General features: G+C 70.7%; 39 protein-coding genes and 2 pseudogenes. 25 read left to right on the top strand and 16 right to left on the bottom strand.

The window, feature by feature from the left end; all coding sequences use genetic code 11:
• Positions 1 to 325: 325 nt before the first annotated feature.
• From QIT00_RS29750 to QIT00_RS29735, 4 genes are all read left to right on the top strand, one after another.
• Complete coding sequence (locus QIT00_RS29750) at positions 326 to 1,552, top strand: hypothetical protein (RefSeq protein WP_282538536.1); 1,227 nt, start codon at positions 326 to 328, stop codon at positions 1,550 to 1,552.
• 114 nt (positions 1,553 to 1,666) lie between these two features.
• Positions 1,667 to 2,782: an allantoicase gene (alc, locus tag QIT00_RS29745; RefSeq protein ID WP_282538535.1), complete on the top strand. Its 1,116-nt coding sequence runs from the start codon at positions 1,667 to 1,669 to the stop codon at positions 2,780 to 2,782.
• Positions 2,783 to 3,912: 1,130 nt separating this feature from the next.
• Complete coding sequence (kynU, locus tag QIT00_RS29740; protein ID WP_282538534.1) at positions 3,913 to 5,178, top strand: kynureninase; 1,266 nt, start codon at positions 3,913 to 3,915, stop codon at positions 5,176 to 5,178.
• Entirely contained in the window at positions 5,175 to 6,605 is a 1,431-nt protein-coding gene (locus tag QIT00_RS29735) for an amino acid permease (protein ID WP_282538533.1), read from the top strand. The genes kynU and QIT00_RS29735 overlap by 4 nt, the downstream gene beginning before the upstream one ends.
• 13 nt (positions 6,606 to 6,618) lie before the next feature.
• Here QIT00_RS29735 and QIT00_RS29730 read toward each other — a convergent pair whose 3' ends face one another.
• Complete coding sequence (locus tag QIT00_RS29730; RefSeq protein WP_282538532.1) at positions 6,619 to 7,476, bottom strand: PaaX family transcriptional regulator; 858 nt, start codon at positions 7,474 to 7,476, stop codon at positions 6,619 to 6,621.
• Positions 7,477 to 8,053: 577 nt separating this feature from the next.
• Positions 8,054 to 8,539 carry a hypothetical protein gene (locus tag QIT00_RS29725; RefSeq protein ID WP_282538531.1) on the bottom strand — a complete coding sequence of 162 codons (486 nt, stop codon included), beginning with the start codon at positions 8,537 to 8,539 and terminating at the stop codon, positions 8,054 to 8,056.
• A 344-nt stretch (positions 8,540 to 8,883) separates the two neighbouring features.
• Here QIT00_RS29725 and QIT00_RS29720 point away from each other — a divergent pair, with 344 nt between their 5' ends.
• The 5 genes from QIT00_RS29720 (at position 8,884) to QIT00_RS29700 (ending at position 16,689) form a co-directional block, all read left to right on the top strand.
• Positions 8,884 to 9,414 carry a peptidase inhibitor family I36 protein gene (locus tag QIT00_RS29720; RefSeq protein ID WP_282538530.1) on the top strand — a complete coding sequence of 177 codons (531 nt, stop codon included), beginning with the start codon at positions 8,884 to 8,886 and terminating at the stop codon, positions 9,412 to 9,414.
• A 20-nt stretch (positions 9,415 to 9,434) separates the two neighbouring features.
• Entirely contained in the window at positions 9,435 to 10,817 is a 1,383-nt protein-coding gene (locus QIT00_RS29715) for a chymotrypsin family serine protease (RefSeq protein ID WP_282538529.1), read from the top strand.
• 47 nt (positions 10,818 to 10,864) lie between these two features.
• Complete coding sequence (locus tag QIT00_RS29710; RefSeq protein ID WP_282538528.1) at positions 10,865 to 11,227, top strand: hypothetical protein; 363 nt, start codon at positions 10,865 to 10,867, stop codon at positions 11,225 to 11,227.
• 642 nt (positions 11,228 to 11,869) lie between these two features.
• The gene (locus QIT00_RS29705) at positions 11,870 to 12,241 is read left to right on the top strand and encodes a CU044_2847 family protein (protein WP_282538527.1); all 372 of its coding nucleotides are present in this window, start codon (positions 11,870 to 11,872) and stop codon (positions 12,239 to 12,241) included.
• A gap of 365 nt (positions 12,242 to 12,606) precedes the next feature.
• A complete protein-coding gene (locus QIT00_RS29700; RefSeq protein ID WP_408909883.1) occupies positions 12,607 to 16,689 on the top strand; it encodes an nSTAND1 domain-containing NTPase in 4,083 nt (1,360 codons plus the stop codon).
• Positions 16,690 to 16,920: 231 nt separating this feature from the next.
• On the opposite strand, the gene QIT00_RS29695 is transcribed toward QIT00_RS29700, so the two are convergent.
• On the bottom strand, positions 16,921 to 17,997 hold the full coding sequence (locus QIT00_RS29695) for a metallophosphoesterase (RefSeq protein WP_282538525.1): 1,077 nt from the start codon (positions 17,995 to 17,997) through the stop codon (positions 16,921 to 16,923).
• 269 nt (positions 17,998 to 18,266) lie between these two features.
• Between QIT00_RS29695 and QIT00_RS29690 the strand changes: the two genes are divergently transcribed.
• On the top strand, positions 18,267 to 19,301 hold the full coding sequence (locus QIT00_RS29690; RefSeq protein ID WP_282538524.1) for a PI-PLC domain-containing protein: 1,035 nt from the start codon (positions 18,267 to 18,269) through the stop codon (positions 19,299 to 19,301).
• A 298-nt stretch (positions 19,302 to 19,599) separates the two neighbouring features.
• Here the strand turns inward: QIT00_RS29690 and QIT00_RS29685 are convergent, their stop codons facing one another.
• Positions 19,600 to 20,121: a hypothetical protein gene (locus QIT00_RS29685; protein WP_282538523.1), complete on the bottom strand. Its 522-nt coding sequence runs from the start codon at positions 20,119 to 20,121 to the stop codon at positions 19,600 to 19,602.
• A gap of 149 nt (positions 20,122 to 20,270) precedes the next feature.
• Between QIT00_RS29685 and QIT00_RS29680 the strand changes: the two genes are divergently transcribed.
• Entirely contained in the window at positions 20,271 to 20,480 is a 210-nt protein-coding gene (locus QIT00_RS29680) for a hypothetical protein (protein WP_408909882.1), read from the top strand.
• Between the two features lie 129 nt (positions 20,481 to 20,609).
• Here QIT00_RS29680 and QIT00_RS29675 read toward each other — a convergent pair whose 3' ends face one another.
• Positions 20,610 to 21,245, bottom strand: a complete 636-nt coding sequence (locus QIT00_RS29675; protein ID WP_282538521.1) for a TetR/AcrR family transcriptional regulator — start codon at positions 21,243 to 21,245, stop codon at positions 20,610 to 20,612.
• A gap of 172 nt (positions 21,246 to 21,417) precedes the next feature.
• Between QIT00_RS29675 and QIT00_RS29670 the strand changes: the two genes are divergently transcribed.
• Positions 21,418 to 23,154 carry an amidase gene (locus tag QIT00_RS29670; RefSeq protein WP_282538520.1) on the top strand — a complete coding sequence of 579 codons (1,737 nt, stop codon included), beginning with the start codon at positions 21,418 to 21,420 and terminating at the stop codon, positions 23,152 to 23,154.
• A 198-nt stretch (positions 23,155 to 23,352) separates the two neighbouring features.
• On the opposite strand, the gene QIT00_RS29665 is transcribed toward QIT00_RS29670, so the two are convergent.
• Positions 23,353 to 24,357 carry a GlxA family transcriptional regulator gene (locus QIT00_RS29665; protein ID WP_282538519.1) on the bottom strand — a complete coding sequence of 335 codons (1,005 nt, stop codon included), beginning with the start codon at positions 24,355 to 24,357 and terminating at the stop codon, positions 23,353 to 23,355.
• A 155-nt stretch (positions 24,358 to 24,512) separates the two neighbouring features.
• Here QIT00_RS29665 and QIT00_RS29660 point away from each other — a divergent pair, with 155 nt between their 5' ends.
• From QIT00_RS29660 to QIT00_RS29645, 4 genes and pseudogenes are all read left to right on the top strand, one after another.
• Positions 24,513 to 25,181, top strand: a complete 669-nt coding sequence (locus QIT00_RS29660; protein ID WP_282538518.1) for an HD domain-containing protein — start codon at positions 24,513 to 24,515, stop codon at positions 25,179 to 25,181.
• Positions 25,182 to 25,183: 2 nt separating this feature from the next.
• Positions 25,184 to 25,615: a nuclear transport factor 2 family protein gene (locus QIT00_RS29655; protein ID WP_282538517.1), complete on the top strand. Its 432-nt coding sequence runs from the start codon at positions 25,184 to 25,186 to the stop codon at positions 25,613 to 25,615.
• 245 nt (positions 25,616 to 25,860) lie between these two features.
• Positions 25,861 to 27,629 (top strand): annotated as a pseudogene (locus QIT00_RS29650) (FAD-dependent monooxygenase).
• 61 nt (positions 27,630 to 27,690) lie between these two features.
• On the top strand, positions 27,691 to 28,215 hold the full coding sequence (locus QIT00_RS29645; RefSeq protein WP_282538516.1) for a GNAT family N-acetyltransferase: 525 nt from the start codon (positions 27,691 to 27,693) through the stop codon (positions 28,213 to 28,215).
• Between the two features lie 103 nt (positions 28,216 to 28,318).
• On the opposite strand, the gene QIT00_RS29640 is transcribed toward QIT00_RS29645, so the two are convergent.
• The gene (locus QIT00_RS29640; protein ID WP_282538515.1) at positions 28,319 to 29,182 is read right to left on the bottom strand and encodes an NAD(P)-dependent oxidoreductase; all 864 of its coding nucleotides are present in this window, start codon (positions 29,180 to 29,182) and stop codon (positions 28,319 to 28,321) included.
• Between the two features lie 115 nt (positions 29,183 to 29,297).
• Between QIT00_RS29640 and QIT00_RS29635 the strand changes: the two genes are divergently transcribed.
• Positions 29,298 to 29,852 (top strand): CGNR zinc finger domain-containing protein, encoded by a 555-nt coding sequence (locus tag QIT00_RS29635; RefSeq protein WP_282538514.1) that lies wholly within the window; start codon positions 29,298 to 29,300, stop codon positions 29,850 to 29,852.
• Positions 29,853 to 29,978: 126 nt separating this feature from the next.
• On the opposite strand, the gene QIT00_RS29630 is transcribed toward QIT00_RS29635, so the two are convergent.
• A complete protein-coding gene (locus QIT00_RS29630; RefSeq protein ID WP_282538513.1) occupies positions 29,979 to 32,015 on the bottom strand; it encodes a hypothetical protein in 2,037 nt (678 codons plus the stop codon).
• 39 nt (positions 32,016 to 32,054) lie between these two features.
• Entirely contained in the window at positions 32,055 to 33,296 is a 1,242-nt protein-coding gene (locus QIT00_RS29625) for an ATP-grasp domain-containing protein (RefSeq protein ID WP_282538512.1), read from the bottom strand.
• Between the two features lie 595 nt (positions 33,297 to 33,891).
• Here QIT00_RS29625 and QIT00_RS29620 point away from each other — a divergent pair.
• Positions 33,892 to 34,335: an SgcJ/EcaC family oxidoreductase gene (locus QIT00_RS29620; RefSeq protein WP_282538511.1), complete on the top strand. Its 444-nt coding sequence runs from the start codon at positions 33,892 to 33,894 to the stop codon at positions 34,333 to 34,335.
• A gap of 726 nt (positions 34,336 to 35,061) precedes the next feature.
• Positions 35,062 to 35,547 (top strand): hypothetical protein, encoded by a 486-nt coding sequence (locus tag QIT00_RS29615; protein ID WP_282538510.1) that lies wholly within the window; start codon positions 35,062 to 35,064, stop codon positions 35,545 to 35,547.
• A gap of 324 nt (positions 35,548 to 35,871) precedes the next feature.
• Here the strand turns inward: QIT00_RS29615 and QIT00_RS39040 are convergent.
• The 7 genes and pseudogenes from QIT00_RS39040 to QIT00_RS29585 form a co-directional block, all read right to left on the bottom strand.
• Positions 35,872 to 35,973, bottom strand: a pseudogene (locus QIT00_RS39040) (IS481 family transposase); the annotation flags it as partial.
• 96 nt (positions 35,974 to 36,069) lie between these two features.
• Positions 36,070 to 37,563: an MFS transporter gene (locus QIT00_RS29610; protein ID WP_282538509.1), complete on the bottom strand. Its 1,494-nt coding sequence runs from the start codon at positions 37,561 to 37,563 to the stop codon at positions 36,070 to 36,072.
• Between the two features lie 76 nt (positions 37,564 to 37,639).
• The gene (locus QIT00_RS29605) at positions 37,640 to 38,326 is read right to left on the bottom strand and encodes a 4'-phosphopantetheinyl transferase family protein (protein ID WP_282538508.1); all 687 of its coding nucleotides are present in this window, start codon (positions 38,324 to 38,326) and stop codon (positions 37,640 to 37,642) included.
• A 46-nt stretch (positions 38,327 to 38,372) separates the two neighbouring features.
• The gene (locus QIT00_RS29600) at positions 38,373 to 38,726 is read right to left on the bottom strand and encodes a tRNA-binding protein (RefSeq protein WP_282538507.1); all 354 of its coding nucleotides are present in this window, start codon (positions 38,724 to 38,726) and stop codon (positions 38,373 to 38,375) included.
• Between the two features lie 168 nt (positions 38,727 to 38,894).
• Positions 38,895 to 39,635, bottom strand: coding sequence for a hypothetical protein (locus tag QIT00_RS29595; protein WP_282538506.1), 741 nt, complete (start codon positions 39,633 to 39,635; stop codon positions 38,895 to 38,897).
• 50 nt (positions 39,636 to 39,685) lie between these two features.
• Entirely contained in the window at positions 39,686 to 41,074 is a 1,389-nt protein-coding gene (ccrA, locus tag QIT00_RS29590) for a crotonyl-CoA carboxylase/reductase (protein WP_282538505.1), read from the bottom strand.
• The gene (locus QIT00_RS29585; protein WP_282538504.1) at positions 41,074 to 42,447 is read right to left on the bottom strand and encodes a cytochrome P450; all 1,374 of its coding nucleotides are present in this window, start codon (positions 42,445 to 42,447) and stop codon (positions 41,074 to 41,076) included. The genes ccrA and QIT00_RS29585 overlap by 1 nt, the downstream gene beginning before the upstream one ends.
• Positions 42,448 to 42,763: 316 nt before the next feature.
• Here QIT00_RS29585 and QIT00_RS29580 point away from each other — a divergent pair, with 316 nt between their 5' ends.
• The 6 genes from QIT00_RS29580 to QIT00_RS29555 form a co-directional block, all read left to right on the top strand.
• On the top strand, positions 42,764 to 50,167 hold the full coding sequence (locus tag QIT00_RS29580; protein ID WP_282538503.1) for an amino acid adenylation domain-containing protein: 7,404 nt from the start codon (positions 42,764 to 42,766) through the stop codon (positions 50,165 to 50,167).
• Positions 50,164 to 51,378 (top strand): FAD-dependent monooxygenase, encoded by a 1,215-nt coding sequence (locus QIT00_RS29575; protein WP_282538502.1) that lies wholly within the window; start codon positions 50,164 to 50,166, stop codon positions 51,376 to 51,378. The genes QIT00_RS29580 and QIT00_RS29575 overlap by 4 nt, the downstream gene beginning before the upstream one ends.
• Positions 51,375 to 52,766: a phthiocerol/phthiodiolone dimycocerosyl transferase family protein gene (locus tag QIT00_RS29570; RefSeq protein ID WP_282538501.1), complete on the top strand. Its 1,392-nt coding sequence runs from the start codon at positions 51,375 to 51,377 to the stop codon at positions 52,764 to 52,766. Before QIT00_RS29575 ends, QIT00_RS29570 begins: the two co-directional genes overlap by 4 nt.
• A gap of 47 nt (positions 52,767 to 52,813) precedes the next feature.
• Positions 52,814 to 53,698 (top strand): SDR family oxidoreductase, encoded by an 885-nt coding sequence (locus QIT00_RS29565; RefSeq protein WP_282538500.1) that lies wholly within the window; start codon positions 52,814 to 52,816, stop codon positions 53,696 to 53,698.
• Between the two features lie 160 nt (positions 53,699 to 53,858).
• Positions 53,859 to 54,320 carry a nuclear transport factor 2 family protein gene (locus QIT00_RS29560; protein WP_282538499.1) on the top strand — a complete coding sequence of 154 codons (462 nt, stop codon included), beginning with the start codon at positions 53,859 to 53,861 and terminating at the stop codon, positions 54,318 to 54,320.
• Positions 54,321 to 54,380: 60 nt separating this feature from the next.
• Positions 54,381 to 57,671 (top strand): type I polyketide synthase (locus QIT00_RS29555; RefSeq protein ID WP_282538498.1); only part of this gene is annotated, 3,291 nt, incomplete at its 3' end.

Raw genomic sequence — 57,671 nt, 5'->3', positions numbered from 1 at the left:
ACGCGAGCCTCCGCCCCCGCCCACACGGATGTCGAGCCGTCCCAGCATCCGGGGCCCGAGGTCGTTTCGGCCGAAGCGTTGTCGATCCGGCGGGAGCGCCACACGCACACCGCGCCACGCACCTGCTCGTCCAAGAGCAGCTTCAGGCTCAGCAGTGCGACACGTCCACGTGAACGGGCCATGGGGGCGGGGTGTTCATGCGAGTTCCTCCCCCTGCAGCCGCCGGCGAAGGGCCACCGAGGACTGGCCCACCTTCTACACCCAAGTACCGGTGTGGGTACTGCTGTCCGGCTGCAGCGCGCAGGCCTACAGGCTGTACGCGTTCTTGTCCGAGCACATCAACTCCCGTACCCCCGGCCGGCGCATCGCCTGGCCCAAGGGCGACGCCATCGCCCGCGCCCTGGGCCTGAAGGACTACCGCAAGGCGGCCCGCTACTGCCGCGAGCTGGAAGCGCTCGGCGCGATGCGCATCGAGGAGATCCGCTACGCGGGCGGGATGCGCCGGCGCAACCGCTACCACGTGCGCTTCAACCCGCCCGAGACCTACCAGGGACTGCTGTCGCTCAGCCAGTTCTACGAGACCAACCCCGACGTGCGCTCACCGAACACCAAGCCTTCCGTCACCCAAAGCGCAGGTCATGGCCGTGGTGCCGAAAAGGGCACCACCGCAGGTGCCCAGGAAGGCACGACGGACGGTGCCGCACCGGAGGTCATCGGCGGGACCGTGCAGGGCACCGCACAACCAGACCAACACCAACCACACCCAGGAGGACCAGAGACTGCGCCTTCGGCGCGCAGCGTCGCTGACGCCCGCAGGGCCCGTGAACCCCGCAGTCGGCCCGGTGCCGGCGGCTGCGCCGCGCCCGACGGCGCCACGGCGCCGAACACCTCCCCCGCCACACCCGCCAGACCCGCCACACCTGCCAGCCCCGCCAGCCCCGCCAGCCCCGCCAGCCCCGCCAGACCCGCCAGACTGTCGCACGCACAGCGCGACGCCATGCGCCAGGTGGAAGCCGAACTGCCCACCGAACTGCGCGCCTTGCTCCCCGCCCGCCGCCCCCGGGCACTGCGCGACACCCTGGTCGCCGCGCTCGCCCAGCGCACCCCCCAGCAACTGACCGCACGCGCCGACCGGCGTTGGTACACGTGGGGCTTCGCCGCCGCGGCCGACACCCGCTCCGGCGGCCCGGGCCTGAGCAGCCCGGTCGGCGTGGCGGTCCGGCTGCTGGGGGAGGGCGAGTGCCCCGACCCCCGCTGCGAGGACGGCACCGTCATCGACACCGGCGCGCCCTGCCCCCGGTGTGCAGAACGCCGCGAGGATCGCCGCCGCAGCAGCGGCCGCGCCGGCCGGGCCCGCGCACTTGCTGTGGCAGCCGCCGGAGAACCGGAGCGTGCCGTCCCCTCACCGGCGCCGCCCGTACCCCTCGTCCCAGCCACGGCCGAAGCGGTTGCGGTGGCGCCGTGCCCGGGCTGGGACAGCGTGCCCTGCGGACGCAACTCCCCCGCCACCGGCGGCCTCTGCACCCGCTGTCGGGCGCGCACCCTCACCTGATCATTCAGTTTGCTTTAAAAAAATCTTCGAAAAGTTTCGATAGACCTAATGGATGGATGCCTGCGAGAGTCGTTCTCACGCACCGACTCCCAGCGCCTTCAGAGAGGTTCCCCGATGACGATCGACCCGTCCCGCGCCAACGACGCCGCCCCCTACGGCGGAGGCAACCCGTACGCCGACTACCGCGCCGGCGACTTTGCCTTCACTCAGCTCACCGACCTCGCCGACCGGCGTTTCGGGGCTGCCGTCGTCGCTGCGAACGACGAGTTCTTCGCCGAACGGGAGAACCTCCTCACGCCCGAGCGCGCCGAGTTCGACCCGCATGCCTTCGCCCACAAGGGCAAGGTCATGGACGGCTGGGAGACCCGGCGCCGGCGCGGTGGGTCAGCGCAGACGCCGCACCCGGACGCCGACGACCACGACTGGGCACTGGTCCGGCTCGGCGCTCCCGGGATCATCCGCGGGATCATCGTCGACACCGCGCACTTCCGTGCCAACTACCCGCAGCAGATCAGCGTCCAGGGCGCCTGCGTCGAGGGCATCGTGAGCCCCGAGCGGCTGCTGTCCGACGAGGTGAAGTGGGAAGAGATCATCCCCCGCACCGAGGTCCGCGGCCACGCCGCCAACGGCTTCGAGGTGAGCGTCGAGCGCCGCTTCACCCACCTGCGGCTCAACCAGCACCCCGACGGCGGCGTGGCCCGCCTGCGCGTACACGGCGAGGTCGTGCCCGACCCGTACTGGCTCGAACTGCTCGGCACCATCGACCTGGCCTGCGTCCTCAATGGCGGCACCGTCCAGGACGCCTCCGACGGGTTCTACTCCTCCCCCGGCAACACGATCCTGCCCGACCTGTCCCGCAAGATGGACGACGGCTGGGAGACCCGCCGCCGCCGCGACCAGGGCAACGACTGGATCGCCTACCGCCTCGCGGCCCAGGGCGAGATCCGCGCCGTCGAGATCGACACCGCCTACCTCAAGGGCAACGCCGCCGGATGGATCGCCCTCTCCGCGTGCGACGGTGAGGACGGTCAGTGGACCGAGATCGTCCCCCGTACCCAACTCGAGCCGGACACCCTGCACCGCATCCCCCTCGCCGCCCCTGCCCTCGCGACCCACGTCCGCCTGGACGTCTTCCCCGACGGCGGCATCTCCCGCCTCCACCTGCACGGCAGCTTCACGACCCAGGGCATCACCGAACTGCGCACCCGCCACGACGAGCTGACGAACTGACCCGCGCGCTCACAGGCCGGGCCGCGCTGGTCCTTGCACCAGCGCGGCCCGGCCCGCTGCACCGTGTGTCTCGCAGTGCAGATGGCCACAGGAGGGCCGACAACCCCACTGACAGACAACGCGCCGACCTGAATCAGTCGAGCACGCGCTGGAAGTCGTGACTCCCCCTCTCCAGGAGGCGTCGTGTGGCCGGAGGAATCGCAACCCCGGCCACACGATCCCCATGCGCTGTGGACGAGCCCGAGCGAATTTCGCCGAGGTATTCAGGGGTTGAGATCGATGACGCGGACCTCCGGGGGGAGTGGCGAATGCCGCGGGCAGGCCCAGCTCCAGGACCGTGACGCCGAGCGGTTGGGCGATGTGCACACCGGTGCCCGGGCGTTGCCGGTCGGCTTCGACACGCTCTGCCCGTTTGGCGAGCCGGGGGTGGAGACGATCCCGTGCCTGAGCGGTCGCGGTGCCGTTGCCGACTCCAGGCCACCTGCGACGAACGCTCGATCTGACGAGGCGTCGCTCAGGCTGAACACCCGCCGGGAACGGAGCCGTTGACGATCATGGACTTGCGTCGAGTCCACCGCTGTCACGGACAGAGCAAAGTGGCTCCCCATCCCGCCGATGCAGTGGCTCCCATTCACTCCGACAAGATCAACAGTCGGAACAGGGAGAGGCGGGAGACGGGGAAGGCGCCCTCGGACGGGTCCCCGGCACCCGTGCCTCGCCCCCGCTGCAGGGGTGTCCCAGCCGAACAGGGCTCCGAGCTGCCAGCGCACCGCGAGCAGCAGGCGCGAATCACCAGCGGATCACCAGCGGATCGCGCTGCCGTGCCCGCGTCTCGGCGAGCCCGGCGAGGGAAGTCGTCCACCTCGTCGAAGTGCTCCGGCCGCGAGTAGTGGACGTCGGCAAAGCCAACGGTCATGGCGCGTCACCAGGGGAGGGGCGGGCAGATGTCTGCTCCACCCCCTGGCTGCGGCCGGCAGTCCTCCAGCCAAAAAATCGAGTCTTGCAACATGATGACGGTCGTCTAATAATCGACCGGACGCCGTGGTCGGTCGTGTTCGTCGATCGCGCTCTGTGTCTGACTTCGCGCGCCCCTCGGGCCGCCGGACGAACCATCCCTGAAAGGCCCCACCGTGACCGACCCCGTGACCTCATCCGTGCGCCCCCTGGACGGCTGGGCGCGACGTGCGCAGGAGCTGGACGCCGCAGACCCGCTGCGCGCCTTCCGTGACCGCTTCCTCACCCCGGACGGGAGTGATGTGATCGCCTACCTCGACGGCAACTCGCTGGGCCGGCCGCTCGCCGCCACCGCCGAGCGGATGGAGCGCTTCGTCTCCGAGGAGTGGGCGGGCCGCCTGATCCGGGGCTGGACCGATGACTGGCTGGACTGGCCCGAGGCCGTGGGCGACCGGGTCGCCGCCGCGGCCCTCGGAGCTGCCGCAGGTCAGACGGTCGTCGCGGATTCGACCACGGTCATGCTCTACAAGCTGGCGCGCGCGGCACTAGACCTCACGCCCGGCCGCCACGAGATCGTCCTCGACACGGACAACTTCCCCACCGACCGCTACGTCCTCGAAGGCGTCGCCGCCGAGCGCGGACTGCGGCTGCGCTGGATCGAGTCGGACCCGGCAAGCGGCGTCACGGACGAGCAGGTCGCCGCCGAGGTCGGCCCGGACACCGCGCTCGTCGCGCTCAGCCACGTCGCCTACCGTTCCGGCCACCTGGCCGACGGCGCCGCGATCACCCGGACCGTGCACGCTGCGGGCGCCCCGATCCTGTGGGACCTGTGCCACTCCGCGGGCTCGGTGCCCGTCCAACTGGACGCCTGGGAGGCCGACTTCGCCGTCGGCTGCACGTACAAGTACCTCAACGGCGGCCCCGGCGCCCCCGCCTTCGGATACATCGCCCGACGGCACCAGGACAGCACGCAGCAGCCGGTGTGGGGCTGGATGGGCCGCAAGGACGCCTTCGAGATGGAGCAGGGCTACGTCCCGGCGCCGGGTGTGCGCTCCGCGCTGAGCGGAACCCCGCCGATCCTCGCGATGGTGCCGCTGCTTTCCAGCCTGGACACGCTGGAGGAGGCGGGCATCGAGGCGGTCCGCGTCAAGTCACTCCAACTGACCGAGTTCGCCCGGGAGTTGGCGGACGCCTGGCTCACCGAGCACGGCGTCCGCGTAGCCTCACCGCTCGACCCGGAGCAGCGCGGCGGCCACATCACCCTGTGCCGGGCCGACTTCCGCGAACTGACCGCGGAGCTGTGGAAGCGCGGCGTCGTCCCGGACTTCCGCGCCCCGGACGGCATCCGCATCGGACTCGCTCCGCTGAGCACCTCGTACGACGAGGTCTACCGCGGCATGGCCGTCCTCGCGGAGCTCGTGCGCGCCGGGGACGTCCGGTGACGGCCCGGACCGGGCCCGCCGCCCGGCCCACCACGGCGCACGCGACCGGCCCCGCCGAGCCGGAGCTGAAGCGAAGCCTCACCCACCGCCAGATCACGATGATCGGTCTCGGCTCCGCACTCGGCACCGGCCTGTTCCTCGGCTCCGGCTCGGCCATCGCCACCGCCGGACCCGCCGTCATCGTGTCGTACGCGCTCGGCGCCACCCTCGTCGGCATCATCGGCATGGTCCTCGGCGAACTGACGATCGCCCACCCCGAGCGCGGCTCCTTCGGCTCGGTGGCCCGCCGCTACCTCGGGCCGTGGGCGGGCTTCCTCGCCCGCTGGCTCTACTGGTTCGCCGCCGTGGTCGCGGTCGGCGGCGAGGTCGTGGCCGCCGCCCTGTACCTGCAGTTCTGGTGGCCGCAGCTCCCGACGACCGTCGGCATCGTCCTGGTCGCCGGCATCGTGCTCGGCGTGAATCTGGTGAGCGTGAAGTCGTTCGGCGTCGCCGAGTTCTGGTTCTCCACGATCAAGGTGACCGCGCTGCTCGTGTTCATCGTGTGCGGCGTCCTCCTCGTCTTCTTCGGCCTGCCGGGCACGCCCGCCGCCGGGCTCGGCAACATGACCGGCGACGGCGGGTTCTTCCCCGAGGGCTCGGGCGCGGTGTGGGTGGCCATGGCCGTGGTGATGTTCGCCTTCGCCGGTTTCGAGACCACGTTCATCTCGGCGGCCGAGACCTCCGACCCGGGCCGGTCCATCCGTACGGCCATGCGCTCCCTGGTGTGGCGGCTCGGACTCTTCTACGTCGTGTCGATCTCGCTGGTGATCGCGCTGATCCCCTGGCGGGACAGCGCCACCGCCGACGGGAGCGTGCAGGCCAGCCCCTTCGTCCGGGTCTTCGCGGACATCGGGGTCCCCGCCGCGGCCTCACTCACCAACGCCGTCGTCCTGCTGGCCGCGGTGTCCGCCGCCAACGCCAATCTGTACGGCGCCAGCCGCCTGCTGCACTCGCTGGGCCACGAGGGTCTGGCGCCGCGGGCGCTCGGCAAGCTCAACGGGCGGGGCGTGCCGGTCAACGCGCTGCTCGGCTCGGCCTGCGGCATCGCCGTTGCCGCAGGCCTCGCCGTGTACGGAGTGCACGGAGTCTTCGACTCCATGGTCTCCATCGCGATCTTCGCGATCCTCCTGGTGTGGCTGCTGATCCTCGCCTCGTACCTGCGCTTCCGGCGCGGCCAGGACCCGACGGCGTTGCAGGAACGCGGGGGCCGGACTCCGGGCGGGCGGATCACCGCCTGGGCCGGTGTCGCCGGCGTCCTCGCGGTGGTGGCCACGGCCGCCGTCGTACCGTCGATGCTCGACGCCGCGCTCGTCGGCGGCGGCTTCACGCTGCTGCTCTCAGCCGTGTACCTGCTCGGCATCCGGCGACGTACGGCCGGAACCGCCTGATCAGGGTGACCGCTCAGCGGGACCGGACCCGCGCCACATGGCGCCGGGCCGGTCCCGCGAGCCGTGCGTGCAGCTCGTCGAAGACCTCAGAGGCCTCGGTCCCGCTCCACTTCACCGGCAGCAACTCCCGTGCGACGCCCGGGTCGAGATACACCAGGCGGCGCCAGTCGGTGAGCACCCGCACATGAGCCGCGAAGGCCTCAGCGTCGGACAGCGTCTCGCCCCGCTCCAGACGTTCGACGACCGGGCGGTGGGTGGCCAGGAACCGTACGTACAGCGCCTGCAGGCTCTCGGTGTCCCACCAGGTCCGCACCTTGTCCGCGAGGTCGGGGGCCACCGAGAGGTAGTCGGACCGGAAGATATCCGTGTACGAACGCAGGTGGAGCCGGGCCAGCATGGCCTCGACCTCGTCGTGCACGTGCCCCGGCGCGATCCACACCCCGGAGGACACCGACCCGAAACCGAGCCGGGTCAACTCGGTGCGCAGGGTGTGCCGTTTGGCCCGATCCGACTCCGGGACGGAGAAGACGACGAGGACCCAGCCCTCGTCGAGTGTGGCGCGACGGGCCTGGAAGATGCGCTCCCGGCCGTTGCGCAGCATCGCCTCCGCGCCCTCCGACAGGCAGTAACCGGCGGCCCGCCCACGGGACTTGGACTCCAGCATGCCACCGCGCTTGAGCCGCGAGACGGCCGAGCGCACGGCCGCCTCGTCGATCCCCAGGTCGCCGATGAGATGGACGAGGGAGGCCACGGACATCCAGTTGCCGCTGGCCCCTCCGTACAGCCCGTAGATCGTCACGATCGACTGCCTCGGCGGCACGTTCCCCGCCGGTCCCCAGTCCTCGCCCTCGCTGTCCCTCACCCTCGCCACGTCCCCCATCCTAGGCCACCATTTCACATGCTGGACGACCGTCATGGCGGCGGCATCCCGCCGTGACCTGCCGTGCCTGCCGTGCCTGCCGTGCCTGCCGCGACCTGACGTGGCCGCGGACTCCATGCCGCCAACCTGTCGCTCTGCTCACCACGGCCGCACACCGAGGTGGTCGCCAACGCGCTGCAGGGTGACACGTCCGGCGCCGACCCACGGGTGGTCGGCGGCCGTCGAACTTCGGCTCGTACCACCAGCCCTCACCGACCGGCAGCTTGGTGACGGCGCGGGCCAGGGAGACGTGAACAGGGCGCTCCACCAAGCCATCGTCCGCCGCGTTCGTGTGGCGACCGGGGCGCTAGGCCAGCCACCGGCGTGGTGACGTGCGCCACAGGGACTGTGGTATGGAGGTCGTGGTCCGTTTGCGTTCTGAAACGGATTTGCCGGGTCCGTTTGATCATTTGCCGGGCCAGGGGCCATGGCGTGACGGTGCGTAGGAGTGTGGAGCCTCACGGATTTTCATGGCCAAGGAGACCCTCCCGTTGCGTGGTGGTCGTCAGCTGCGCCGGAACTCGCGATTTCAGGCGTTGGCCTGGACCGTCTTCCCGCAACGGTCGCCGTCCGAGCCGTTGTCCCGGCAGGCGAGGATCTGGACCTTGCGGCCCTCCTTCAAGTCGAAGTTCTTCCACCGGTCGTCGATGTTGCCCTCGTTCGGCCCTGAGTCGTAGTTGTGCCACTTGGACCATTCACCGTTGTAGCACCAGCGAATACTCCCGATCGTGCGATTGCCGTCAGACAGGGAATCCCGGATTCGGAGCTTGTCGCCGTACTCGTACCAGGTCGCCATCCCGGGGTGCGGAGGGTTCTGGGCATAGGCAGTCCAGTCATCGCCGTTGTTGACGTTGCCGACGAAACAGTCCATGCGTCCGCTCTGCGCCTCGGCCTGAATCTTCGCCTCAGGCAGCGTCAACGTGCCGGTATCGGCGGAAGCGGACGGCACGGCGAAGACGAGAGAGCCGGTAGCGACGAGGAAGGTGGCGGCTCGTCTGATATGCGGAATCCGCACAGTGATCCTCCCAATTGCTAGTGGTCATGACCACGGCAACCTACGGACCAACTGGGTGGCTTCGATACGTGTTTCGGGCAGCACCGAAAGACACCGGCAGCACGTCACGACTGCCGCCCCTCAATGCGTCCGCCGGCAACCCCGGGTCCTCACCCACCACGGCCCCGCACGCCGAAGCCCACAAGGCAAACCGGGTCAAGTGCCGTGGCGTCCTCGATGGATATCGGTGAGGCCGTCACACGGAGCTTTGGTGTTTCGGGCAGAGCCGAAACCTCTGACGAGAGCACTGAGATCGCCCTAGGGTCCCGCCCTGTCATGCACTTAGCAACTGATGGAGGGGTGTGATGACACGCAACAAACGACTGGCGGGAGCACTGTTCCTTCTGGGGGTCCTGACTCTCACCGGCTTCACCGCCCATGCCGCCAACGGGGACACCACCGACACCAGTACCGGTGACCCTGCCGGTGCGAAGCGCGTTCAGGCCGCCGAACCGTACAAGGTGATCGTCGGAAGCGGGGACCGCTCGGACTGTCCCGATGGCTACCTGTGTCTGTGGACCAGACCCGACTACAAGGACCTCGGGGTCGCCATCTACGGCAGTGAGCGGAACTGGGAGTTCAATATGCCGCAACAGATGAGGGACATCATCATCGGCAACCACGACTCCGTCTACAACAACGGCTACGGCGAAGCCACGACGAGCAAGGACGCGGTGCGTCTCTTCCGGGGCAACTACTACTCCGACGGCTGGCTCACACTCTGCCGCCTCGACGGCATCCGCAACTTGGCCGGCGGCCGCACCGACACCGAACCGGGCCGCGGTTTCACCGACGCCTTCCATTCGAACGAGTGGTTCGACCCCAAGTACTGCTGAATCCAAGAGGGAGGTGAACCATGCGTAAGACCACCAAGACCATATTCCGCGCCGCCGCGGCGGTCGGCGCTCTGGCCGTGATCCCCGCCGCCACCTCGTACGCCAACACCGCCCCGACCAACCCCAGTGCCGACGCGGTCACGGTTCCCGGACCGTGGCGCGGACCGGTCGGCTACCTGACCGAGCAGTACGACCTCACCACACGTGAGGCCGTCCAGCGGATGGAGATGCAGGAAGACGCCCTCAAGCTCAACGACAAGCTCCGCACCGGCCAGTCCGACACGTACGCCGGCATGCGGCTCGACATGGACAGCGGCGTCGTCCACGTCCGCTCCACCCGGCCCGCCGAGGCCCGCGCCGCCGCTGATGCTCTGCCCTTCGGAATACTGAAATTCCTGAAAGCCGACAAGGCCGCCAAGCCCGTCCCGAAGGTACCCACGACCAAGGTCGCTGCCGACGAACAGGGTCAGGCGAAGGCTCCAGCGGTCGAGCAGGACTTCTGCGGGCCACTGAACTGCCAGACGCCTTTGCGGTCCGGGGTGCGCCTGGACGGAGAACGCGACTCGGACGCGGACTACAAGTGGGGCGGCTGCACTCTCGGCTACGTGGTGCAGATGCCCGGCGGCCCGGACCAGAAGTACCTCCTGACGGCCGGTCACTGCTTCTACGACAGCAGTGACCCCGCCGGCAACCACAACCGCAAGGACGAGAGGACCTGGCACAACGGCATCGAGGTCGGCCAGGAAGGCACCGGCGATGGAAGCTACGGTCACTCCGCGCACGGCAACCACTCGGGCGACGACCCCCACGGCTCGCACAACGAGTACACGTGGCAGACGCCGGACTACGCGATGATCCCCGTCCAGAACCAGGACTTCTGGTTCGGGCAGACCACCGATCGCAGGCCCGGGCTCCTGGCCGCCTACGGAGACTGCGACAACAAGACCCAAGAAGGCTACGACTGCCAGATCGACGACGTCCTGGCGATCACTGACACGGAGAACCTCCCGCCCGCGGGTACCACGGTCTGCCAGCAAGGGACCGCCGAAGAGGGCAAGACTGGCACCCATGCCGAGGGCGGCTGGAGGCCCGGACAACGCTGCGGCGAGGTCATCGCCAACCGGGACGAGACCATGAACGGCAAGCTGGTGATCACGAACTTCTGCACCGCCCCCGGCGACAGCGGCGGCCCGCTCTACATCGCGCACAAGGACGACACTGCGTCCGCCATCGGCATTCTCACCGATGGAAGCCCCAATCTTTCCGGCTACGAGAACTGTGCCGAAACCGACGACGGCCCGAGTGCTGCAAAGGGGAAGAAGGCCTCCTGGTACTGGACCGTCGACCACATCCTCCTCGACGAGCTCGCGCACGGAAACCAATTCCGCCTCTACACGCGCTGACGCTACGAGACAGGCAGAACCACCAGCGAAGAAAAGGGAGTTAGATCTTGAAGAGGAAAACACTGACGGCCGCCGCTGCTGGCCTGCTGACCCTCGGTATGGCCACGGTTGCTCAGGCAGACAACACCGGCACCACGGCCCGGCTCGGAGTCCAGGGCAAGTCGAGCTGCCCCGACGGGTACGTGTGCGTGTGGAACAACAGAGATGTGTTCTCGGCGAACGGTATCTCCATCTTCAACAACGGAACGCGCCATCCGGGCGGAGACCATATCCGCTACAAGTACACCTACCGGCCTGACGGAAAAGAAGTATGGGGTTGCTTGCATTATCCCAAGGACACCCCGAACAGCAAGAAGTCATATGCATCGGGAGTGGTCCTGAACTATGCGGTGTGGGGCGGCGAATGCTGACCTGAAGCACCTTCCGCTCACTGGTCGGCGCGGGTGTGGGCGGGGCGCTGAGGTACGGCGCGAGGTGCTGCCCATCCTGTGCGAACGCTGCGGCGCCACCGACTGCGAGGACTGCCGCACCACCACCGGCCGGATCTCCGAACAGGCGCACAAGGACCGTCAGCGCGAGGCGGAAGCAGGCGTCGACGCTCGACTCGGATACCTCGGAGGCAATCCCGTGCAGGTCGACGCCGGAGTAGGCCGGCCAGCCTCATCCCGAACATGCCGAAGGCCCCGTTCCCAAATTTGGGAACGGGCCTCTTTCGGCTACGACGGGTGGATCAGGTCATCGCAGGCCGCGGCCCGCACCGAACTTCACTCCCGGGGAGGGGGCCCGGGCACCGCAGTCCATGCCGTCGCCGATGTCAACTCGCGGGATTCCGCGAAGGGTTGGGGGCCGGCGTCCTGAACTCGAAAGGCGCCGTCCGGGCAACTGAGCAGCTCGATTTGCGCCGTGGGGCGACGAGATCGGGCCACTTTGGCCACTCCGGTGCGGAACCTTGTGCAGTCGTACGCCTTCCTGGGCGGCGAGTTGGAGAATCCTGGACAGATCGGCTCGGGGGTGCCGGGCGGGGCGTGTGACGGGACGGGACCGGGGGACAGATGAAGCACGTGGTGGAGCTGCCGGTCGACGGCAGGGACGGGCAGCGGGGGACGGTTCAGGTCCAGGTCGAGCAGGTCGGGGACGGCCTGGCCGACGTGTCGCGCCCGGGCCGGCTCGCGGAGCGCGCCACGCGTTCGCTCGGGGACATGCTCGGCAGCGTCCGACCGGTGGCCGAGAACTTCCTCGACGGGTTCGCCGACATGGAGCGGGCGCCGGACGAGATCGGCCTCGAGTTCGGGTTGTCGTTGACGGCGCAGGCCGACGTGGTGGTGTCGAGCACCGCGGCGGCGGCCAACTTCAAGGTCACGCTCACCTGGAGGAGCCCTGCGACGGAGGGCGCGGGTCCTGAGCCGTCCGGCGGGACCGCGTGAGCTTGCCGGGCGCGGCCGCTGGGGTCGGCGGAGCCGCTTACCCGGGCAAGGCCGTTCTGCGGATCTTCGGTTCCCCGCCGGGAGCGACCGATGGCACGGGGCCGTACGGCGTGGGCTTTCTCCTGGACGACCGCCATGCGATCACCTGCGCCCACGTCGTCACCGCGGCCCTCGGCCTCGACGGCAGGGAGCCGCCGGAGGGCGTGCGCCTGTACGTGGACCTTCCCCTGCTGCCCGCGAACGGCGACCGCGCGGCGACGACCCCGGCGCCCGCAACCGCATCCGCAACCGCGCCCGCATCCGTACCCGCATCCACATCCACATCCGCATCCGCATCCGCATCCGCATCCGCATCCGCATCCGCAATGGCTACGGCCACGGCCACGGCAACCACCGCGGCGAGCGTCCTGCTGTGGGGGCCCGCCCGAACCCCGGACGGCGACGGCCCGGACATCGCGGTGCTGCGACTGGACAACCCGGTGCCCGGCGGGGCGGCGGCCCAGGTGGTCGACGTCGAGCCGGAGGAATTGCGCGGGCACGCCGCCCAGATCGTCGGCTTCCCCCAGGGCCGCGGGCAGGGCGTCTGGCACGAAGGCGTACTGCGCGGGCCGCAGGCCGACGGGCAGATCCAGGTCGACCGGGTCGGGGCCGGCTACCGCGTCGCCCGTGGATTCAGCGGCAGCCCCGTATGGTCGCGGGACATCGGTGCCGTCGTCGGAATGACCGTCAAGGCCGAACTCGGCGAACCGGCGGCCGCGTTCATAATTCCGATCGCCCAACTCGTCGCTGCCTGGCCTCCATTGGGGGAACTGGCCCGCCCGGCATCCCCGTTCCGCAGCCTCGCCCCGTTCGAAGAGGCGCACACCGCCGCGTTCTTCGGCCGCGAGGACGACAGCGCCAGGATCGCGCGGGTCGTGGGCGGGCAGCGGTGGACGACCCTGGTCGGCCCCTCGGGCTGCGGCAAGTCCTCCCTCGCGATGGCGGGAGTCGTGCCGCTGCGCCGCGCCGACCGGGACACGGTGGCGGTCCTCCGTCCCGCTCACCACGCGGGCGCTCTGAGGGGCCTCGCCTCCGTACTCCTTGACCTGCTGGAGCCCGACGCCGGCGAGGCGGAGAAGTTCGCGCGCATCTCCGCCGTGGCGGACGAGATCACCGCCCACGGGATGCGCGAGGTCGTCGCCCGGGTCCTGCGCGTGCAGCGCGCCACGCGACTCCTGATCGTCGTCGACCAGTTCGAGGAACTCCTCGACGAGGAGCACTTCACCCCCGACGACATCGGCGCCCTGGCCGACGCCATCGGCCCGAAGGCGCCGCCCACCGTTTCCGTCCTCGCCGTCCTGCGCACCGACTTCCTCGGCCCCGTACTCGCCCACCCACTCCTCGGCCTGCTCGCGAAGGCACGGATCGAGGCCGTCGAGCCGCTGCGCCCCGAGCAGCTGCGGGACGTCGTCACCAGACCCGTCGACGCCGTCCCGGCCGTCTCGTACGAGGACCATCTCGTCGACCGCATCCTGGCCGACGTCGGGGACGCGTCAGGTGTCCTGCCCCTGCTCAGCTTCACCCTCGCCCAACTCTGGGACGCCCAGCGCGGCGGGCGCCTCACCCATGACGCATACGCCGCCCTCGGCGGAGTCACCGGCGCCCTCGGCAGACACGCCAACCGGGTCTGGGAGCAGCACTTCGGCGAGGAGAACGGCGGGGGGAGCGACAGCGGCGAGGCCAGGGCCGTGAGTCACGACGAGCAGCACGCCGAACGCCTCCTCACCCGGCTCGTGCGTACCCCCGTCGGCACGGACACCCCGGTCCGCCGCACCGTCGCCCGGTCCGAGCTGGGCGACCACGAGTGGCGGATCGCCCAGCGGCTGGCCGGCGCCCGCCTTCTGGTCATCAACTCGGGTCAGGAAACGACGGGTTCACCAACGGCCGACGCGGCGGACGGTCAGCCTCCGGCCGCCGCCGGGACCGTCGAGCTGGCCCACGAGGCGCTCATTTCCAGCTGGGACAGGCTGAGTTCACGGGTGAGGGACGAGCGCGTGTTCCTGGACTGGCGCGAGAACCTCCAGCTGGACCTGGACCGCTGGAACAAGGGCGGGCGTACCAAGGACCTCCTGCCGACCGCCACGGCCCTCGACGCCGCCACCCGCTGGCTCCCGCGACGAAGCGACGAACTCGCCGCAGAACAACGGGAGTTCGTGCGGCAGGGGCGAGCCCATCGGCGCTTCCTCACGCGTCGGCGTCGTACTGTCATGGCCCTGTTCGGCGTGCTGCTCCTCGCTGTCAGCGTTGCCGCCGGAGTCGCGTTCGACCAGCGGCGGACCGTGGTCGAACAGCGCGACCGCGCCACGTCCGCGCAGGTCGCGGGCCTGGCCGAGTCGGTGGGCCGCACCAACCCGCGGCTCGCCCGACGCCTTGCTGTGTCGGCCGCCCGCCTCGGCGACACCCCTGAGGCCTGGTCGGCGCTCCTCGCCGTGCGCAGCCAGCCCGAACAACAGGCGGTGAGACTCCCCGAGTTCGACGTGACGACCTCCGCCCTGGACGACACGGGCCGCATCCTGGTCGCCGGAGGCAACACACACGTCGGCACCTGGGATGTGAAGACCGGCAAGCGACTCGGCACGTACCGGACCGCCGAGCGCGTACGCAACGTACGGATGTCCGGCGACGGCTCCACGGTGGCCGTGAGTACGGACGACGAGACCACCGTCGTGCTGGAGACCCGGGGCTTGGAGCGGCGAGGCAGCCCGTACCCGACCGGCGCCGCGGTCTTCTCCCTCAGCCCGAAGGGCACGTTCCTGGCGTCGTCCGTGAAGGTGGACGAGGAGTACGTCGCCACGGTGTGGAACACCCGCACGGGCAAGGCCCTTGTCGAACGCACCAGCAGCGCGCCGATCGACAAGGCGTTCTCCTCCGACGAGAGGCGGCTGTCCCTGACGACGTCCGACGACGCCCGGGACACGGTCGTCTGGGTGGACCTCCGCACCGGGAAGAACCTGCGCGTCCCGGACTTCGAGATCAAGCCGGAGCATTTTCCCGGGGCCATGGTGTTCAGCCCCGACGGGGACCGTACGGCCGTACTGACCGAGCGAGGGCTGCGCGTGGGCGAGCTGCTCGGCGGTGGCGACGTCGACGTCTACGACTTCACGGGGGTGCCGAAGAACAACGCGGACCAGGACGTCTACGGCGATGACGTCCGCTTCAGCCACGACGGGAAGTTCGTCGCCCTCGGCTTCACGCTCTGGGACGCGTCGTTCTCCCAGGGAGACGAGCCCGTCTTCACCTACCCCACCGCCACCAGCCAGTGCAATCCAGGCACGTTCCGGTTCTCGGCGGACGACTCCGAGCTGCGGTGCGTGGGCAACGACGGGACGTTCCGTTCCATCGACGTCTCGCGCGTCACCTCGTCCGGCGACCAGCCCTTGGGCGAGGGAGAGACGGCGGTGCCGAGCGCGGACGGTTCGACCCTCGCCGTCCTCGGCAACGGCGACGGCAGGGTGGAGATCTGGTCGACGGCCCCGCTGGCCAAACGCCGGGAGTTCAAGCTCCCGCAAGCCCCGGCCCATGTGCTGCTCAGCCCGAACGGCAGGTTGCTCGCCGTCCGGCACAGCCTGAAGCGGGTGCGGATCTGGGACACGGTCAAAGGGACCAGGCTCGGCACCCTGCCCGGCAGCCTGGGCGGCATCACGACGACGGTCGCGATCTCGCCGGACGGACGTACGTACGTCACGTACGACCCGGAGGGGAGCGCGGGCTCGAAGGGGTATGTACACGCACTGAGGTTCTACGACCTGAGAACCATGAAGCTGATCAAGAAGCGGTCCTTCGTGCTCAGGACGTCACTGGTGGACTTCACCACCAAGATGGCCTTCCGGCCGGACGGCAAGGCCGTGACGGTCAGTCCGCTCCTCGGCACGGTCGCGGTCCCGTCGGGCAAGGTCCTCGTGCCCGGCACTCAGCGGCTGCACCTCGACGGCTACAGCCCTGACGGCACGACCGCCTACACCAACCCGACCAACGTGCAGGGCGTCCTGTCCTTCCTGGACCCGCGGACCCTGCGACCCGAGGGGGAGCCGCTCGAAGTCGGCGTGGTCCCCTCCCTCGAAGACGTACCCGTCCACTCCCCGGACGGACGCCTGGTGGCGGTCAAGCGCGAGGGCGCGGAGGCAGCGGACCAGGTGCTGGCGGAGGCCGACGAAGTCAGGCTCTGGGACGTACGCACCCGCCGCCAGATCGGCCCCGTCCTCGCCGACCCGAGGGGGAGCGTCAGTCCGATCACCTTCACCGCGGACGGCTCCACCCTCATCGCAGCGGACAGCCAGGGCGACTTCCGCTCCTACCCGGTCTCCCGCTCACGCCTCACGCGCGAACTGTGCGCCATGTCGGACGGCGGCCTGACCGAGCGGGAGTGGGAGGAACACATTCCGGACGTGCCGTACCGCGAGACGTGCTGAAGGTGCCCAAGTTTGTTCGGTTCAGGTGACGGACCGTCTGCGGCGGAGGAAGCGGGCGAACGCCTTCTTCCAGGCGCACGGCATCACCGTCCAACGGGGTCCTGACCGACAACGGCGCCTGCTACAAGTCCAAGCTCTTCAAGGACAGAGCCAAAGTGCGCTGGTTTCCTCGGCCCAGATGCGCGGGCGGACCACAACAGGCCCGCCCGCGACGTAGGGCTCCGTTCTGCGTCAGCCCCCGATTCGGTCCGTCCGTGTGTGGCGGTACGCGTGCTGGTAGTCGGACGTCTCGGGATCGACGGTGTACGCGTCCGTGACGACGCGGTCGGCGTTGATCGAGAGCATCATGAATCCGAGCGTGTCGTAGGCCGCCCAGAACTCCTTGTTCTCGGGCTGGTCGGCCTTTCCCTTGGTTTTCGCGGCGGCGCCGCAGACGATTTGCTGGGTGCCGTGGTGGTCGGCTCCGGTGTCCAGGATCTGGAGCGTGTGGTCGTGGCCTGAGAGGATGAACTCGGCTTTGCCGCAGACCACTTCCTCGTACAGCTTCTTGACGTGCTTTCCGCTCATGTAGTCGCCGCACGTGATGCCCTCGTACGCGCCCGCGTTGCCGTGCGTGCCGTTGTTGCGCAGCGGGTGGTGGGCGAAAACGAACTTCCAGTGGGCGCGGGAGGCGGCGAGTGAATCGGTCAGCCAGGCGCGCTGCTTGTGGGCGAAGGGGCCGTCCCAGTGGTACTCGGGGTCGGTCTGCAGGACGTACGAGGAGAGCGGCGTCGTGTCGATGGCGAAGAACTCGGCGACGGGGGCCCGTTGGGGGACGGCCACGGAGTAGTGGCGGTCGGGCATGTACCAGCGCGCGGAGTGCTGGTGGTAGGCGATCTCGTGGTCGCCGCGGGAGGGGCGGCCGCCGCTGCCGGGGATGATGCCGCTGGTGTCGTGGTTGCCGAGGACCATCAGCCAGGGGACGTCTATGCCCTTGTTCGGCTCCTCGAACTTCGTGGTGAATTCGTCGTCCAGGACGTCCTCGGGGCCGTTCTCGTAGATGTTGTCGCCGAGCCCGATCGCGAGGTCGACGCCGCGCCTCTCGCAGAGTTTTCGCGCGGCGGCTGCGACGGCGAATTGTTCGGGCGTGCCGGTGCCCGCGTCTCCTGTGATCAGTACGTTCAATTCGGTCTTGTCCGGTAGCGGAAACTTGGCCGTGCCGTCTTCGGCCGCCACTGCCTGCCGACCGAAGGTGCCAAGGGCGACGGCGGTGCCGACGCCGCCGACCCCCGTGAGCATCGCGCGCCGGCTGATTCCCTGCGTTTGCATCCTGTCTCTCCTCGTCGTCGGATGCCACGCGATCCTGGGAAGGCGAACGGGGCTCAGACGGGCTGGGGAGGTGCAGTGAATCCCGGCGGCACCGCGAGGGCCAGGTTACTGACCGGTTACTTCCGTCACACTTACTGGTTACCGGACGGTAAGTGGGCATACGCTCCTCCGAGTTTTGCCTGCTGTCCGCCTCGGCCGCATCCCAGGCGCCGCACAGCGAGCGGGCTGTCCCCACAGCAGCCCGGAACCACAGAGAGGACCCCGTCTGGATGAGCGCCGTACGCAGACGCCGCAGGACACTGCTTCCGCTGGCCCTGGCCTTCTTCACCGTTGCCATGGGCACCGCAGCCGCATCCGCCGCCCAGAGCGCAGCACCCGCCGCCCAAGACTCCGGCAGGAAGCCCGCAGAGCGGTCCGGCCACAGCAAGCAGCGCCCGACGTGGGCCATCGCCCACCGGGTACTCACCACTCAGGGGGTGACCGCGGCGCTCCGGGACGGCGCCAACGCCCTGGAGATCGACGCCACGGCCTGGAAGGAAGGCTGGTGGGCGGACCACGACGGCACCCTCACCAGCTACGGCGACACGATGGCCGACATGTTCGACCAGGTGGCGAAGGAGCACCGGACGGGGCGTCAAGTCTCGTTCGTCTGGCTGGACATGAAGAACCCCGACTGGTGCGACAGCCGTGATCCGGAGAAGAAGCAGTGCTCCGCGGTCGCCCTGCGGGATCTGGCCCGCAGCAAGTTGGAGAGCCAGGGCATCCGGGTGCTCTACGGCTTCTACGGGACCGAGGGCGGCAGCGGCTGGAAGGACGTGACGGGCAGCCTGAACAGCAAGGAAGGCGTCGCCTACAGCGGCAACTACGCGGCGGTCCAAGGCGGTTACGCCGAGCACGGGGCGGGCATCGCGCAGAACCAGCGGGTGATGGACAACGGCCTGTTCAGCATGGCGCTGAAGTTCGGCAGCATCCGCGAGGAGCTGCAGGCCGGCGGGAAAGCCCGGGACCGCGGGGAACTCGCCCGGACGGTCGGCTGGACCGTGGGCCCCGGCGACCGGGAGCGCGCCGAAACCCTGCTCGACGACTCCACCGACTCCGCCGACTCCGACGGTGGCGCCGCCGTGGACGCGCTGATCTACGGCAACCGGATGTCCTGCTACCCCGACGGCGTCAACGGCCTGAAGGGCTGCGGCACGGACGACAGTGGTGTGCGGGAGTCCCTCTCGTACATCCGGGACTACGTCAAGGCGCATCCGAGCACCCGCCGCATGGCGACCAGCCGGGACGTCCCCTTCGGCAGCTGAGCCCCCTTGGTGCTCCCCGACAGGCCGGTGGCGCTGCCGGCCTGTCGGGAGCGCTTCGGTCAGGCGGTTTCTTGGTGAGGAACTCCACGGGGCTGTTGTGGTTCGTGCGGCGTCAACTGCCGCTGCCGGGTGGGGTGGTGTCCGAGGAGGAGCTTCGGCCGCACTGGACGGGCCGGCAGGTGTCAACGACGTGTTCGCGTCGAGGTGCTCCCGGCGGCGGCGCGACGGTGCTGCGAGCCGTTCGGCCTCGCCGTCGACCGGCAACCGATCTTGGCTTCGGCGCCAGCCTTTGCCCAGGTCACGGCCCTTCCGCCAGCGGTTGGATCGTCCTCCAGCGCGGAGCGTCGTCGTCAGGGACGTCCGGAGACGTGAAGTGGAAAGGCACCTGAAGGTGGCCGGCCAGCGCCTGGCCGGCCACGTCGGCAGCAACGCCAGGAGGAGAGCCGTCAGGGCAGTGATAGACGGTCGCCAGGTGGCCCTCCCCCTCCGGGGCGTCCAGGACCGCGACCATGCGTACGAACCAGTCGTGCACTGTATCGCCGTCCCAGACCGCCTCCACCGCCACCACACGGCCGGGGAGAGCCGCGGCGCGGGCTGCGAGCGAGGAGAGGTCCAGCGGATCAGGCGGCGTGCGCTGTACGCGGTCGCCCAGAGCCTCGTATCGCGCGTGGACCAGCCGCTCGGCTTCGTGCAGGCCCACCCCCAGCGGACGCAGCGCCTCCCAGACAGACCTGACCGCCCACAGCCGGCGGTCGCGCAGCACATCGGCATCGACCTCTCGGCAGGTCTGTTCATCCAAGTAGGCCCACCAGCCGCTCACTGGGCCACCAGCCGGGATTTCCAGGTACAGGTCATGGGTTGGAACGTACGGCCTGTCGGGAGATCCGCGTCGGGCGAGGTCGGCGTTTCCATGGGCTCCCTCGCGCACGGTTGCCCTCCCCGACCTGAGACGATCAGCAGGACGAACCAATGAACACAGGGGGGAACATGATCGTTCTGCTCATCGGCGTCTTGGCTCTTGCTGTCGGCGGGTGCGTGTGTGTGGTGTGGGCGCAGCGTGGAGGGCCCCGCTGGGTCCGAGCCGTGGCCACTGTGACGCTCGCCGCAGGCAAGATGGTGCGCCGCTCCAAGAGGTACACGAGCCCCGGCCTGAACCGGAGCACTGGTGACGGCGACTGAACCAGTTCCGCGTCGTCACCCTTCCTGAGAGAAAGCCACCGCCCGCGGGGCGCGCTCTGACCGGACGCGCCCCTCACTGCCGGGGAGCCTGGCTCGCAGCTACGTCGGGATCAGCGGCTCCACCCTCCGTCAGCCCTGACCGGTAGCACGCAGTTCGCGTTGGAGGGCGGACAGGGCGAAGGCGTGTGCGGAGGTGTGCTGCCAGCGGGACCGGCCGAACATCACGTCTTCGGAGAGCCCGCTCAGCATGGCGACGGCCCTGATGGTGAACTCGGGGAGGTCCACGTCGGTGAAGTGTCCGAGGTCCCGGCCCTCACGAAGGATGGCTTCCAGGCGCTGGTCCCAGCCGTCAAGGAGCTCGGTGAGGATCTGTCGGCCCGCTTCGTCGTGGCGCTGGGCCAGTACCTGCGTCCACAGCGCGTAGCGTTCGTCGCCTTGGTGGCGGGGCAGGTAGAAGCGGACGAACAGGTCCAGCTTCTCGGCGGGAGACGCGGCCTGGTCGGCGGCCTGCTGGTACCGGTTCCAGAGATCCGTTTGGCTCCAGGCGAGGACTTCGAGCAGGAGCCGGTCCTTCTTGCCGAAGTGGTAGAGGATGTGCCCGGTGCTCATCCCGGCCCGCGCGGCGATGTCCGACATCCGCAGGGCCGCTGTGCCTTTCTCGGCGATGACGCTGATGGCGGCCCGCATGGCCCGCTCCCGCGCCTCGTCCCCGCTGCGCTGACGCTTCCGGTCGGGCAGCGCGGGCCCGGTCTCTGACGTCGCCATGAGCTCACTTTCGGTTCCGGAAATCCAGGTCCCAAGTCTAGTCCGGTAATCTAGACCTTTAGTCTAGACTGAAAATCTAGTCAGTACGATGGGGGCGCGACGGCCGGCTGTGCGCGGTCGCCCCGACGGCCAGCGGCCCGCCTGCCCTACTCACCACCCGGGAGACACCCACATGACGCGCGGATTCGATGTCGTGGAGACCTGTATCGCCGACCTGCGCGAAGCGCTGGAGAAGGGCGAGACGACCGCGGTCGGGCTGCTCGACGCCTACCTCGCGCGGATCGACGCGTACGACAGGACCGGTACGGCCACCGCTCTGAACGCGATGGTCGTGATGAACCCGCACGCCCGGGCGGAAGCGGAAGCCTCCGACGCCCGCCGCGCCCGGGGCGAGACGCTGGGCCCGCTGGACGGCATCCCGTACACCGCCAAGGACAGCTACCTCGCCAAGGGGCTCACGGCCGCGTCCGGCTCCCCGGCCTTCGAGCACCTCGTCGCCCAGCACGACGCCTTCGCCATCGAGCGGCTGCGCGCGGGCGGCGCGGTCCTCATCGGCCTGACCAACATGCCGCCGATGGCGAACGGCGGCATGCAGCGAGGCGTGTACGGCCGCGCGGAGAGCCCGTACAGCGCCGACTGGCTCACCAGCGCCTACGGCTCCGGTTCCTCCAACGGCTCCGGCACGGCGACGGCGGCGTCCTTCGGTGCGTTCGGCCTCGGCGAGGAGACCTGGTCCTCGGGCCGCGCCCCCGCCTCGAACAACGCGCTGTGCGCCTACACGCCCAGCCGCGGCGTGATCTCGGTCCGCGGCAACTGGCCGCTCGTACCGACCATGGACGTCGTGGTCCCGCACACCCGCACCATGTCCGACCTGCTCGAACTGCTCGACGTCATCGTCGCCGACGACCCGCACACGCGCGGGGACCTGTGGCGCGCACAGCCGTGGGTGGCGCTGCCCGCGGCTTCGCAGGTACGGCCCGCCTCCTACCCGGCCCTGGCCCCCGCCGGTGCCGAGGCCGCGTCCGACGCGCTGGCCGGCAAGCGCGTCGGCGTGCCCCGGATGTACATCAACGCCGACCCCGACGCCGGAACGAACCCCGCCGGCGGCATCGGCGGCCAGACCGGGCAGCGCGTCGACACGCGCCCCTCGGTGATCACGCTGTGGGAAGCCGCCCGCCGCGACCTGGAGGCCGCCGGCGCCGAGGTGGTCGAGGTCGACTTCCCCGTGGTGTCCCACTACGAGTCCGACCGCCCCGGTGCGCCCTCGCTGCTCACCCGCGGACTGGTCAGCCGCGCGTACCTCACCTTCGAGATCGAGGACCTGTCCGCCTGGGCCTGGGACGACTTCCTGCGCGCCAACGGCGACCCGGCGCTTCCCACCCTGGCCGACGTCGACGGCACCCGCATCTGGCCCAAGCACGAGGGCGAACTGCCCGACCGGTACGACGGCTTCGACGACACGATCGGTGACTACCCCCGCTTCGCGCGCGAGCGCCCGTACGCGTCCCTCACCGACATGCCGCACCTCGAGCAGGGGCTGCGCGGCCTTGAGGAAACGCGCCGCGTCGACCTGGAGCTGTGGATGGACGGACTGGGCCTGGACGCGGTGGTCTTCCCCGCGGTGGCCGACGTGGGCCCCGCGGACATGGACGTCAGCGTGGCGTCCGCCGACCTCGGCTGGCGCAACGGCGTCTGGGTCGCCAACGGCAACCTGGTCCCCCGCCACCTCGGCATACCGACCGTGACCGTGCCGATGGGCACCATGACGGACACCGGCATGCCCGTCGGGCTGACCTTCGCGGGCCGCGCTTACGACGACAATGCCCTGCTGTCCCTGGCGGCGGCCTTCGAGAGGACAGGCAGTCGGCGCACGGTGCCGGCGCGCACGCCGCGCCTGTCGGCGGAGTGACCTGACGGAGGCCCGCTCAGCCCGCGATGAGACAGGACACTGTCGGTGCCTTTGCACGTCTTCGGCCACCTGTGACTGCACCGGCGGGGTGGCTCGGGGTGGACCGGCGGCGTTGACGGGGTCGGGTCCTGAGGTGCGGACGACGCCTTCCGCCAGGCCGTCAACTCTCCGCCGGGCGGCGGACAGACGCTGAGCCGCTCATGGACGCCCTTCCGAGCCGGGGGCGCGGGTCGTGCCGAAGCGTGCGCGGTAGGCCGACGGTGTCACGCCGAGGCGGCGGAGGAACGCCCGGCGCAGCGACTCGTCGCTGCCGAGGCCCGAGCGCTGGGCCGCCGCCGTCACCGTCTCCCCGGACACGAGCAGCATCTGCGCCGCCTCGCAGCGCACCGCCTCCACGTAGGCCGCGGGTGTCTCGCCGACCTGGGCCGCGAAGAGGCGGGTGAGGTGGCGGACGCTGACTCCGGCGCGGGCCGCGAGCGCCGGGCCCGAGTGGTCGGCGGCCGGATCGGAGTGGATCGCGTCGAGGACCGTGCGGAGCACGTCGTGGCGGGGGCGCGGGGTGCGGGCCGGGACCGAGAACTGCGACTGGCCGCCGGGGCGTTGCAGGAAGACCACGAGGTCGCGGGCGACCTCGCGGGCCAGGTCGGGGCCCGCGTCCGCCTCCACCATGGCCAGACCCAGGTCGATGCCCGCGCTCACTCCCGCGGAGGTGAGGACCCGGCCGTCTTGTACGTGGATCGAGTCCGGCTGCACGGTGATACGAGGGTGGGTGCGGGCCAGCGTCGCCGCGTGCCGCCAGTGCGTGGTCGCGCGGCGGCCGTCGAGCAGACCGGCGCGTGCGAGCACGAACGCGCCCGTACAGACGGATGCCACCCGGTCCGCTCGTCGGGCCAGCGCGGTGGCGGCGGTGAGCAGCGACTCCGGCGGCGGCCTGCGGGGGAGGTCGGGGGCGCCGGGGACGATCAGGGTGTGGGGGGCGGGCAGGTCCGCGCAGGCGGCGTCGGGGGTGAGGCGGGTGCCGGTGGAGGCGGTCACCTCGGCTCCGTCGGGGGAACAGAGGGTGACCTCGTAGGCGGCGCCGAGTGCCGCGGCGGTGGCGAAGACCTCCAACGGGGCGGTGACGTCCAGGAGGCGGACGCCGTCGTAGGCGAGGACGGCGATGGAGCGGGGCGGGCGGGGCGGGCGGGTCGGGCGCGGCGGCATGCGGAGGAGCCTAGCCGGGAGGCGTGTCCGAATGTGTGGGGTACCTGTCTGCGGAGACATCGCGTGGAGTGGCCCGGCGGCGGCAGGCTCGGTGGCGAGCAACGGCGACATAGCGACGCCATAGCGACGACATAGCGACGACATCTGGAGGCACCATGACCGCGGCAGCGCAAGCGACAGCGCAAGCGGCCGACCGCATCGCCGGCGTGGACGTCCCCGGCGGTCGGCTCGCCCGCGAGGCGACCGAGCTGGTCCGCGAGTCCGCAAGCGAGTTGATCTACCACCACTCCCGCCGGGTCTACCTGTGGGGCGCCATGGCCGGAGCCCGCCGCGGCCTGGCGTACGACGCGGAACTCCTCTACGTGGGCGCGATGTTCCACGACCTCGGGCTCACCGGGAAGTACCGCACCGACGACCAGCGCTTCGAGCTCGACGGCGCCGACGAGGCACGCCGCTTCCTCGACGCGCACGGCATACCGGAGGACGCCGTCCGCCGCGTCTGGACCGCCATCGCCCTGCACACCACGCCGGGTATCCCGGAGCGGATGGAGCCGGAGGTGGCGCTGGTGACGGCCGGGGTGGAGTTGGACGTGCTCGGGGTCGGGCTCGACCAGGTGCCCGAGGACCGGCGTGCCGCGGTCGTCGCCGTACACCCGCGCCCGGACTTCAAGCGGCGGATTCTGGAGGCCTTCACCGACGGCATCGCGCACCGGCCGCGGACCGCCTTCGGCAACGTGAAGGCGGACGTGCTGGCGCACTTCTCGCCCGGGTTCGCAGCAACGGACTTCGTCGAGGTCGTCCGGAACTCGCCGTGGGGGGAGTGACGATGACCGCGACCCGGCCACCCGTACCGCCCTTCACCGAGGCCGACGCCCGTGCCAAGGTGCAGGCCGCGGAGGACGCCTGGAACACCCGCGACCCGCAGCGCGTGGCGCAGGCGTACACGCCCGACTCCGAGTGGCGCAACCGCGACCGGTTCCTGCGCGGCCGAGCGGAGATCGAGTCGTTCCTCGCCGAGAAGTGGGCGGGCGAGCTCGACTACGCGCTGCGCAAGGAGCTGTGGACGTTCGGAGAGGACCGCATCGCCGTCCGCTTCCGGTACGAGTGGCACGACGGGGAGGGGCAGTGGTGGCGTTCGTACGGGAACGAGCTGTGGGAGTTCGCCGCTGACGGCCTGATGCGGCGGCGCGAGGCGAGTATCAACGACGTGCGCATCGCGGAGCACGAGCGCACCGTCTTCGGCCCGCGGCCCCGTTGATGCCCGAACGCGGGGTGGCGGGGAGCCGGTTGAGGGACTCCCGCCACGCAGCCGGGGGCACCTGCGTCCGGTCACTGCGGCAGGTAAGTCCAGTCACTGCGGCAGGTGAGTCCGGTCACTGCGGCAAGTCGCTGACCCGCCCGCCCCGAGGCTCGCCGGTCCCCACGTGCCCGGCTCGCCGCCCGCGCGCAGCCGGGCGACGATGGATCCGAGGCCGGCCCCGGGGCCAGGCATGGGAGGCTCTCGTGGCGCGCACCCGTACGACCGACGTACTGATCGCGGGCGCCGGACCCGTCGGGTTGAGCGCGGCGGCCGAGCTGCGCCGCCACGGGCTGCGCTGTCGGCTCGTCGACCGGCTGCCCGCCCGTCTTCCCTATGCCAAGGCGGTCGGTGTCCAGCCGCGCACCCTGGAGATCTGGGACCGGATGGGTCTGGCCCGCGCCGCCATGGAACGCGCCGTCCCGATGCTCGGCCAGCTGACCTACGTCAACGGCCGGGAGCGGGCGCGGATCGACCTGGAGCTGCCGCCCGAGGTGCCCTACGGGTTCGCCGCGCTGCCGCAGTACGAGACCGAGCGGCTGCTCGAGGAGTATGTCGCGGGCCTCGGTACGGTCATCGAGCGCGAGACGGAACTGCTGTCGTTCGCTCAGGACCGGGATGGGGTCACCGCCCGGTTGCGCACCGCGGCCGAGCCGAGGAGGAGTTGCGGGCCGGCTATCTGATCGGCTGCGACGGAGCGCACAGCACCGTCCGCAAGGGCCTGGGCCTGACGTTCGAGGGCGCGGCCTTCCCCGAGGAGTACATGCGGGGCGACGTCGAGGCCGACTGGGACCTGCCGCACGGATACGGCATCCGGTCCAGTCACGAGGCCGACGACGGCTCGACCGACGACCTGCTGGTCTGCATCCCGCTGCCCGGAACGGGCCGCTACCGCATGTCGGCGCTGGTCCCGCCCGAACTCTCCACGGCGACGGCGAACCGGGGGCCCGCTCGGGACGACGGAGTCACGCACGGCCTGGAGGGCAGCCGCGCCCCGGAGCTCTCCCACCTCCAGGCCGTCGTCGACCGCCTCGCACCCCGCCCCGCCCGGCTCTCCCGGATGCGCTGTTCCTCCGTCTTCCGCATCAGCCATCGCATCGTCGACCGCTATGGCGACGGACGCGTCTTCGTCGCGGGCGACGCCGCCCACATCCACCCGCCCACCGGCGCCCAGGGCATGAACACCGGCATCCAGGACGCCTGCAACCTCGCCTGGAAACTGGCGCTCGTCGTCCGCGGGGAAACCGGGCCCGCCCTGCTCACCAGCTATGACGCCGAGCGCCGCCCGGTCGGCGAGGAAGTCGTCGGCCGGACCGTGCGGCACGCCACGCGCGGCATCGAGGCCGACCCCGACAGCCCGCGGACCGTGATCCTCCGTCAGGCCCAGCTGCTCGTCGGCTACCGGGACGGCCCGCTCTCCCACGCCCCGGACGGACCGACCGACGCGCCCCAGCCCGGCGACCGGGGCCCGGACTGCACCGGGCTGACCGGCCCGTTGGCCACTTACCCGTTGCGCCTGCTCGACATCCTGCGTGGCCGCACCGGGCACGTGCTGCTCCTGTACGCCGCCGACACCACCGACGTGGCCGAGGCCGCCGGGGCCGCCGGAGCCGCAGCGGACGGCGGTGGCCGTGCGGGCCCCGAGTACGCCGTGCCCGACGTGCCGGATGTGCCGGACGTGCCCGACGTGCCCGATGTGCGCGACGTGCCCGACGTACGCCTGCAGACCATCGCCGTGCTCGCCCGCGAAGCCGCACCGGACGCCACCGCCACCCTGACCGTTCCCGGGTACCGCGACGCCGCCGGGGAGTTCGCGCGGCTCTACCGGCTTGACGGCCCGACCGGCTTCATCGTCCGCCCCGACGGACAACTCGGCGCCCGCTTCCCCCTCGCGAACACCGCGACAGCACTGGCCGACTACCTCACGGCCATCTCCGCGCCACGGGAACACCGCCCCGGGCGGGCGCGCTGCTGACGGGCAGGCCCCGACCACCGGCTGGTCGATGCAGGGGGAACGCCCGTGCGAGGATCGCGGCGTGGACGATCTACGCTTCCGTCTCGCCGACGACGCCGATCTTGCCGCCGTCGTACGTCTGCGCGACGACGCGGCCCGCTGGATGCTCGCCCACGGCGTCACTGGTCAATGGCAGCCCGGTGAGCTGGGCGAGGACCACTTCCGTCGGATCCTGGAGAGCGGGGAGGTATGGCTCGCGGAGGCTGCCGATCGTGTGGTCGGGGCCTGGGAGCTCTGGTGGGAGGACGAGGACGCCTGGGGGCGGCAGCCGCCGACGGCAGGCTATGTGCACCGGCTGATGGTGGACCGCGGAAGTGTCCCGCCCGGGACAGGGCGGGAACTTCTGCTCATCGCGGAGCGACGCGTGGCCGAGGCAGGCCGACCGTTGGTTCGTCTGGACTGCCTGGCCACCAACACACGCCTCCTTGCGTACTATCTCGACGCCGGCTACCGGGTTGTGGGACGCAAGGAGGGGAAACCGCAGCCGGGCGGTACGCCCAAGTCGTTCACGCTCCTCGAGAAGTCCGTACGGCATGGGTGGCGGTAGCTCAACCGGCGAGGGCACGGCCGCCGGAGGGTCGTAGGCGTCGGGGCTTCGAGGTCGTCTCGTACCCCGGCTGCCCTCGTGGTCACCGCGGCTGCCGCCGCAGTCACCGCGGCTGCTGTTCCGCGATGACCGCCCAGTCGTCCGCGCCGCGACCGTCGGCGATGGCCTCGTCGAAGACAGCACGCAGTAGTTCACCGATCGGGAGCGGAACGCCTTGGTCGGTCGCTGCGTCGAGCGCGAGGTGGAGGTCCTTGCGGCCCAGGACTGTGGTGAATCCGGCCGGCTGGTAGCGCCGTTCGGCAATCATCGACCCGTAGCCGGTGTAGACGGCTCCGGGGAAGAGCGTGGAAGTCAGCAGCTCGACCAGCTGCCCGGAGTCGACACCGGCGCGTTCCGCGACGCTGACGGCCTCGCCCAGCGACTGGATCGCGCAGGCGATCAGGTAGTTCCCGAGGATCTTCACGATGTTGGCCTGCTCCGGACGGTCGCCGAGGCGCCAGGTCCGTGAGCCGATCACGTCGAAGAACGGCTGCACACGGTCGAGCAGCGCATGCTCGCCGGCCGCAAGGACGTTGAGTGCTCCGGCTTCGGCGACCGGAACACGGCCGAAGACCGGTGCCGCGACGTATCCGACACCGTGCTCGGCGTGCGCTGCCCCGGCCCGGCGAGCCAGGTCGGTACTCACCGTGGCGAGGTTGACGTGCACAGTCCCGCCCGGGGTCCGAGCGAGGACACCGGAGTCGGTGAACGTCTCGGCGACGGCCCGGTCGTCGGACAGGACCGAGAAGACCACTGGCGCTTGCATGGCCTCCGCGACCGAGGCGGCACGACGGGCTCCCACGGCGACCAGTTCGTCCGTGGGCCCCTCGGAGCGGTTCCACACCATGACGTCGTGGCCGGCCTTCAGGAGGTTGCGTGCGATGGGCCTCCCCATGGCTCCCAGACCGATGACCGCGATGCTGCTCACGCCGAGCACTCCTCCCCTTGAACCGTCTGAAGCAGTTCACAGGATGCCATGGAGTTACGATCGCAACGAACCGCCTGAAGGGGTTCAGCGCGTATCGCCTACTACGGAGGCTGGAATGACCGGGGATGTACGTCGTGTGTTCCGGATGGACAACGAAGTCCTGGCGTTCCGGTTCACCGCCACCGTCAGCGGTCGCGCAGGCCTGACGCCTGGAGAGCGGCTGGCTGACCCTGCACGGCTGAAGATGTGGCTGGCGGCCACAGGGCTCGGCGTCACAGACGTGTCGCCGAAAGATCTGAAGGGCGCCGTCGCACTGCGCGAGGCGATCTACCGCATCGGGTCGGCGATCGCCGCAGGTGGACAGCCGGAGTCCGAGGATGTCCGCACGCTCAACACGATGGCTGCCGCCGGGCACGCGAAGGCTGCGCTGGAACACGGACACGCGGTGTGGCGCCTGACGGAGACGACCCCGGTCCGTGACGCCCTCGGAGTTCTGGCCACGGATGCCGTCCGCGTCCTCGGAGGCCCCGACCGCGACCGCGTCAAGAACTGCGAAGGCCCCGGATGCGCGGGGCTTTTCCTCGACACCAGCCGCGCAGCCAACCGCCGCTGGTGCTCCATGAACACCTGCGGCAACAAGGTCAAGAAGTCACGAATCTCCGCGCGCTGACCCAGCGGATCCACGATCGGGCCCGTCAACGATCGGGCCTGTCAACAAATCATGCCCCGCAACACAACTACGTGACACCCGCGAATGGTCGCCTGCGGGAGCCCGTGGGCCAGCTCGAGAACCTCATCACAGGCCGGTGGGCCCTTCGGCGGCTTGCAGTGTCCCCCCGGGCAGCCGGTCGTTGCCCCAGCTGCGCTCGATGTAGCCGATGATGCGCGTGACGTCCTCGGCTGGCACCCGGTCCGGTTCGCCGTGCTCGAGCGGGTCGGAGTGGAAGATGTAGAGGCGCGAGGCGAACTGGTCGAACGGCAGTGAGGCCTCGCCGAACCGCTCGCCGTTGCCCGCGGTGGAGACGACGACGCCGTCGCCCCAGTCCTGGCCGCTGTCGTTGTTCGGGTTGAAGAAATACACCCGCATGACGTCCTGCGGGTCCGGCGCGACCCGCAGGATCGTGATCGCGTGCCAGCCGACATAGCGGGCCGCGCTGTCGGTCACGGCGACACCGGCCGGCTGCGGATGGATCAGCGGCTGCTCGCCGTTGTACGACGGGTGGTAGCTGGCGTGGAACTGCCGCAGGAACGCGTCGAGTTCGACCAGGTTCCCGGTCGCGACGTCCACGTTGATGTGGAACCCACGGGCCGTCCACCAGCCGTGGAACTCGGGGTTGACCCACCGGTGCGGGTCGCCCGGCCGTTCGGCGCAGCGCCGCCCCATCTCGGCGTAGATCCGGTCCAGGTGGGGCACCACGAGCAGCGAGACGGGGTCCAGGTCCAACGGCAGCGTGCTCGTGACGCCGCTCACGCTGTCCTTCGACGAGATCGGCCGGCCCTCGAAGTGCATCAGGATCTCGTCGTCACGGGCGGCCCAGACCACTACTCGCAGCAGGTAGTCCGGGTCGTTGTAGGCCCACATCGACAGGGCTCGGGCCGACTGGCAGGTGGGGTTGTCGCCCTGCCCCACGCCGAGCGGCAGGCCCAGCATCGAGAGCACCCCCGCGACCAGCCGGGCCCGCGGGCCGGGCGTCTCGCCGAACACCGTCGTCAGCCGCTCACGCGCGACCGGCGAGAGTTCGAGCGCCAACTGGCGCCAGAGCGCGGGCACCACCGGCGGTTCGTACAGGATGCCGCGGTCGAGCAGCAGCGCAAGGCCGTAGATGCACTGCGCGGTCTGCGGGTGGACGGCCACCTCGATCAGCCGGTGCACCAGTTGGCTGTAGCGCAGCAGGCAGTTCCGGCCGGTGTCGGAGAGACCGAGCGCCTCACCGACGAGGTAGAGGTGGTCGCTCTCGCGCAGCAGGAACCGGAGCAGTTCCGCGTGGTACGGCGACACCAGGCCGGTGTCGTGCATCGCCCGCGCGAACCCCGTCGCCTCGTACTGCAGGCCGCCGGCGTCCATCGCCTCGAGCCGGGAGCGGAAGACGTCGATGCCGGGGTCCTCCCGGCACGCCTCGGTGGTCCCGTACAGGCTGGAGATGAGCCGGTCGATGCCCTGCCCCGACGACGGGCCGAGAGCGACGTCCGGGTCGTTGCGGTAGATCGCGATCCGGGTGATCAGGGACTGCGCCGCCTCGACCTGGATCGGGCGCTGGCGCAGGATCCGCCAGATCTCGTCGACCAGGTCGTCCAGGACGCTGTCGTAACCGATCTCCTCGGCGAGGTGGCGGAACAGGGCCCGGATGAGCTGTGCGGTACGGCCCTGCTGGATCCGCTCCGCCTCGCTGGGCGCGCTGAACAGCAGCTCCAGGTTCTTCGCCAGTACCTGGGACAGGAACTGGCGGGCGTCCTCGGCGGGCAGCGTCGGGTGCGCGAAGTCGCCGCGGGCGACCGCGAGCATCCGCAGCTCGCTGGTCGCCTCCATGACGACCGTGTCCACGTCTCCGCTGTGCAGGCTTCCGCTGACCAGCGCCGGTACGAGGATCTCCGGTGACGCCCAGTCCGTCTCCCGGAACAGCCCGGCTTCCTCGAGGGCCTGCGCCCTGGCCTGCACCGCTCCGGCGCCGCCCGGCTGTATGAGCACCCGGCGCAGTGCTTCCAGGACCCGTCGCAGCTTCGTGTACTTGCCGAAGTCGCGGGTTTCGGCCATGGCCTGGATGGCGTCGTCGAGTGAGGTCACGCGCTTGTCCAGCGTCGCGGCCGCACCGCTGACGTCGACGGTCGGTTTCAAAGGGTTTCCTCGGGTTGGCCTCCCACGTCCACGAGTTCGTCAGACGTAGAAGTCGAGCTCTTCCTGCTTCTTCAGCAGGTCGCGCATGCGGTAGGGGTCGTCACCGAAGAAGTACACCAGGCCCCAATGGGTGCCGAACGCGGTCCTCTTGGTGACGGTCTCCTCGAGCGGTGTCGAGAGGTCGTGCGACTCGTAGTAGTCGTCGTCCTCGGTCTCCTCCGGGATCTCCAGTTCGCTGACGACGCGGCGGCGCGGGTAGACACCGAAGCAGCCGGCGATCCCGGACGCGTCGACGACTTCGCGCGGGAAGAAGGCGTCGATCTCCTCCTCGGTCGTCTTCGGGTCGAAGGCCAGCACCAGCGCTTGGTAGGCGTTGAAGCCGTATGCCCGCTCAAGCAGCTCGAACACCTTGAACCCCGGTGGCCGGTACGCGACTTCGCCGAAGTACATCTCGCCGTCGCTCGTGACGAAATACTCCGGGTGCACGAAGCCGAACTCGATGTCGAACGTCTTGATGAGTTTCTCGATCTGCGCCGTGATCTGCGGGCGGTAGCGCTCCAGTTCCGGGGTTGCCGGCACGAACACCGAATATCCCAGAGTGACGTATTCGGAGATGTTGAGGAACTTGATCTTCCCGTTGTGCACCCACGCCTCGACCGCGAACTCCCAGCCGTCGAGGTGGGATTCCATGAGAACGGGGAACTCCTCCTCCGGAATCATGTCGATCTCGTCCGGGGTACGGATGACGCGGTGCCCGAGGCATCCGGCCTTGTCGAACGCCTTGAGGTGGATCGGGTCGTTCGGGTCACCGTCCAGCTTGAGCAGCGTCTGATTGACACGCTTGAGGAAGCGGATCACGTCGTCCCGGTCGTGGGCCTCCTCGAAGATTCCGACCCGGATACCACCGAGTTGAGCGCGGCGCTTCATCAGCGCTTTGTCCCGCAGCAGCATGGCCTGACCGTACAAGCGCGGGTTGTCGAGGAGGACGGAGTTGATCGCCCCTGCCCATTCAACCGTTTCCTCGTACAGCGGGATCGCGACGTCGACACCCGCGTCCTTGAGAGTCTCGGCGATCTCCATGGAGCGGTCGTTGAGCCGTTCGAAATTCCAGGGCACGTAGGGGATTTCGTGATCGACGCAGTACTTCTCGGCCCATTCCGGGGCCACGACGACGTATCGCCGGTCGAACCGGTCTAGGGCTTCCACCGCATTGAGACTCCACCCAAGAAGCGCCACATAGCCCTTGTCCGGGTTCTTGGTGGCCGGTTCGCCCTGTGTCATAGGCGCTCTCCTTCGCGTGTTCGCTCATCGACGGCGTGACTCGCACGCTGGTGCCCGGCGGCTGCCGCGCAAGCACCTCCTGCCCGCCCGCAGGCACGTCATTCCCGCGCGCTGGGACGGGGACGGCATGTTCTCGAAGATCACTTGGTCGGTCGCCTGCCAGCGCCGGCCCCGACCCCGTGCAGACCGTTGACTGCGTCGCTCAGGCCGCGGGCGACGTCACGTCCCTCGTAGACCCTGCTTCCCTGGAAATTCCCACGGAGGTTCCGGCCACCGAGTGTCTGGCGCCCTGACCTGGGCAGCACGCATCCCCGCAGCCTGGGCCGCGGGGATGCTGTCTCCGTGCTCGACTGCCCCGACTGGTCGGATCGCGAGGCGGTGATCGCGTACTTGTGCTGCACGGCACCGAGGACCCGCTGTTTCCGTACGGCCACGGCGAGGCGCCGGCTCGTGCCACGTCGCGAACGCCCCCGGATCCCGCTGAATCCCACATGACGTCGTGAACACAGTTGAGATCAAGTGCGGTTGAGGTACGAGGCTGGGTCACGAAGTCGACCCACTTGATGAAGTCGTACCGCCCAGTGAGGAGTTGTCCGTGACGAGCGTGCACGTGATCGAAGAGGCCGGAACCCCGAGCGGTGAAGAAGAGGTTGCCGAGGTCGTGGCCCGCTACGAGGCCGCGTTCAATCAGAACGATGCCAGGACAATGAACGACCTCTTCTCGCCGGACACGATCTTCGTCAACTTCAGTGGCAACCTGGTATTCGGCGCCGATCGCCTGTATCAGGCGCAGTCCTTCGTCTTCGGCGAGGGCGGCCCCTTGGCGGACATCACGGTGAGCTACACCGTCGAGAGCATCGCCTTCCTCACGCCGGAGGTCGCTGTGGCCCATGCGCGCCAGAGGTCCGCCGGAGCCGACCGGCAGACGCAGATTGGCAGCGACCCCATGGAGGGCATCCTGGCGATGACACTGATGCCGGACGCCTCCGGACAGTGGCGCATCCGCATGGCCCAGAACACACCGGTTGCCGCGCGGTAGGGCAGCTGGGTACGTCGTCTCGGAGCCGCGTCGGCCCTTTGCCCCCCCCTCGCCTACCTCGTCGAGTCCGAGCCCAGCGCAAGGCATTTGCAGGTCTGAAACGTCACCGCCCCGGAAGCCATGGAAGCCTTCTCCGAACTCCAAGGACGGCGACGAGGGTCAGGACGATTTGCTGCACGGCCCGATTGGCGTCGGTGTGGTGTTCGGCGCGCAGGTTGATGGTGCGGACGCGGGCGCGTTGGAGGCCGCAGGGCGCGGCGGTGGGCCTGGGGGCGAGTTCGTCGTGGTCGAAGTCAAGGGTGGCGCTGGTGAGTTTGGGTGCTGCGGTGGGGGTGGCCGGTCCGGGGTCGTGGCCTCGGGACCCGCTGGGTGAGGGTGCGGGCGGTGGTCCTGACGAGGATGCGCCGCAGGGTCGCGGACGGGACCGTGTGGGGATCTGCCATGCGGTGGATTCCGTACACGGCACGGGACTTGGCGATGGCTGGACCGTCGCCGTGGAGGCCACCTAACACCCGCACCGTTGGACATCGCTGGCTCGGCGACGTCGCCGCAATCGAGGACAGCCTCGCCGCCCCAGAGCAGACGGACGCCGCCCTTGTGCGACCTCACGGACCGGCCCCCGCCGTTCACCTGGCAACCCCGACTTCCGTGGCGTTGTCGCGCGCATCGACTCCGAACAGCGAAACGAGGATGCGAAGCAGCAGCCCTGAGCACTACAACGAGGAGATGACCGTCTTCCTCTGTTCCAAGTGCCGCACCGCGATCACGCCGGAGCTGGCTAAGCTGGCTTCCGTCCCTGACGTCTCCGACGACGAGCGCGACCGGGACATGAGGACACGCCGGGCACCCTCCACCGTTCCGCGGGGCCACTACGCGATCGGTCCCGAGCCCTGGGGATCCCCCTATGTCGTGCAGGACGATCAAGAGAACCCGAGGCCGGCTCAGTCGCGCGGGCCGGCGGTCTGCCACGAAGAAGGCTTCGTCATCTCGGCCGGCACGCGGCACACAGTGCTGGTGCATCCCGACGATGCCGCCGGCCTCCAGCCCCTGCCCAACTGGGAGAACAGCAATGGGTGCTGCGGACCGACAGGCGACGAAGGACTCAACCGGGCCTGCCCCTGCGGCACTCCGGTCGCGACCCTCGCGGCCGACTGCTTCGGGCCCCGCGAACTGCACCTCGACCCCGTCCAGACCTACGCGTTCTCCCAGTAAGTGTGTCTCTTAACCTCTGTCCCGAGCCTCGGCTCGTACGGTCTCAGTCCTCTGGGGGTTAGGCCGTCCTCTCGGATCACCTGATCGTTGGTTTGGGTGCGGCTTAACTGACATGCAGTGAGCGCGGATCGAGCCGTTGTTGCCGGATCGCGCGCCGACGCGGGGAGGGCGATGGCGGGATCACCGACAGGGGCAGATCCGGTTGAGCGCTCTCGGACAGACAGCGCTCGAATCGTGCCCGCGTATCGGGCGCAAGACCGTAGCGCTCTCGTCCGCCCTTCGCGAAGGCCGCCAGCGTACGGACAGCGACGAGGTCGTGGCCCTGCTGTACGAGGCCACGACGTTGGTGGCACCGTCACGTAGTCGGGCAGCTTGCGGTTGCCCTCCCGCGCCGCTGTGGGGCCGGTGGTAGTTGTAGTGGATGTTCCCCATGTGGGATGGGGTGCCGCTTCGAGCAGTAGGGCCGGGGCGCAACGGTCAGCCGGGGGCAGCAGTAGGACCGTGGGGAGCGATAGCGCCGGGTCACCCCCTCGCCGTGGAGGACTGGGCCTCGGGGGTGGCACCGTCGTCGGGGCGCGGGCGTGGGGTGAGGGCCAGGGCCAGCAGGCCGCCCAGGATCAGCAGGGCGCCGCCCACCAGGCCGGACAGTCGCAGGCCCGATACGACGTCGTCCTTGGCCGCGTCCAGGTAGGTGCCGGTGAAGGTGGAGTTGGCAACGGCCACCAGGACGGCCAGGCCGACCGCGCCGCCGACCTGTTGGGCGGTGGAGGCCATGGCGCCGGCCACGCCCTGTTCCGCGATGTCCACGCCGGAGCCCGCGGAGGCGAAGACGGAGACGAAGACCAGGCCGCCGCCCAGGCCCCACAGCAGACAGCCGGGCAGCAGCGCGTAGAACGAGCCGCCGGTGGTCATGACGGCCGAAGTGAGGGCGAGGCCCGCGCCGTTGAGGATCATGCCGGTGGCGAGGGTGCCGCGTAGGCCGAAGCGGCCCATGAACCTCGGCGCGAGCTTTCCTGCACCGATCATCGACACCAGCGTCAGGGGCAGGAAGGCGAGGCCGGCTTCAAGAGGGCTGTATCCGAGTACGGGTTGCACGTAGGTGGTGAAGACGTAGTAACCGCCTGCGAGGCCGGTCTGGAAGAGGAACACGACGGCCATGGCCGCGACGAGCGGACGGTTCTTGAGCAGCCTCAGCGGCATCAGCGGGCTGCGGGTCCTGGCCTCGGTGGCGAAGAAGGCGGCGAGCAGGACGATGCCGGTGCCGAGGGCCGCCAGCGGCAGGGGGCGCAGCCAGCCTTCCTCGGGGCCCGTGGCCAGGCCCAGGACGATCGCCGAGACGCCGACTGTGGCGAGCAGGGCGCCCGGCACATCGAAGCCGCCGGCCCTGTTGGCGGGGCCGTCCGGACGCAGCACCTTCGGCGCGGGGATCAGGACGATGAGCGCGAACGGGATGTTGACGAAGAAGACCCACCGCCAGGACCCGAGGTCGGTGAGTACGCCGCCGAGCAGCGCACCCGCGGCGAGCCCGAGGGAGCCTGCCATGCCCCACACGCCGAACGCCTTGTTCCGCTGCGGGCCCTCGTCGAAGGATGTCGCGATGAGCGCCAGCACCGCGGGCAGGAGGACGGCGCCGCCGACCCCCTGGGCGAGGCGCGCGCCGATCAGTGCCGCCTGGCCGGTCGCCAGGCCTCCGACGAGGGAGGCGGCCGCGTAGAGGGTCAGGCCGGTGAGGAAGAGCCGCCGGGCGCCGACCCGGTCCACGGCGCGGCCGCCGAACAGCAGGAGCCCGCCGAAGGACACGGCGTACGCGGAGACGACCCACTGCAGGGACTGGGCCGAGAAGCCGAGTGCCTGGCCGATGTCCGGCAGGGCCACGTACACGATGTTGTAGTCGACGGTCACGATGAACTGCGCGAACGCCAGCAGGAAGAGGGTCGCCCCGGTCCCGCCCTGCATGCTCGCCGTGCCTGTACTTCCTGTGCTGTCGGACCTGTTGGCTGTTGCCTTGCTGGGCATGGGCTCTCCTGTAGGGAACGTAGGGGGCGGGAGCAGGTGGGGGACGGAGCTGCTCGTGGGTACGCCGCGGTCTGTCTCACGCTTGGGGCGGGGCCATGACGGCGCAGGAAGCGGCGTAGCCGTCGGGGCTCGGGACGGTGAGGAGGCGCAGGGCGCGGAAGGCGGGTGCCGGGTGCTGGAGGGCCGGTTCCGCGGCCACGCCGACGTGGAGGCCGGCCGGTTCACGGTGCAGGCCGCTGCCCTCGGCCTTGAGTACGGCCTCCTTGCGCGTCCAGCAGCGGGCGAACGCGGCCGGGCGCTGTTCGGGGCGCAGCGCCCGCAACTCCTTTGCCTCCGCCGGGTGCAGGGCCCCCGTCAGCCCGTCCAGGGCGGCCGGTTCGGGCACTGCCTCCACGTCGACGCCGACCGCGACGGCCGGGTCCGACACGACGATCAGATAGCAGTCCCCGGCGTGGGACAGCGAGAACCGCACCGGATTGCCGGGCACGACGGGGCGGCCGTGCGGGCCGCCGCAGCCCGCGCACCGCTCCCGGGCGAAGGGCACCGCCTCGGGGCTCACCCCGAGCACCTCGCCGAGCAGGACCCGCAGCCCCACGTGTGCGGCCCGGTAGCGGTCCCGGTCCGCTGCGCGCCGGAACCGGCCGAGCCGCTGCCGCTCCCCGGGGTCCAGGAGGTGCTCGTGGCGCAGGGCGGCGGCGCTTTCCGCGGCGACCCGGCCGAGGCGCACCGACCTGAGCCCCGGCGTCCGGATCGCCACCGGCACCGGAGCGGTCCCTGCGGACGGAAGGGCTACGACGTGGGGGGCCGCACTAGCCAACGGTGTCCCCGGGAACGGCCGCCGCCGCCGGCGCGAGGAGATGGACGGCACCATCGGCGTCGTACGAACCGAGGACCAGGAACTCGCTGGCGAACCCGGCGATGCGCTTCCTGCCCAGGTTGATCACGCCGACGATCAGTCGGTCCTGGAGTTCCTCCGCGGGGTAGTTGGTCACCTGGGCGCTCGTCTGCAGCACACCCGCGGGCCCGAAGTCCGACTTGATCTTGTAGGCGGGCTTGCGGGCCTCTGGGAACTCCTCCACCGACACGATCCGGCCGACCCTGATGTCGGTGGCGAAGAAGTGGGCCGGGTCGGTCTGCTGCTTGAGGTCGTCGCTGCTGGTCATGGTGGTTCGTCCATCCGTCCGGGTAGTGCTGGTGCTGTGCTGCGTAGGGCCAAGTAGCCATATACCAAAGGGACGTTGTGCCGTGTCGGCCGGGGTCAGTCCGTGGGCGGTTCGCAGGCAGTTCGCGGGCAATTGTGGGCGGTCCGCGGTCAGTACGTGGGCAGTCCGTCAGTCGAACCGCACCACGACACAGCGGCCGAGCCGGTTGCGGGCCTGGGTCACGAGCGTGGCGTTGCCCGCCGTGAACAGGTGGTTCATGCCCTCCTCGCTGAAGGACTGGGAGCGGAAGCCGCCCTTGCCGCAGAAGGCCACGCCGCCGTACTCGCCGGGCACCTCTTCGAGGTCCCCGATGCCGCAGGTCGAGTAGTAGGCGCGGCGTAGCGTGGTGGTCCGCGCGTCGTCGTTGAACACCGATATGAGGGCCATGCCGCCGACGGCGCTCAGGCTGGCTATCACCTTCTCCGGCTCAGGGAAGTTGCCGAGCAGGTTGAACGGCACCAGATGGAGCGGGCGGCTGCCGCTGATCCCGGCGGCCCACTCGCCGCTGTGCAGCATGTCGCCGAGCACGGCTCTGGCGCGGTCCTGCAGGCCCTCGTCGGCGATCCTGCGGTTGAGGACGTCGATGGCGTTCCTGCTGACGTCGACGCCCAGATACGCGATGTCGGCCGCCTTGGCGACCTCCAGCGCCCGCCCGTCGTAGCAGCCGAGTTCGACGAGGCTGTCGCACGCGTACCGGGACACCGCCTCCCGCGCTGTGAGCCCTTCCATCTGGAAGAAGGAGAGGAACTCGTCGGGGAAGTGCGCGGCGCTCATGATCACAGGGGCTCCGCCGTCGCGGTAGAAGGATCCCTCGTGCCGGGGTTCGGCCGTGCCGCTGGTGCCCGCGCCTGCCAATGCGGTGGATTCCACTGCTTGCATACCTTTCGAGAGGCCCGTCGAGCCCGTACAGCCCGGGGCGCTCACAGTTCTGCCGGGCCCGGACAGCCCTCGTGCCGGTCGGTGCTCTGCGGCCACTCGCCCCGGAAGCGGTTGATGGCGTCGATGTGCTGGGCGCGCTTGTCGTGGTCGCGTACGCCCAGGCCCTCCTGGGGGGCCAGGGCGAGGACGCCGACCTTGCCCTGGTGCAGGTTGCGGTGCACGTCGTAGGCGGCCTGCCCGGTGTCTTCGAGTGCGTAGACCTTGGAGAGGGTGGGGTGGATCTTCCCCTTGGCGATCAGACGGTTGGCCTCCCACGCCTCCCGGTAGTTCGCGAAGTGCGAGCCAATGATCCGCTTCAGCGACATCCACAGATAGCGGTTGTCGTACTCGTGCAGATAGCCCGACGTCGAAGCGCAGGTGGTGATGGTGCCGCCCTTGCGCGTGACGAACACGCTCGCCCCGAACGTCTCACGGCCCGGATGCTCAAAGACGATGTCGATGTCCTCACCGCCGGTCAGCTCACGGATCCGCCTGCCAAAACGCTTCCACTCCCTCGGATCCTGCGTCTGCTCGTCCTTCCAGAACTTGTAGCCCTCGGCACTGCGGTCGATGATCGCCTCGGCGCCCATCTTCCGGCAGATCTCGGCCTTTTGGGGGCTGGAGACCACGCACACCGGGGTGGCGCCGCCGGCGAGGGCGAACTGCGTGGCATACGAGCCGAGGCCGCCGGACGCGCCCCAGATCAGGACGTTGTCGCCCTGCTTCATGCCAGCCCCGTTGCGCGAGACCAGCTGCCGGTAGGCGGTGGAGTTCACCAGACCGGGCGCCGCCGCCTCCTCCCAGCTCAGATGGCGCGGCTTCGGCATCAGCTGATTGGACTTCACCAGCGCGATCTCCGCCAGGCCACCGAAGTTGGTCTCGAAACCCCAGATGCGCTGCTCCGGATCCAGCATCGTGTCGTTGTGCCCGTCGGACGACTCCAGTTCGACGGAGAGGCAGTGCGCCACCACCTCATCACCCGGCTTCCAGACATTCACGCCCGGACCGGTCCGCAGCACCACCCCCGCCAAATCCGAGCCGATCACGTGGTACGGCAGGTCATGGCGCCGGGCCAGCTCCGAGCGGCGCCCGTACCGCTCCAGGAAACCGAACGTCGACAGCGGCTCGAAGATCGAGGACCACACCGTGTTGTAGTTCACCGAACTCGCCATCACCGCCACCAGCGCCTCGCCCGGGCCGAGTTCGGGCACCGGCACCTCATCCAGATGCAGCGACTTACGCGGATCCTTCTCCGCACTCGCCATCCCCGCGAACATCTCCGCCTCCTCCTTGCGGAGAGTGATCGCGCGATAGGTCTTCGGCAGTGGCACGGCCGCGACGTCCCGCTGGGTGCGGTCAGGGTCGAGGACTACGTCCAGGAGCTCTCTCATCAGGCGGCCGCCTTCGGTGCCTGCTCGCGCGGGGCCACGCGGACGCGCATCGAGCTGTTGGCCTGCAGCGTCATCGCGAGGCCGAGGGGTATGTCGTGGTCCACCGCGGTGAACTCGAACCGCTGGAAGAGGGCCGCGAGAGCGATGGCCGCCTCAAGCATCGAGAAGTGCTGCCCGATGCAGGCGCGCGGGCCGCCGCCGAAGGGGAACCAGGCGTAGCGGGGTCGGGCCTCCTCGGCCTCGGGCGTGAAGTGGTCGGGGTCGAAGCCCTCCGGGTCCGCCCAGTAGTCGGGGTGCCGGTGTGTCACCCAAGGGCTGAGGTAGACGTCGGCGCCTTCCGGGATGCGGAATCCGTCGACCTCCGTCTCGGCGGCGGTTCGACGTCCCATGATCGCCACGGAGGGGTAGAGCCGCATCGCTTCCTTGAGCACCTGGTTGATGTACGGCAGGGACTCGACATCGTCCGCGCCCGCGGCCCGGCCGCCGAGCACCGCATCCACCTCGTCCCGCACCTTGCGCTGCGCCTCGGGGTGGGTGGCGAGCAGGTGCAGGGCGAAAGCGAGGGCGGTGGCGGTGGTCTCGTGGCCCGCGAGCATGAAGACGAGCACCTGGTCGCGTACCGCCTCGGCGCTGAGCGCCGAGCCGTCCTCGTCCCGGGCTTGGATGAGCAGCGAGACCATGTCCTGCTCGCTGGTGGCGCCGGCCGCGGTGCGTTCGGCGATGATCCGGTCGCAGACGGCGTACAGCTCGCGCTGGGCCGCGCCGACCCGGCGGTTGGCGGGCGTCGGCCAGCTGCGGGGGATACGCAGCGGTGTGACGCCGCGGCGCAGCACGCTGTCGCCCAGGACGGGGAAGTTGCGGCGCACCACGTCGATGGCCGTGTCGATGTCGGAGCCGAAGAGGATGCGGGTGACCGCGCGCAGCGCGAACTCGGCCATCTCGGTGGACACGTCGACGAGGCCGCCGGGCGCGGCCTCCCAATCCTTGGCGGTGGCCTCGGCTTCGAGCCGGACGGTGTCGGCGTAGCCGTTGACCCGGCGGCGCGTGAAGAAGGGCTGCACCATGCGGCGCTGGAAGATGTACTCCTCGTCCTGGCTGGTGAGCAGACCGTTGCCGATGGACTCCCGGATTTCGGTGTAGACGGCGTTTTCCTTGCGGAAGTTGGCCGCTTGGGCGCCGAGCACCTGCTGAATTCCGGTGGCGGAGAATATGCCGTACACCTCCGCCCGCATTCCGGGCGGGCCGGCCTCGAAGCGCACCACGTCGCCGTAGGAACGCTGCGCCCGCAGATAAGCACCGAGCGTATCGGTACGCAATTCGTTCAGCGAACCGAGCAATGGATGGCCGTCGACCAACGGTACTTGCCTGCTCACGGAGTTCCTCTCTCCCTCGTCTTTCCGGGGCGCGGAACACGCCTGCGCCGGTACGTGCCCACCAGGCGAGACGGCTTCATGCCAGAGAGCCGGAAAATACCCACAACCTTTCGGCCAGATCCAGGAGCCGGACAGGGACGGACAGTGCAGACCGGGTCTGTGGCGTCGGGTACTTGGCAGCGTGAGGGACACCTGCCTGGTATTCGCACTACCAGGCAGTGGGCTTTCTGGACGGCGCCCGGACAAGGGTCACAGGGTGTGCGTCACCGAGCGAGGTTTTCCGCAGGACAAGCAGCAGGAACGATTAGAGGGCGTCGTGAATCCGAGCGAATGGTCACCGTTGACGGCACAGCAACGCGATATCTGGGTGGCCCACTCCCTGTGGCCGACACTGCCCCAGTTCAATGTGCTGCTTTCCCGGCGGTTCGAGGGCGCGGTGGACGTCAAAGCGCTCACGGCCGCCCTGGCGGACGCCGCGAGCCGGTGCGACGTGTTCCGGCTACGGTTCCGTGAGTACGAGGGGGTGCCGCAGCAGCGGGTGTGCGCGGACGAACCCCGCGTGGAGTTCCTGGATTTCTCCGTCGACGCCGACCCGCGGGCCCGCTGCAAGGAGTGGCTCGCCACCACCTTCGACCGGCCGATGACGCTCGGGGACCAGCCCGCGTACGAGCTGGCCGTGCTCAAGGAGAGCGACACGGCCGCGCACACCGTGGTGAAGACGCACCACATCCTGGCCGACGCCTGGGCGCTGAACCTCTTCTTCGCGCAGGTGAGCACCGCCTACGCGCAGGCTACCGGCGCAGACCCGCAGCAGGCCGGTACCACCGCCGACGCTCCGCCCTCCTACCTGGACTGCCTCGCCGACGAGGCGAAGTACCGCGACTCCCCGCAGTACGCGAAGGACACCGCGTACTTCGACACTGTCCTCGACGGCGTGCAGCCGGCGCTCTTCACCCGCAAGGCGCCCAGCGGGGCGCGGAGTTCGGCCCGGCACGCCTTCCGGCTGCCGCAGTCGGCCCTCGAACGCATCCGGGAGCGCGGCGAGTCGCCGTTCGCCTTCGTCGCGACGGCGTTCGCGGTCTACCTGTCGCGCGTCCACCTCGCCGACGACGTGGTGCTCGGTGTCCCGCTGCTCAACCGCCGCGGCCGGGCCCAGCGCAGCACCGTGGGCCACTTCGCCAACACGCTGCCGCTGCGGGTGGACACCGGGAGTGGGCAGACCTTCACGGAGCTGGTCTCCGCGGTGCAGGCCGCCTCCCGCGAGCTCCAACGCCACGAGCGGCTGCCGCTCGGCGAGGTGCTGCGCGCGGCTCCCGCCGACGGCCCGCGCGCCCTGTTCGACGTGACGCTCTCCTACGTCCAGTGGCCCGCCGCGCAGGAGCTGCCCGGGCTGCGCCAGGAGATCACCGGCGGCACCCGCACCCACGACGGCGACGCGCTCGCCGTCGTGGTCAACGAGACTGGCGACGGCGAGGACGTCCTGGTCGAACTCGACTACGCCCGCGACGTGTTCGACGAGGACTTCCCCGTCGAGGCACTCGCCCGGCACCTGCGCAACCTGGTGCTCGGCGCACTGGAGGCACCCGACGTGCCGGTCGGCGAGCTCGTCATGCTGGACGCCGCCGAGCGCCAGGAGCTGACCCTCGGGCACAACCGCACGGCCGTCCGGTTCCCGGAGGAGGCCACCCTGCACGGCCTCTTCGCCGAACAGGCCGCCCGCACCCCGGACCGTACCGCCGTCGTCGGCGGCCCGGACGGCGACCGGCTGACCTACGCCGAGCTGAACGCCCGCGCCGACCGTCTCGCGCACGCGCTGCGCGCCGACGGCGTCGAGAGCGGGGACCGGGTCGCGGTGGTCATGGAGCGCGGCATCACCCTGATGACCGCTGTCCTGGGCACCCTGAAAGCCGGTGCCGCCTACGTGCCGGTGGACCCGGGCTACCCCGCCGCGCGCATTCGCCTCCTCCTGGCGGACAGCGGCGCCAAGGTGACCTTGACCGGCCCGGGCACGCCCCAACTCCCCGACGGCCTGGACACCTTGGTCCGCCCCGTCGACGCGCTGCTCGCCGGTACGCAGCCCGCCCCCAAGGGACCGCCCGACACGGCGACGGGGCCGCGCAACCTCGCGTACGTCGTCTACACCTCGGGCTCCACCGGGCGCCCCAAGGGCGTCATGGTCGAGCACCGCTCGGTGGTCAACCGGCTCGCGTGGATGCAGCGGCGCTACCCGCTCGGCGCGGGCGACGTCCTGCTGCAGAAGACCCCCGTCTCCTTCGACGTATCCGTGTGGGAGCTGTTCTGGTGGACCTTCGCGGGCGCCGGGCTCGCGCTGCCCGCGCCGGGCGCCGAGAAGGACCCGCGCGCGCTGCTCGCCGCCGTCGAGGAACACCGGGTCAGCGTCGTGCACTTCGTGCCCTCCATGTTCGGCCCCTTCCTCGACCTGCTGGAGGCCGAGCCCGCGGCGGCCGCCCGGGCGGCCTCGCTGCGCCGGGTGTTCTGCAGCGGCGAAGCGCTCCCGGCCGAGCAGGTAAACCGCTTCAACCGGCTGTTCGCCGCGGCCCGGCCCGACGGCCCCGCTCCGGCCCTCGTCAACCTCTACGGGCCCACCGAGGCGACCGTCGACGTTTCCTTCCACGACTGCCCCGGCGACGCGGCCGCCGAGGTGAGCCGGGTGCCCATCGGCCTTCCCATCGACAACACCGCCCTGTACGTCCTCGATCCGCACGACCAGCCGCAGCCCGTGGGCGTGCCCGGCGAGCTGTGCATCGGCGGTGTCGGCGTGGCCCGCGGCTACCTCGGCAGGCCCGACCTGACCGCGGAGAAGTTCACCGACGACCCATTCATACCGGGCGGCCGCATCTACCGCACCGGGGACCTGGCCCGCCGCCTGGCCAATGGGGAGCTGGAGTACCTGGGCCGCATGGACGGGCAGGTGAAGCTGCGCGGCAACCGGGTCGAGTTGGGCGAGGTGGAGCACCAGCTGTCGCTGCTGCCCGGCGTGCGCGGCGCGGTGGCACTCGTGCGCGAGCACGGCGGCAAGCAGCTCGTTGGCTGCTACGTCGCCGACACCGAGCTCGCGCCCATCGAGACCCGCACCCATCTGGGCACGGTGCTACCGGAGTTCATGGTCCCGGCCTGGTTCGTGCGGCTCGACCGAATACCACTCACCCCCAACGGAAAGGCCGACCGCAAAGCGCTGCTGCGGCAGCTGCCGCAGCAGTCGGCAACCCCCGAGGCCGAGCACGTGGCGCCGCGCACTGCCACCGAGACGACGCTCGCGGAGATCTGGTCGGAGGTGCTCGGCGTCGAGCGCGTCGGCGTGCACGACGACTACTACGCGCTCGGCGGCGATTCGATCCTCATGCTGCGCGTGCGGGCCGGGGCCGAGCGGCGCGGCCTGCGGCTCGCACTCACCGATATCGCCCGGCACCCGACCGTCGCCGACCTCGCCGAGCACGCAACGCAGTTCAGCGCCGACGAGGCCGAGAGCGCCCCGGCCGACGAGCCGTTCGCCCTGATCACCGGCATGGACAAGGCCCGGCTGCTCGGCCGCGGCGCCGTCGACGCCTACCCGGCGACCCGGCTGCACCTGGGCATGCTCTACCACAGCAGCGAGGACCCCGCGAGCACGGTCTACCGCGACGTCTTCCGCTACCAACTCACCGTCGACTGGGATGAGTCGGCCTTCCGCACCACCTTCGCGCGCCTCGTCGAGCGCCACCCCACGCTGCGCTCCAGCTTCGCACTGGGCGGCTACACGGAGCCGCTGCAGATCGTGCACGCCACAGCAGACGGCGCCCTGCACGTGCACGACCTGCGCGGCCACACCGCCCAGGACGCCGAGGCGGCCGTACTCACCCACATCGAGGAACGGCGCCACCACGCCTACGACTTCGAACAGCCGCCGCTGTACCACGTCCGCGCGCATGTCCGGGACAGCGGGCTGCTCGATCTCGTGCTCAGCTTCCACCACGCGATCCTTGACGGGTGGAGCGTCGCGAACCTGATGAGCGAGCTGCTCCGGGACTACGCCCACGCCCTGGGCGCCGACCTGGCGCCGGTGCCCGAGCAGGCGTTGCCCTCGCAGGCCGCGTACGTCCGCGAGGAGCGCCGCATCCTCGACTCCGCGGAGGCCGGGGAGTTCTGGCGCGACCGGCTCGACGGCGCCGAGCTCGTGCAGCTCGACCCGTTCGTGCCCTACGAGCCGCCGCGCGCCGCCGACGCGGACGCCGGACTCGTCCACCACGTCGAACTCGATGGCGAACTCGACGCCCTGCTACAGGAGTTCGTCCGCACCCAGGCAGTGCCGCTGCGCCTCGTGCTGTTCACCGCGCACTGCCTGACGCTGCGGCTGCTCGCCGCCACCGAGGACGTCACCACCGGCCTCGTGACCCACGGCCGGCCGGAGACGGAGGGCGCGGACCTGCTCGCGGGCCTGTTCCTCAACACCATGCCGTTCCGACTGCGCCCCGGGCAGCAGACGCTGCGCGACGTGGTGGAGGAGGTGGTCCGCGAGGAGCGTGCCGCCCACCCCTACCGGGCCTATCCGCTCAGCGCCGTGCAGGACGACCGCGGCGGCGCCCCGCTGCTCGACTCCGCCTTCACGTTCGTACGCCTGCACAACCTGGAGCCGCTGTTCCAGGCCGGCGGCATCGAGCTGCGCGACCTGACGACGTACGAGGAGACCAATTTCGCGCTCCTGGTCAACGCGATCGTCGACCCGCGCGATCGGCGCACCCGGCTGCGCCTGAACTGTTCCGCCCGCGCCTTCACCGAGACGCAGATGCGGCTGTTCGCGACGGCCTACACGGCGATCCTGCGCCGGATCGTCGAACAGCCCGACGCGGCGGCCCACTTCGGCTTCCTCACCGGCTCCGGCGAGCTGCCCGCCAACCCGGCGCCGCAGCCCGCGGACGTGATGAGCCGGTTCACCGCGAAGGCCGCGGAGCAGCCGGACGCCGAGGCCGTGGTCTTCGGCGAGGTCCGCTGGAGCTACCGGGACCTGGATCGGGCGGCCCGGCAAGTGACGCGGCGGCTGCGCGAACTCGGCGTGCCCGAGGGGGCCGGAGTCGGCATCGCCCTCGACCGCTCGCCCGAGATGATCGCCACCGTGATCGGGGTGCTACGGGCCCGCGCGGCCTGCGTCCCGCTGGACGTGAGCTATCCGCCGGAGCGGATCGCCCGGATGATCGAGCGGGCCGAGCCGTTCCGGGTCATCGCGCACAAGGCGCACGCCGGGCTCGTACCGGACCCGGCGCTGCTGCTGCCGGTCGAGTCCATACCGATGCCGGCCGGAGCAGGCGGCTGGCCGGGCGGAGCGGACGGCGGGCCGGGCGACGGCGCGGACCTGGATCGTAGTGCGGATCTGGACGCGATCGCCGAGGCCCCCGGGCCGCTTCCGCTGGACAGCCTGGCCCTGATCCTGTTCACGTCCGGCTCCTCCGGCGAGCCCAAGGGCGTGGAGCTGCCGCACCGCCTGTGGGCCAACTACACCCAGTGGCAGCTGCGTGCCGAGACCGCCGCGCCCGGTGCCCGCACCCTGCAGTTCGCCCCGCTCAGCTTCGATGTCTCGTTCCAGGAGATCTTCTCCACGTTCGCGGCCGGCGGCACCCTGCACCTGATCTCCGAGGCGGACCGGCGCGACCCCGCCACACTCCTGCGCCACCTGGACGAGCAGGAGATCGAGCGGTGGTTCATGCCCTTCGTCGCGCTCCAGCAGATGGCCGAGGCCGCCGACCTGCTCGGCATCCGGCCGCGCGCGCTGCGCGTGCTCATCTCCTCCGGCGAACAGCTGCGGGTCACCGAGGAGGTACGCCGCCTGTGCGCGGGCCGCCCGACGCTCCTGGAGAACCAGTACGGGCCTACAGAGACCAACATCGCGAGCGCCTACCTGCTCTCCGGCGACCCGGCCGCATGGCCCGCCCTGCCGCCCATCGGCACCGCCATCGACGGCGCCGAGATCCATGTGCTCGACGAGCAGCTGCGGCCGGTCCCGACCGGCGCCCAGGGCGAGATCTACCTCGGCGGTGCCTGTCTCGCGCTCGGCTACCGGGGCCGCGAGGACCTGACCCGGGAGCGGTTCGTGCCGCATCCCTCGGGCCGTCCAGGCGTACGCCTGTACCGCACCGGCGACGTGGGCCGGGTGCTGCCAAGCGGCGACACGGTCTGGCTCGGCCGCGCCGACAACCAGGTCAAGGTACGCGGCTTCCGGGTCGAGCCCGCCGAGGTCGAGGTCGCCATCACGTCGCTCGCCGACGAGTTCCCCGGCATCGGCTCCGCGGCCGTGGTGGCCCGCAAGCGCGGCGACGGCGTCGACTCCTTCCTCGTCGCCTACCTACTCGGCGACGAAGCCGCCCGTGAGCGCGTCGACCTGGACCACCTGCGGGCGCGGCTGCGCACCGTGCTCCCGGAGTACATGGTGCCCGCGCACCTGGGGTGGCTCGACCGGCTGCCGATGACCCCGAGCGGCAAGCGCAACGATGCCGCGCTGCGCGCCCTGCCCCTGGAGACCGGCCCCGCGGTCGCCCCGACGCCGCCGCGCGACACCCACGAGCGGGCCCTCGCCGACATCTTCGGCGAGCTGCTCGGGCGGCCCCAACTGGGCGTGCACGACGACTTCTTCGAAGCGGGCGGCACCTCGCTGACCGCGATGCGGCTGATCGTCACCATCGAGAAGCGGTTCGGCATCCGCATCCCGCTCACCGCGTTCGTGGCGGCGCCCACCGTCGCCATGCTCGCGGAGCGGCTGCGCGACGGCGACGCCGCGCCGGTCTTCGACCCCGTGGTGCCCGTCAAGCACGGCGGCGACCGCACCCCACTCTTCCTCGTCCACCCGCTGGGCGGCAACGTCCTGTGCTACGTACGCCTGGCCCGGCACCTGTCCGACGACCAGCCGCTGTACGCCCTGCAGGCGGCGGGAGCCGAGCCCGGGACCGAGCCGGTGCAGACGATGACCGGCCTGGCGCAAAGCTATCTGGAGGCGATCAGGCGGGTGCAGCCCGAGGGCCCCTACCGCCTCGGCGGCTGGTCCTTCGGCGGCTTCGTCGCCTTCGAAATGGCCCGGCAGCTGCGGCAGTCGGGCGCGGCCGAGGTGTCCCAGCTGATCCTGCTCGACTCGATCGCACCCGACCCCGGGGAGCGGCCCGACGTGGCCGAGCAGGCCATGATGGAGTGGTTCTTCTGGGAGTTGATCTGGGTCGACCGAGGCGGCAGCGCACCCGTGGAACGCATCCCGGACGACTTGCGCACCGACGACGAGCGGCTCGCCTTCATCGCCGAACGCGCGGCCCGGGCCGGGATCGTGCCGGAGCAGACCGCCCGCACCACGGTGCGCAGGCTCTTCGACGTCTACAAGGCCAACTGGGCATCGCTGCGCGACTACATGCCCGAGCCCGAGCCGGTCGACCTCACCCTCGTGAAGGCAACCGCGCCGCTGCCGGACGTGCTGCGGCCCATGCACGGCGCGGCCCGCACCCTGCACGAGGCCCCGGCCAACGGCTGGGCCACCCTCACCAGCGGCCGCATCGACGTCGTCGAGGTCTCCGGCGACCATCTGCTGCTCCTGGACGAGCCGCACGTACAGGCGGTGGGCCGGGCCATCGATGCGTACGCCGCACCCGATGACCGTGACGGCGCCGAGAGCACTGGGAGCGGCCAGAACGCTCAGAACGCTCAGAACGCTCAGAAGAACGTCACCTCCGAGGAAGGGACGGCACTGTGACTGTCGGCCGAGGCAAGAAGGCCGTGGTCGTCGGCGCGGGAATCGGCGGACTCACCGCCGCCGCGGCCCTGCGACGCATCGGGATGGACGTCGAAGTCCACGAACGCGCCCGGGAGTTGCGTCCGGCGGGCGGCGCCATCTCCCTGATGACGAACGCGGTCCTCGCCCTGCGCACTCTCGACATCGACCTGCGGTTCGAGGAGCACGCGGAGATCCTGGAGGAGCTGCACTTCCTCACCAAGCGCGGCAAGCCCATCCGCACGCTGCGGTTCAAGGAGATCTGCGCGCGGCTCGGCGCCCCCAGCTTCGGCATCACCCGCACCCTGCTGCAGCAGCTCCTGCTCAAGGAGATCGACGACTGCCCGGTCCGGCTCGGCGCCGCGGCCACCGGCTTCGAGCCGGACGGCACCGGCGTACGGGTCCGCTTCGAGGACGGCAGTGAGACCTACGGCGACGTCCTCATCGGCGCCGACGGCTTCAACTCGGCGATCCGCCGCGGTCTCACCGGGCCCGAGCAGCCCCGCGAGACCGGCTACCTCTGCTGGGTGGCGACGCCCCGCTTCGAACACCCGCGGATCACCAAGCAGTACGGCGCCCACTACTGGGGCCGCGGCAAGCGCTTCGGCATCGCCAACATCGGCGGCGGCGAGATCTACTGGTGGGGCACCAAGAACATGCCGGCGGCCCGGGCCCGCGACTGGCGTGCCCAGGGCGGCCGGAAGGCCGAGATCGTGCGCGCCTACGCGGGCTGGGCCGACGAGGTGGTCGCCGCGGTCGAGGCCACGCCCTTCGAGGAGATCACCGCTTTCCCGGCCCGGGACCGGCCGTTCCTCGAACGGTGGGGCAAGGGCCCGGTCACGCTGCTCGGCGACGCGGCGCACCCGATGATGACCAGCCTCGGCCAGGGCGCGTGCATGGCGATCGAGGACGCCGTCGTCCTGGCCCACCACCTGCGCGGTGCGGACGACCCCGCTCGGGCGCTGCGGGCCTACGAGGCCGAGCGCCGGCCGCGCACGAAGAAGATCGTCGAGGGTGCGCACGCCCTCAGCGCCCTGGAACAGACCGAGAACCCGCTGCGCATCCTGGGCCGCGACCTGTTCTTCCGGTTCGCGCCCGACTCGGCCGTCGACAAGCAGAACGCGGAGTACCTCGAGTTCCCCGCTCCTGCGGCCGCATCCCCCGACTCCTGCCCCACGAAGGAACAGCCGTGACCCCGATCAACGAGCAGCGGGACGTGGAGCGTCCACTCAGCCCGCTGGAGCGCTGGTACTGGATCTGCGACCAGATCTCGCCGCTGAACGTGCTCGCGCACGCCCGGGTGTACGGGACCCTCCCCGAGGAGGTCCTAGCCCAGGCCCTGGACGCGCTCCAGCGCCGCCACCCGCTGCTGCGCACCGCCATCGCCGCGGACCCGGCGGGCCGCAACCCTCGTTTCGTATCGGCCGGTTCGCGCCCGATCCCGCTGCGCACCGTCACCGCCGCCACGGACCCGGCGGACGACGTGGCGGGCCCGGAGCCCTGGGAGCAGGAGGTGAACGACTACGAGCTGAACACGTCGGTCGACTGGCGCAAGGGCCCGCTGACGCGCGCCACCGTGATCACCCGGGCCGGCACGGTACCCGACGCCGGGGACGTGCACGACCTGGTCCTCACGGTCCCGCACTGCATCGCCGACGGAACCACGGTGCTGACCCTGCTCCAGCAGTGGCTGGAGCTCGCCGCCGAGATCGATGGCGGCGGCCTCACCCCGGGGTGCCCGGCCGTCGCGCCCCAGCGCATCCTGCCCGCGCCGGAGAAGCTGCTGCCCGCCGGCCACCGCGGCCTCGCGGGCCTGCGCAAGGTCGTGGCACAGCAGTTCGCCGACCAGGGCACGGCACGCCGTCGCAAGCCGCGCCGCGTGGAGCCGACCCGGCGGGTGCCGTTCGAGGACCGCCGCACCCGGCTGCTCGCCCGCTCCCTCGACCCCGAGCAGCTCGCAGACCTGGTGGCCGCCTGCCGCCGCGAACAGACGACGGTGCAAGGGGCGCTCGCCGCCGCCATGGTGACCGCCGTCGCCCAGGACGCGGGGGACAGGCCGGGGCCGATGACGGTCGGCTCGCCCATCACGTTCCGCGATGCCCTCGTGCCGCGGGTGACCGAGCGGGAGGTCGGGACGTACGTGGCCACGGTGCCGTCGATCGTCGACTACCGGCCCGGCGGCGCGCTGTGGCCGATGGCCCGGACGATCAGCCGGGACCTGGTGCGGCGCAGGCAGCGCGGCGAGCACCTGACGGCGGTCGCGTCGCTCGGCCCCGTCGCCCCCAAGTCGGTGGCCAAGAGCGGGCGGTTCCTGCGCTTCATGGAGGAGAAGGGGCCGATCACCCTCTGCGTCTCCAACGTCGGCCGCTACGACTTCCCGCACACCGTCGGCCAGTGGCGGGTGTCGCACGCCAAGTTCATCGCGGGCCTGTCGGTGAACGCGTACTACTGCGCGGCGATCAACACCAGCCACGGACAGCTCGCCTGGAACTTCACCCACGTCGAGGGCGCGGTGCCCGCGGAGCGGGCCGAGCGCCTGACCGCCGGCGCGCTCGACGCGGTCCTGGCCGCCCTCAAGTGACCTCGCCCGCCGCCCGATTCGACCCTGCACCACCACCGGAGGAACACATGCCGCACAGGACGGAACCCCGGTCGCCGCACGGCCGGGCCGTCGTCGTCACCGGGGCCTCGTCCGGCCTCGGCGAGGCCACCGCCCAGCGCCTCGCCCAGGTCGGCTTCCAGGTCTTCGCCGGCGTCCGGCGCACTGAGGACGGCGAGCGGCTGCGTGCGTCGGCCCCCGCCCGCATCACGCCCGTGATCACCGACGTGACGGACGAGAAGACCGTCGCGGAGGCCGTGCAGCAGGTCACCGATGCGGTGGCCGACAACGGCCTGTGGGGCCTGGTCAACAACGCGGGAATCGCCGTGACGGCGCCCCTGGAGTGCGTCCCCGCCGAGCTGTTCCGCCGCCAGCTCGACATCAACGTCGTCGGCCAGCTCTCGGTCATCCAGGGGTTCCTGCCACTGCTGCGCGCGGGCGCGGGGCGCGTCGTGAACATCACCTCCGGGCTCGGCAACGTCGCCATCCCCTACCTCGGGGCCTACGCGGCCGCCCAGTTCGCCAAGGAGGCGCTCAGCGATGCGCTGCGCCGCGAGCTGGCGCCGTTCGGGATCCCGGTCTCCGTGGTCCAGCCGGGCGCGATCATGACGCCGATCTGGAGCAAGATGTCCCACGAGGCGCACCAGCTCCTCGACCGGGCCGATGAGCCGGTGCGGGAGCTGTACCGCGACAGCTTCCTGCGCTTCGTGGAGTCCAACGAGCACAGCGCCCGCACCAGCAAGGTGACGCCGGACGACGTCGCGCGCACCGTCTTCCGCGCCCTGATCGCGGGGCGGCCGCGCACCCGGTACGGGGTCGGCAAGGACGCCAACGGCGGCCGGCTGCTCGCCCGGCTGCTGCCCGACCAGGCCATCGACCGGGTCTTCAGCGGCATCACCCGGCAGCCCCGCTGATCCGCTGATCCGCTTCCGGCCTCCCCTCCTTCTCTCGTATGGCCCTCATCCCGCATAGCCCTCATCCCGTATAGCCGCTTGCTTCCCCTTTGCGATCCCCACGTAGAAATCCGGCGCAGAAACCCCGCGCAGAAACGCCGCATAGAAAGAGAGACCGTCGATGCCCGCCAGCACACCCCAGGAGCTCAAGGAGCTCTTCGCCCACAGCCTGCGGCTCCTCACGGAGGCCAGGGTCGAGGAGTGGGTCGACCTGTTCACCGAGGACGGCGTCCTCGAATTCCCCTACCCCGCCTGGGGGTTCCCCGGGCAGATGCAGGGCCGTGAACAACTGCTCGCCCAGATGACGCTGTTCGGCCAGCAGCTCAAGGCCGAGTTCTCCGCGCCGGAGTTCTACACGGCGACCGAGGACGGACTGGTCATCGCCCACTACACCGCCGACTGCACACTGCTCGCCACCGGCGGCGAGTACCACCAGACGTACCTGTCGGTCGTGCGGTTCGAGAACGGAAAGATCAAGCACTTCCAGGACTTCTGGAACCCCTGGCTCCTGATGGAGGCAGCGGGCGGCGAACTCGCCTGGAAGCAGGCGCTGCAGGCCGTGACCGGAGCCTCGCAGGGCTGACCCGCTGCCCGGCCGGCGGCACCGCACCATCAGCTCACCCACCCCGAAGGACAGCAGCACATGATCGACAACCACGGCAGCGACAGCAGCGCGACGACGGCACCAAAGCCGGACGAGCCGATCGCGGTGACGGGTGTGTCCTGCAGGCTGCCCGGGGCGGCGGGACCCGAGGAGTTCTGGCAACTGCTGCGTGCCGGGCGCGACGCGCTCGGCAGGGTTCCTGACGGGCGTTGGGACGACGCCGCCGTGGCCGCGGCCGACGCGGGCCGCGGCGGCGCCGACATCCGGGAGGGCGGGTTCATCGACGGCGTCGACGCGTTCGACGCCGAGTTCTTCGGCGTCTCGGCGCAGGAAGCGCTCGCGATGGACCCGCAGCAGCGGCTTGTGCTCGAGCTGGCCTGGGAGGCGCTCGAGGACGCCCGGATCGTGCCTGCCCGCCTCCAGGGCAGCAGCACCGGCGTCTTCATCGGCGCCATCTGGGACGACTACGCCCGGCTCCTGCACGAGTATGGTCCGGACGCCGTCGACCAGTACAGCCTGACGGGCCTGAACCGCGGCATCATCGCCAACCGGATCTCCTACGCACTGGGGCTGCGGGGCGCAAGCCTGACCCTGGACAGCGCCCAGTCCTCCTCGCTCGTCGCCGTGCACGCGGCCTGCGCCAGCCTGCGCAGCGGCGAGTCGACGGTCGCACTCGCGGGCGGCGTCAACCTCAACCTCCTGCCGGAGAGCAGCCTGACGCTCGCCCGGCTCGGAGCGCTCTCGCCAGACGGCCGCTGTCACGTCCTCGACGCCGCCGCGAACGGCACCGTGCGCGGCGAGGGCGGCGCGCTCGTGGTGCTCAAGCCGCTGAGCGCGGCGCTCGCCGCGGGCGACCCCGTGTACTGCGTGATCCGGGGCAGCGCCGTCAACAACGACGGAGCGACCCCGGGCCTGACGACGCCGAGCGCCGAGACACAGAGCGCGTCGCTGCGGTCCGCCTGCCGCCGCGCGGGCATCGATCCGGCCCATCTGCAGTACCTCGAACTGCACGGCACCGGAACGCCGGTGGGCGACCCCATCGAGGCCCGGGCCGTGGGAACGGTGACCGCGCCGGGGCGGCCGGCCGACGCGCCGCTGCGCGTGGGCTCCGTAAAGACCAACGTCGGCCACCTGGAGGGCGCCGCCGGCATCGTCGGCCTCGTCAAGACCGCGCTCAGCATCCGCCACCGCCAGCTGCCGCCGAGCCTGAACTTCACGACCCCCAACCCTGCCGTCGACCTGGACGAGTTGCAGCTGCGCGTGCAGCAGGAGTTCGGCCCCTGGCCGGCGCCGGAGGCCCCGCTGCTCGCCGCTGTCGGCTCGCTCGGTGTGGGCGGCACCAACTGCCACGTGGTGCTCGGAGACGGGCCTCTTGAGGAGGGTCCGCTGGATTCCCTCCCGAAGTCCCGGACGGTGGCCGGAACTCAGGGGCAGGCCGATGCCGTAACCGCGGCAGCGGACACCGCAAGCGCCGGTCAGGCCGACGGCGTGGCCACAGCAGCAGACGCCGTGACGGCACCACGGGACGCCACCGCTGCCGACGGCCGGGACGCCGCCCCTCTGCCCTGGGTCCTCTCCGCCCGCACCGACGCCGCGCTGCGCGCCCAGGCCGCCCGGCTCGTCGAGCACGTCGAGGCGCGGCCGGAGGCCGACCCCGCGGGCGTGGGTCTGGCCCTGGCCACCACCCGTACCGCCTTCGCGCGCCGCGCCGCCGTCGTCGGCGCGGCGCGCGAGGAACTGCTCGACGGCCTGCGCGCCCTGGCCGCGGGCATGCCGTCGCCGCACGCCGTCGCCGGTGCCCCCGTGCCGGGGCGGCTCGCCGTGCTCTTCGGCGGGGGTGGCAGCCAGCACCCCGGCATGGGCCGTGAGCTGTACGCCGTCCACTCCGTCTACGCCCGCGCCTTCGACGAGGTCTGCGACCACCTCGACCGTCATCTGGACCGGCCCGTCCGCGAGTTGATCCTCGCCGAGCCTGGCTCCCCCGAGGCGGAGCTGCTCGACCGCACCGACTACGCGCTGCCCGCTCTGATGGCCGTCGAGATCGCCCTGTACCGCCTGTACGAGAGCTGGGGCCTCGAACCCGACTACGTCACCGGCCACTCCATGGGCGAACTCACCGCCGCACACGTCGCGGGCGTCCTGTCGCTGCCCGATGTCTGCGCCCTGGCGACGGTACGGGCCCGCCTGATCCAGTCCGCCGCCGGCGGCGCCATGGCCGCGGTGCAGGCGAGCGAGCAAGAAGTGCTCGACTCCTTCGGGCCACACGCCGAGGCTCTGTCGATCGCCGCGCTCAACTCGCCCGACGGCACCGTCGTCTCCGGCGACGAGGACGCGGTGCTCGCGCTGTGCGCGCAGTGGCGGGAGCGCGGCCGCAAGACCAAGCGGCTCGCCGTCACCGTCGCGGGCCACTCCCCGCACATGGACGGCATCCTCGACGAGTTCGGCCGGGCCGCCGCCACCCTCGACTACGCCCCGGCCCGCATCCCGGTGGTGTCCAACGTGACCGGCCGGCTCGCCACCGACGAGCAGCTCACCTCGCCCGACTACTGGGTCCGGCACGTCCGCGCCACGGTCCGCTTCGCCGACGGCATCCGCACCCTGTACGACGAGGGCGTCACCGCCTTCCTCGAACTGTCGCCGTCCGCGGTGCTCGCGCAGGCCGTCGCCACCACGCTCGAAGGCCACGAGCCGCGGCCCGTCACGGTCTCCGCGATCCAGCGCGACCGCTCCGAGTCCCGAGCCGCTCTCGCCGCGCTCGCCCACCTGCACACGGCGGGCGTGGACTGGGACTGGTCCGCCGTCTTCCCTGCCGGTACGGCGCCGAGCGCGCTGCCGACGTACACCTTCCAGCGCCGGAGCTACTGGCCGGACCCGGCGGGCCGCCGCCGGGGCACCGGGGCGAGGGGCGCGCGGGGCGGCCTGCGCCCGCTCAGCGACGCAGCGGCCGACCCGTCCGACGGCCCGACCGCCGCGCTGCGGCAGCGCCTCGCCGGACTCCCACGGGCCGAACAGGAGGCGATACTCGGCGAGTTGGTACGGGCCACGACCACAGTCGTCCTGGGGCGGGCCGACGCCGCGACGCTCGACCAGGACGCGCCGTTCACGGATCTGGGCGTCACTTCGTTGCGCGCCGTCGAGCTGCGCAACCACCTGGACAACGCCACGGGCCTGAGCCTTCCGGTCACTCTGGTCTTCGACCACCCGACGGCGAGCGCCGTCACCGCCCACCTGACGGACCTGCTCACCGGGGCCCTCCACGACGAAGCCGCGGACGCCCACGCCGACGGCCCGGCACCGTTGGCGGTCCTGGCGGCCGCTGCGGACGAGCCG

Origin of the sequence: Streptomyces luteolus (assembly GCF_029968015.1) — a bacterium.
GTDB lineage: Bacteria > Actinomycetota > Actinomycetes > Streptomycetales > Streptomycetaceae > Streptomyces > Streptomyces luteolus.
The sequence above is the reverse complement of the archived record's forward strand: the minus strand, read 5'-3'. Positions and strand labels throughout refer to the sequence as shown.

Bases quoted from the DNA above. Each gene is read 5' to 3' on its own strand.
- ccrA (WP_282538505.1), bottom strand. From the start codon at position 41,074: ATGAGAGAGCTCCTGGACGTAGTCCTCGACCCTGACCGCACCCAGCGG.
- QIT00_RS29700 (WP_408909883.1), top strand. From the start codon at position 12,607: ATGGCTACGGCCACGGCCACGGCAACCACCGCGGCGAGCGTCCTGCTG.
- QIT00_RS29560 (WP_282538499.1), top strand. From the start codon at position 53,859: ATGCCCGCCAGCACACCCCAGGAGCTCAAGGAGCTCTTCGCCCACAGC.
- QIT00_RS29665 (WP_282538519.1), bottom strand. From the start codon at position 24,357: ATGCCGCCGCGCCCGACCCGCCCGCCCCGCCCGCCCCGCTCCATCGCC.
- QIT00_RS29720 (WP_282538530.1), top strand. From the start codon at position 8,884: ATGACACGCAACAAACGACTGGCGGGAGCACTGTTCCTTCTGGGGGTC.
- alc (WP_282538535.1), top strand. From the start codon at position 1,667: ATGACGATCGACCCGTCCCGCGCCAACGACGCCGCCCCCTACGGCGGA.
- QIT00_RS29695 (WP_282538525.1), bottom strand. From the start codon at position 17,997: ATGCAAACGCAGGGAATCAGCCGGCGCGCGATGCTCACGGGGGTCGGC.
- QIT00_RS29715 (WP_282538529.1), top strand. From the start codon at position 9,435: ATGCGTAAGACCACCAAGACCATATTCCGCGCCGCCGCGGCGGTCGGC.
- QIT00_RS29680 (WP_408909882.1), top strand. From the start codon at position 20,271: ATGAACACAGGGGGGAACATGATCGTTCTGCTCATCGGCGTCTTGGCT.
- QIT00_RS29600 (WP_282538507.1), bottom strand. From the start codon at position 38,726: ATGACCAGCAGCGACGACCTCAAGCAGCAGACCGACCCGGCCCACTTC.
- QIT00_RS29610 (WP_282538509.1), bottom strand. From the start codon at position 37,563: ATGCCCAGCAAGGCAACAGCCAACAGGTCCGACAGCACAGGAAGTACA.
- QIT00_RS29675 (WP_282538521.1), bottom strand. From the start codon at position 21,245: ATGGCGACGTCAGAGACCGGGCCCGCGCTGCCCGACCGGAAGCGTCAG.
- QIT00_RS29635 (WP_282538514.1), top strand. From the start codon at position 29,298: ATGACCGGGGATGTACGTCGTGTGTTCCGGATGGACAACGAAGTCCTG.
- QIT00_RS29690 (WP_282538524.1), top strand. From the start codon at position 18,267: ATGAGCGCCGTACGCAGACGCCGCAGGACACTGCTTCCGCTGGCCCTG.
- QIT00_RS29670 (WP_282538520.1), top strand. From the start codon at position 21,418: ATGACGCGCGGATTCGATGTCGTGGAGACCTGTATCGCCGACCTGCGC.
- QIT00_RS29660 (WP_282538518.1), top strand. From the start codon at position 24,513: ATGACCGCGGCAGCGCAAGCGACAGCGCAAGCGGCCGACCGCATCGCC.
- QIT00_RS29615 (WP_282538510.1), top strand. From the start codon at position 35,062: ATGACCGTCTTCCTCTGTTCCAAGTGCCGCACCGCGATCACGCCGGAG.
- QIT00_RS29625 (WP_282538512.1), bottom strand. From the start codon at position 33,296: ATGACACAGGGCGAACCGGCCACCAAGAACCCGGACAAGGGCTATGTG.
- QIT00_RS29655 (WP_282538517.1), top strand. From the start codon at position 25,184: ATGACCGCGACCCGGCCACCCGTACCGCCCTTCACCGAGGCCGACGCC.
- QIT00_RS29705 (WP_282538527.1), top strand. From the start codon at position 11,870: ATGAAGCACGTGGTGGAGCTGCCGGTCGACGGCAGGGACGGGCAGCGG.
- QIT00_RS29565 (WP_282538500.1), top strand. From the start codon at position 52,814: ATGCCGCACAGGACGGAACCCCGGTCGCCGCACGGCCGGGCCGTCGTC.